Annotated in this window: 49 protein-coding genes, 1 tRNA gene and 1 pseudogene; 27 read left to right on the top strand and 24 right to left on the bottom strand. The window is 69.7% G+C overall.

What is annotated here, in order from left to right; all coding sequences use genetic code 11:
- The coding region (locus E0504_RS29395; RefSeq protein WP_131626185.1) for a DDE-type integrase/transposase/recombinase at positions 1-740 on the top strand (740 nt) is incomplete at its 5' end.
- 72 nt (positions 741-812) lie between these two features.
- On the opposite strand, the gene E0504_RS29390 is transcribed toward E0504_RS29395, so the two are convergent.
- Positions 813-1,250: an NUDIX domain-containing protein gene (locus tag E0504_RS29390; protein WP_131626184.1), complete on the bottom strand. Its 438-nt coding sequence runs from the start codon at positions 1,248-1,250 to the stop codon at positions 813-815.
- Between the two features lie 164 nt (positions 1,251-1,414).
- Between E0504_RS29390 and E0504_RS29385 the strand changes: the two genes are divergently transcribed.
- Complete coding sequence (locus E0504_RS29385) at positions 1,415-2,098, top strand: hypothetical protein (protein WP_131626183.1); 684 nt, start codon at positions 1,415-1,417, stop codon at positions 2,096-2,098.
- 461 nt (positions 2,099-2,559) lie between these two features.
- Here the strand turns inward: E0504_RS29385 and E0504_RS29380 are convergent, their stop codons facing one another.
- The 6 genes from E0504_RS29380 to E0504_RS29355 all read right to left on the bottom strand — a co-directional run bounded on the left by E0504_RS29380 (position 2,560) and on the right by E0504_RS29355 (position 7,772).
- Positions 2,560-3,642 carry a hypothetical protein gene (locus tag E0504_RS29380; RefSeq protein WP_131626182.1) on the bottom strand — a complete coding sequence of 361 codons (1,083 nt, stop codon included), beginning with the start codon at positions 3,640-3,642 and terminating at the stop codon, positions 2,560-2,562.
- 30 nt (positions 3,643-3,672) lie between these two features.
- Positions 3,673-4,158: a hypothetical protein gene (locus tag E0504_RS29375; RefSeq protein ID WP_131626181.1), complete on the bottom strand. Its 486-nt coding sequence runs from the start codon at positions 4,156-4,158 to the stop codon at positions 3,673-3,675.
- Positions 4,155-4,964: a hypothetical protein gene (locus E0504_RS29370; protein ID WP_131626180.1), complete on the bottom strand. Its 810-nt coding sequence runs from the start codon at positions 4,962-4,964 to the stop codon at positions 4,155-4,157. The genes E0504_RS29375 and E0504_RS29370 overlap by 4 nt, the downstream gene beginning before the upstream one ends.
- Before the next feature lie 3 nt (positions 4,965-4,967).
- Positions 4,968-5,570 (bottom strand): OmpA family protein, encoded by a 603-nt coding sequence (locus tag E0504_RS29365; protein ID WP_131626179.1) that lies wholly within the window; start codon positions 5,568-5,570, stop codon positions 4,968-4,970.
- 282 nt (positions 5,571-5,852) lie between these two features.
- On the bottom strand, positions 5,853-6,623 hold the full coding sequence (locus E0504_RS29360; RefSeq protein ID WP_131626178.1) for a hypothetical protein: 771 nt from the start codon (positions 6,621-6,623) through the stop codon (positions 5,853-5,855).
- A gap of 330 nt (positions 6,624-6,953) precedes the next feature.
- On the bottom strand, positions 6,954-7,772 hold the full coding sequence (locus E0504_RS29355; protein WP_131626177.1) for a hypothetical protein: 819 nt from the start codon (positions 7,770-7,772) through the stop codon (positions 6,954-6,956).
- Positions 7,773-7,890: 118 nt separating this feature from the next.
- Between E0504_RS29355 and E0504_RS29350 the strand changes: the two genes are divergently transcribed.
- From E0504_RS29350 to E0504_RS54385, 13 genes and pseudogenes are all read left to right on the top strand, one after another.
- Positions 7,891-8,181 (top strand): hypothetical protein, encoded by a 291-nt coding sequence (locus E0504_RS29350; protein WP_131626176.1) that lies wholly within the window; start codon positions 7,891-7,893, stop codon positions 8,179-8,181.
- The gene (locus E0504_RS29345) at positions 8,181-8,387 is read left to right on the top strand and encodes a hypothetical protein (RefSeq protein WP_131626175.1); all 207 of its coding nucleotides are present in this window, start codon (positions 8,181-8,183) and stop codon (positions 8,385-8,387) included. Before E0504_RS29350 ends, E0504_RS29345 begins: the two co-directional genes overlap by 1 nt.
- Positions 8,375-8,611, top strand: coding sequence for a hypothetical protein (locus E0504_RS29340; RefSeq protein ID WP_131626174.1), 237 nt, complete (start codon positions 8,375-8,377; stop codon positions 8,609-8,611). The genes E0504_RS29345 and E0504_RS29340 overlap by 13 nt, the downstream gene beginning before the upstream one ends.
- The gene (locus tag E0504_RS29335; RefSeq protein WP_131626173.1) at positions 8,589-9,281 is read left to right on the top strand and encodes an MT-A70 family methyltransferase; all 693 of its coding nucleotides are present in this window, start codon (positions 8,589-8,591) and stop codon (positions 9,279-9,281) included. The genes E0504_RS29340 and E0504_RS29335 overlap by 23 nt, the downstream gene beginning before the upstream one ends.
- A gap of 77 nt (positions 9,282-9,358) precedes the next feature.
- Positions 9,359-9,526, top strand: coding sequence for a hypothetical protein (locus tag E0504_RS51440; RefSeq protein ID WP_207974600.1), 168 nt, complete (start codon positions 9,359-9,361; stop codon positions 9,524-9,526).
- Positions 9,523-9,690 (top strand): hypothetical protein, encoded by a 168-nt coding sequence (locus E0504_RS50560; RefSeq protein ID WP_165938645.1) that lies wholly within the window; start codon positions 9,523-9,525, stop codon positions 9,688-9,690. The genes E0504_RS51440 and E0504_RS50560 overlap by 4 nt, the downstream gene beginning before the upstream one ends.
- Before the next feature lie 157 nt (positions 9,691-9,847).
- Positions 9,848-11,041 (top strand): DNA cytosine methyltransferase, encoded by a 1,194-nt coding sequence (locus E0504_RS29330; RefSeq protein WP_131626172.1) that lies wholly within the window; start codon positions 9,848-9,850, stop codon positions 11,039-11,041.
- Positions 11,042-11,314: 273 nt separating this feature from the next.
- Positions 11,315-11,461, top strand: a complete 147-nt coding sequence (locus tag E0504_RS50555) for a hypothetical protein (RefSeq protein WP_165938643.1) — start codon at positions 11,315-11,317, stop codon at positions 11,459-11,461.
- Positions 11,461-13,755, top strand: a complete 2,295-nt coding sequence (locus tag E0504_RS29325) for a type IV secretory system conjugative DNA transfer family protein (protein ID WP_243657674.1) — start codon at positions 11,461-11,463, stop codon at positions 13,753-13,755. Before E0504_RS50555 ends, E0504_RS29325 begins: the two co-directional genes overlap by 1 nt.
- A gap of 169 nt (positions 13,756-13,924) precedes the next feature.
- The gene (locus E0504_RS29320; RefSeq protein WP_165938642.1) at positions 13,925-14,716 is read left to right on the top strand and encodes a replication-relaxation family protein; all 792 of its coding nucleotides are present in this window, start codon (positions 13,925-13,927) and stop codon (positions 14,714-14,716) included.
- Between the two features lie 88 nt (positions 14,717-14,804).
- Positions 14,805-15,161, top strand: coding sequence for a helix-turn-helix domain-containing protein (locus E0504_RS29315; RefSeq protein ID WP_131626169.1), 357 nt, complete (start codon positions 14,805-14,807; stop codon positions 15,159-15,161).
- A 55-nt stretch (positions 15,162-15,216) separates the two neighbouring features.
- The gene (locus tag E0504_RS29310) at positions 15,217-15,885 is read left to right on the top strand and encodes an ImmA/IrrE family metallo-endopeptidase (RefSeq protein ID WP_131626168.1); all 669 of its coding nucleotides are present in this window, start codon (positions 15,217-15,219) and stop codon (positions 15,883-15,885) included.
- A gap of 19 nt (positions 15,886-15,904) precedes the next feature.
- A pseudogene (locus tag E0504_RS54385) lies at positions 15,905-16,921 on the top strand (recombinase family protein); the annotation flags it as partial.
- Between the two features lie 703 nt (positions 16,922-17,624).
- Here the strand turns inward: E0504_RS54385 and E0504_RS29295 are convergent.
- From E0504_RS29295 to E0504_RS29260, 8 genes are all read right to left on the bottom strand, one after another.
- Positions 17,625-17,701 (bottom strand) — tRNA-Ala (locus E0504_RS29295).
- A 16-nt stretch (positions 17,702-17,717) separates the two neighbouring features.
- Positions 17,718-18,335, bottom strand: a complete 618-nt coding sequence (locus tag E0504_RS29290; RefSeq protein ID WP_112107711.1) for a hypothetical protein — start codon at positions 18,333-18,335, stop codon at positions 17,718-17,720.
- Positions 18,336-19,073: 738 nt separating this feature from the next.
- Positions 19,074-21,053: a gephyrin-like molybdotransferase receptor GlpR gene (gene glpR / locus E0504_RS29285; RefSeq protein ID WP_131626167.1), complete on the bottom strand. Its 1,980-nt coding sequence runs from the start codon at positions 21,051-21,053 to the stop codon at positions 19,074-19,076.
- Between the two features lie 653 nt (positions 21,054-21,706).
- Positions 21,707-22,339, bottom strand: coding sequence for a GNAT family N-acetyltransferase (locus E0504_RS29280; protein WP_020458344.1), 633 nt, complete (start codon positions 22,337-22,339; stop codon positions 21,707-21,709).
- Positions 22,336-22,917 (bottom strand): molybdenum cofactor biosynthesis protein B, encoded by a 582-nt coding sequence (locus E0504_RS29275; RefSeq protein WP_112107709.1) that lies wholly within the window; start codon positions 22,915-22,917, stop codon positions 22,336-22,338. The genes E0504_RS29280 and E0504_RS29275 overlap by 4 nt, the downstream gene beginning before the upstream one ends.
- Positions 22,914-23,429, bottom strand: a complete 516-nt coding sequence (gene moaC / locus E0504_RS29270; RefSeq protein WP_112107708.1) for a cyclic pyranopterin monophosphate synthase MoaC — start codon at positions 23,427-23,429, stop codon at positions 22,914-22,916. The genes E0504_RS29275 and moaC overlap by 4 nt, the downstream gene beginning before the upstream one ends.
- Positions 23,426-24,700, bottom strand: coding sequence for a gephyrin-like molybdotransferase Glp (gene glp, locus E0504_RS29265; protein ID WP_071060059.1), 1,275 nt, complete (start codon positions 24,698-24,700; stop codon positions 23,426-23,428). The genes moaC and glp overlap by 4 nt, the downstream gene beginning before the upstream one ends.
- Positions 24,701-25,156: 456 nt before the next feature.
- Positions 25,157-26,137: a UTP--glucose-1-phosphate uridylyltransferase gene (locus tag E0504_RS29260; RefSeq protein WP_131626166.1), complete on the bottom strand. Its 981-nt coding sequence runs from the start codon at positions 26,135-26,137 to the stop codon at positions 25,157-25,159.
- A 450-nt stretch (positions 26,138-26,587) separates the two neighbouring features.
- Between E0504_RS29260 and E0504_RS29255 the strand changes: the two genes are divergently transcribed.
- Together E0504_RS29255 and E0504_RS54380 are read left to right on the top strand one after the other, a co-directional pair.
- A complete protein-coding gene (locus E0504_RS29255) occupies positions 26,588-27,403 on the top strand; it encodes a 5-formyltetrahydrofolate cyclo-ligase (protein ID WP_243657671.1) in 816 nt (271 codons plus the stop codon).
- Positions 27,404-27,494: 91 nt separating this feature from the next.
- Complete coding sequence (locus E0504_RS54380; RefSeq protein WP_112107706.1) at positions 27,495-27,881, top strand: FmdB family zinc ribbon protein; 387 nt, start codon at positions 27,495-27,497, stop codon at positions 27,879-27,881.
- Positions 27,882-28,912: 1,031 nt separating this feature from the next.
- Here E0504_RS54380 and E0504_RS29245 read toward each other — a convergent pair.
- A complete protein-coding gene (locus E0504_RS29245) occupies positions 28,913-29,143 on the bottom strand; it encodes a hypothetical protein (protein WP_195905892.1) in 231 nt (76 codons plus the stop codon).
- 79 nt (positions 29,144-29,222) lie between these two features.
- Here E0504_RS29245 and E0504_RS29240 point away from each other — a divergent pair, with 79 nt between their 5' ends.
- Both E0504_RS29240 and E0504_RS50550 read left to right on the top strand, forming a co-directional pair.
- Complete coding sequence (locus tag E0504_RS29240) at positions 29,223-29,609, top strand: hypothetical protein (RefSeq protein WP_020458333.1); 387 nt, start codon at positions 29,223-29,225, stop codon at positions 29,607-29,609.
- Positions 29,610-29,844: 235 nt separating this feature from the next.
- Complete coding sequence (locus E0504_RS50550; protein ID WP_020458332.1) at positions 29,845-29,994, top strand: hypothetical protein; 150 nt, start codon at positions 29,845-29,847, stop codon at positions 29,992-29,994.
- A gap of 79 nt (positions 29,995-30,073) precedes the next feature.
- Here E0504_RS50550 and E0504_RS29235 read toward each other — a convergent pair whose 3' ends face one another.
- The gene (locus tag E0504_RS29235) at positions 30,074-30,832 is read right to left on the bottom strand and encodes an alpha/beta fold hydrolase (RefSeq protein WP_083390726.1); all 759 of its coding nucleotides are present in this window, start codon (positions 30,830-30,832) and stop codon (positions 30,074-30,076) included.
- Between the two features lie 338 nt (positions 30,833-31,170).
- Between E0504_RS29235 and E0504_RS29230 the strand changes: the two genes are divergently transcribed.
- The 5 genes from E0504_RS29230 to E0504_RS54375 all read left to right on the top strand — a co-directional run bounded on the left by E0504_RS29230 (position 31,171) and on the right by E0504_RS54375 (position 35,642).
- Positions 31,171-31,896 carry a GntR family transcriptional regulator gene (locus tag E0504_RS29230; protein ID WP_112104996.1) on the top strand — a complete coding sequence of 242 codons (726 nt, stop codon included), beginning with the start codon at positions 31,171-31,173 and terminating at the stop codon, positions 31,894-31,896.
- A gap of 79 nt (positions 31,897-31,975) precedes the next feature.
- Positions 31,976-32,719: a cysteine hydrolase family protein gene (locus tag E0504_RS29225; protein WP_020458328.1), complete on the top strand. Its 744-nt coding sequence runs from the start codon at positions 31,976-31,978 to the stop codon at positions 32,717-32,719.
- A gap of 26 nt (positions 32,720-32,745) precedes the next feature.
- The gene (locus tag E0504_RS29220) at positions 32,746-34,332 is read left to right on the top strand and encodes an allophanate hydrolase (protein ID WP_243657670.1); all 1,587 of its coding nucleotides are present in this window, start codon (positions 32,746-32,748) and stop codon (positions 34,330-34,332) included.
- Positions 34,333-34,523: 191 nt separating this feature from the next.
- Positions 34,524-35,126: an STAS domain-containing protein gene (locus E0504_RS29215; protein ID WP_112104993.1), complete on the top strand. Its 603-nt coding sequence runs from the start codon at positions 34,524-34,526 to the stop codon at positions 35,124-35,126.
- Between the two features lie 75 nt (positions 35,127-35,201).
- Positions 35,202-35,642 (top strand): metal-sensitive transcriptional regulator, encoded by a 441-nt coding sequence (locus E0504_RS54375; RefSeq protein WP_373693951.1) that lies wholly within the window; start codon positions 35,202-35,204, stop codon positions 35,640-35,642.
- A gap of 48 nt (positions 35,643-35,690) precedes the next feature.
- Here the strand turns inward: E0504_RS54375 and E0504_RS29205 are convergent, their stop codons facing one another.
- Positions 35,691-36,158, bottom strand: coding sequence for a MarR family winged helix-turn-helix transcriptional regulator (locus E0504_RS29205; protein ID WP_071060054.1), 468 nt, complete (start codon positions 36,156-36,158; stop codon positions 35,691-35,693).
- A 103-nt stretch (positions 36,159-36,261) separates the two neighbouring features.
- Between E0504_RS29205 and E0504_RS29200 the strand changes: the two genes are divergently transcribed.
- The gene (locus tag E0504_RS29200; protein WP_071060053.1) at positions 36,262-36,945 is read left to right on the top strand and encodes an alpha-ketoglutarate-dependent dioxygenase AlkB; all 684 of its coding nucleotides are present in this window, start codon (positions 36,262-36,264) and stop codon (positions 36,943-36,945) included.
- Here E0504_RS29200 and E0504_RS29195 read toward each other — a convergent pair.
- The 6 genes from E0504_RS29195 to E0504_RS29175 all read right to left on the bottom strand — a co-directional run bounded on the left by E0504_RS29195 (position 36,915) and on the right by E0504_RS29175 (position 47,650).
- Positions 36,915-38,369: an MFS transporter gene (locus E0504_RS29195; RefSeq protein WP_131626163.1), complete on the bottom strand. Its 1,455-nt coding sequence runs from the start codon at positions 38,367-38,369 to the stop codon at positions 36,915-36,917. The genes E0504_RS29200 and E0504_RS29195 overlap by 31 nt on opposite strands.
- Positions 38,370-38,561: 192 nt before the next feature.
- Complete coding sequence (locus E0504_RS29190; RefSeq protein WP_131626162.1) at positions 38,562-41,576, bottom strand: protein kinase; 3,015 nt, start codon at positions 41,574-41,576, stop codon at positions 38,562-38,564.
- 106 nt (positions 41,577-41,682) lie between these two features.
- On the bottom strand, positions 41,683-41,955 hold the full coding sequence (locus E0504_RS52335; protein WP_243657668.1) for a hypothetical protein: 273 nt from the start codon (positions 41,953-41,955) through the stop codon (positions 41,683-41,685).
- A gap of 100 nt (positions 41,956-42,055) precedes the next feature.
- Complete coding sequence (locus E0504_RS52330) at positions 42,056-42,511, bottom strand: hypothetical protein (RefSeq protein ID WP_243657667.1); 456 nt, start codon at positions 42,509-42,511, stop codon at positions 42,056-42,058.
- 140 nt (positions 42,512-42,651) lie between these two features.
- Positions 42,652-43,296 (bottom strand): two-component system response regulator, encoded by a 645-nt coding sequence (locus E0504_RS29180; RefSeq protein ID WP_071060049.1) that lies wholly within the window; start codon positions 43,294-43,296, stop codon positions 42,652-42,654.
- 139 nt (positions 43,297-43,435) lie between these two features.
- The gene (locus E0504_RS29175) at positions 43,436-47,650 is read right to left on the bottom strand and encodes a HAMP domain-containing protein (RefSeq protein WP_131626161.1); all 4,215 of its coding nucleotides are present in this window, start codon (positions 47,648-47,650) and stop codon (positions 43,436-43,438) included.
- A gap of 602 nt (positions 47,651-48,252) precedes the next feature.
- On the opposite strand from E0504_RS29175, the gene E0504_RS29170 reads away from it, so the two are divergent.
- Together E0504_RS29170 and E0504_RS29165 are read left to right on the top strand one after the other, a co-directional pair.
- Positions 48,253-50,640, top strand: a complete 2,388-nt coding sequence (locus E0504_RS29170) for a SpoIIE family protein phosphatase (RefSeq protein ID WP_112106977.1) — start codon at positions 48,253-48,255, stop codon at positions 50,638-50,640.
- 265 nt (positions 50,641-50,905) lie between these two features.
- A complete protein-coding gene (locus E0504_RS29165) occupies positions 50,906-51,349 on the top strand; it encodes an ATP-binding protein (RefSeq protein ID WP_112106978.1) in 444 nt (147 codons plus the stop codon).
- Positions 51,350-51,366: the final 17 nt, after the last annotated feature.

Here is a 51,366-nt window from a genome sequence, read left to right as displayed (position 1 = left end):
TGCGTGCCCGGCACCAGACCGTCGAGCGGCGTGCGCAGGCCACCCACCCCGCCCGGAAGAAACCGGAACTACTCGCGACCAGACCCAACGAAATATGGAGCTGGGATATCACGAAGCTAACCGGACCCGTCCGCGGTGTGTACTTCGATCTGTACGTCATCCTCGACATATTCTCCCGCAAAGCCGTCCACTTCGAGGTTCATCCCACCGAGACCGGTGAACTCGCAAAAGCCTTCATCGAGCACGCAGTCGCCGTGAACGGCGACGTCCAACCGAACGCCGTCCACGCCGACCGCGGAACCTCGATGACCTCCCAGCCGGTAGCCGCCCTCCTGGCTTACCTGAACATCGACCAGAGCCATTCCCGCCCACACGTCTCCAATGACAACCCCTACAGCGAAGCGAACTTCAAGACACTCAAATACTGCCCCGCTTTCCCGGGACGTTTCGGTTCTCTCCAGGACGCCCGCGTCTTCTGCGACGTCTTCTTCAGCTACTACTACAACAACGACCACCGGCATTCAGGCGTCGCTCTACACACCCCAGCCAGCGTCCATGACGGCACCGCCCACGAGATCCAGACCCGACGCGCCCAGGTCCTCGACGCCGCCTACCTCGCCAACCCCGAGCGGTTCCACCACCGACCAACTCCGCCTGCGCTACCGACCAATGCGTGGATCAACCAGCCCCCAGCGATCATCGAGACCGAGGAGACGCTACACACGAACGAAGCCGCCTGATGTCTCACCATGTTTGACAGGCTCCGAGGTAGCTGAAGCAGGCCACCGGGCCGGGATGATCCTCGGCCACTGCTACCAGCCGTAGGTCGAGAACGGCTGGCCGGCGGCGATGTGCTCCAGGGCGGTACGGCAGTATGCGATCAGGTGGTCAGGCAGGGCGTCCGGGGGGAACCAGGCCAGCTCCCTGCACTTCTCAGGCTCGCGGTTCTCCGGTTCGCCGTCCCACTCGCGGACTGTGAAGAAGAAGGCTGCCCGGCCACCGCTGGATGAGTTATGCATGATATGCGCGAACTCGACGGCTTCCGGCTTGATCGTGACGCCGATCTCTTCCTTGGCCTCACGGATGAGGGCTGCGACCACCGACTCGTCGGCTTCGAGGTGGCCGGACGGGAGGTGGTAGGCCCCGTCTTCGTAGCCGGTGTTCTGGCGGCAGCCGAAGAGGACTCGCCCGTCAGCCAGTAGAAGGAGGTGGACGTCGGTGGTGAGCTGGTGGCGGTGGGAGGCGGTCACAGGCCGACGTTAGCTGACCAATGGGACCATGGGCATACGGAGGACGCATTGACACTCGCACTGGATGTTGCGTGCCAGCATCTTGGGCACTAATTGCTACTCTTATCAATATAAAGTCCGACATGGATCTTCACATTATTCGAGTAATGCAATAAAATGAAGCCATGAAACTAAAGTCGGTATATCCTAAAAATGTAAGCGCCAGACGCTACCGTGCAGGTATTGAAGCCTTGCAAGTTGAACTTAAAGCGGCTGGATACGGCATCTCGGTGAACTCCGAAGAATTGCCACATAGCATCCTACCCGGCACGCTAATAAAACCACATGATGATCAGTCGCGCCTACGTTTGCGGCTAGTTTATTCGGAAGGGGAGATAGTCCTTGTGCTCGTCTGCGACGGCTACTTGGAGGACTCCGAGGAGCGTATTCTGGCATTGCCGTTCCTTGCCGCTGAAGAAAAATCCGATGTAACGGAATTGGCTATCGACTACGTTCGATGGATCGCGACAGGCGGATTAGGGATTATTCTTAGTGACCCCGGCGGTGGTCGACCCAACGTCGAATTGGCGCTCTGGAATAGCGTTAAAAACGCTTATGATGCCTACCCCCTCCAGGGCGACAATTCATACCCGCCGGAGGACGCCTATGCGGAGCTATTCCTTATTAGCCGCCCGAACGAACAGAAACCACCATCAGGCGAGCCGCTCAAGGTTGGAGATGCTGGAACGGGCGGCAGTTATCCTGCCCCAGTCCCCAGTCGGACTGTTAGCGTTCCTGATCGGGGCTGGGATGTTGAAGTACCAAAATACAGGTTCCAGATGCCCGAATTCCGTTACGAAAAAGGATGAGCCCAGATCTAATGGCTACTTCCCGTAGTCACGGAGGTACCTTCCTCTCCAACTCCCTCGCTTAACAGCGCGAAGAACTGAATATCTTGCAGGAATATCCTTCGATACTGGATGCTTCACTCGGAATTCTTTTTCCGTGGCACCCTGATGTAGGTCGGGAGTAAAGTGGGAATAGAACTGCTTTCCGCCTGCTACTCGCATCATGCGGTTGGTCAGACCTGCCCGAAAAGCGTCGTGATAGATCTTCGGTAGACCAGGCTTCATAGTGAATAGTTCACGCTCAAGCCTCCGTTTACCAGTCTTCTTATTGCGGATCGCCCGTATCACGAGCCGTTCCGTGAAGCGCCCATCTACGTATGTATCCGTTACGAAATTTTCTCCCTTTCGAAACGTTTTGTACGTCGCTCTCCTTCCGAAACCTTTGTCTGGAGCGCGCTGAAACTGCGGTATATCACTGCCCACTAAAGGCCTCCGTTCCCGCCGACCGACCCCTGCTCGGGAAGATGGATATGGCCATTTGAACTTGCTCCCAAGGTTGGATCTGGATCGCGAGAGTGGTCTACTGGGCCGACACGCGACTCTGCGGCTGCCTGCAAGCCGAGTCCCATATCCGCCTGTTCCGTCGCGAGAATCGATCGCTCGACCACGTACTTATGTTTGATCCGGGATATCGCCCTGTCGATCTTCTCCTGCAGTACGGCAAGGTTCTCCGACTCCTTGGCAAGCTTCCGCTCCAGCAACCATTCCAACAGAGAGCGACGTGGCTCAGCCCGATCCATTGGGTCATGGATGAATGCCTCGACCACAACGACCACGACGGGAACCAGTGACAGCAGGAGCGAAATCGACCAGTTCTCGTCGGAACCGACAAGACGGACCAGCAACCCGAAGACGAAAAGCACCGTGAACCCGAACAGGGCGAGCCCTAGCATAATAGGACTTGATTCCGTGCAGACCAGCCGCTCACGGCAGTCGTCTTCAATCTTGATGGATCCGTCGTCGATTTCCTGAAGAAGCTTCCGTTGTGCCCTACCCAGAACCAGGGCCTTTATCTCATGCGCTAGGACTAGCCCGGTAAGAAAGACAATGGTTCCTACCCCGCCACCAACCCACCATTCCGGACTGAAGTCCTCCACGTCGGTAAGGTACGCATAGGCTTGAGCGAAGACGTAGAAGTCAACGGTCGCGAGCAGGAGCAGGATAACGACCCGCAATGGCAAAGACAGGTGAATTAGTGGAATTCTCTCTTGAATTCCGACCTGCCGCCAACGTGCGGCCTGGTCGACCCGGCTTGACGAGCGAGCGGACTTGCCCTTGCGGCGTTCGTGTGCCATTTCCAGAGCTCGTTGAATCCGCTTAATCTTCTGGCGCGGCTTTCGAGTAACTTCAATGCCAGCAGCGTGTGCAGTCTCTAGCTCCTGCTGTTCTAGCGCGTCGAGAGTCTCTCGCCGTGCCTCGGGACCAGCAAGCCCGACGTCGACATCACCGATACCATAGATCAGGCTCTTTGCAATCTCGCCTGGGCGAGAACCACCTCGTGCCATGTCTCAGCGCTTCTTTCGTTTCGATGGGTACTAGTCGATCGGCCGCGCGTAGCTACCGCTCACAAAACACAGCAGCGCACAGATCAGGATGAGGATCGAAGCTATTATGCTTTGCTCGACGTCCTCTCCGCCAACAGCAGCGAACACAATCGCTGCCGCGATAGCAAGCGCACCGAGCTTCGCACCCCAGGACGCAATAGAGAAGCGCCGCTGTATAGTCTCGCGCGGCGGCTGGCTTCTGAGAACCTCAACTTTGTCCCTCGCGCCCGCCCGTCCCTGAATCCCGTTGCGCCGCCGCCAGTCACGCAACCCGAACGTGTTGCCCGCGATGAAGGCGCTCAAGGTGCAGATGATAATCGCGCCCGTAAGGGAGGCGCAGATTGCGCTGGAATCGATCGTCAACCAGATCCAAATCTCCAGAAGAACGTCCATCAGGAAGCACGCGAGAACAATGTACTGAGACCTGATTCTCGCAATCTGCGAATGTTCTTCTTCAGTCTCGTGAAGCTTCTTCATTTATCAACCTCCGGCTTCTCACAGTTTCCCCACCGGGCGCAGAGGCTTTCCGCCAGCTGGTTGGCTAGGATTATTTGCTGGCTGTTCTCGGCTCCATCTCCCACCCCGGCCAAGCGGACGTGGTCCGCAGCGAGCTGGTCTATATAACCGTCATGGAAGCATCGCTCGACAAGGGCCGCCGCTGTAGCCATTCCCGCTTCTTGGCCGTCGATGTTCAGACAGTCCGGCTGCCCAGCATCACTCTTTCCGAGTAGGTTACTGTATAGAATCACAGTGACCTCACCCAGGTGGTTGGATGCCGCCGCGCGTGCCTCGTCGATGTACTGCTTGAGTTCCGCGATTAGAAAAGTCGCAGTCCCGGTGTCGCTTACTTGCTGGGAACGAACAAATTCCGCAGCTTCCTTGGTAAGTACATCGGTAGCCTTCGAGCGCTCGCTTTCTTCTCGTCGCTCATTCTTCTTGTCTATAAGGAACGGGCCACCAGCCGGTCCAGTGAAACAGTCGGATGAGATCGTGCCGAGTCCGTCGCCTCCATGGGCAATGACTTTGATATAAGCTCCGCGAGTAAGGGCATCGCCAATCACGGGAGTGAGCGTCTGCGCTATTTCATCTGCGGTACTTGAATCATTGGTGTGAAGATCAAGACCAATAACTGTCAAGGGATACGCAGATCCGGAATCGCCGATGCCTGACTCTTGGCGATACTGCGAGCAGTCCGCCGTTTCTGATTTGCCACATGCAGCTCCTGAGACGGCCACCGCGACCGATAGCGCTAGAGCCGAGCATGAGGCTCTTCTCAACTTCATTGCCTATGGCTCCAAAATGATTAGCACTCGCCGCCGGGTGTCGTCCGCAACGTTATCGGCGGCGCCTTCCTCTCCCAGTCCTTCCGAGACGATCTCTTGCCGAGCGCCTTTCTCTATCAGCCAGGAACGAACGCTTTGAGCCCGCGCGGCCGAGAGGAACTTGTTATATTCCGCTGAGCCGATCCCGTCGGTGTACCCTTTGATCCGAACCACGCCTTCGTGCGCCAATACTGTAGGTAGTAGGCGACTGAGTTCACCACGCGTTTCAGGCCTCAAGTCGGCACTGTCGAAGGCAAAGAAGTAGTCACCGGCGAGGCATCCAACCAAGCTACCGTCCGGCTGGCGGGTGAAATCGCAGATCGGTGATAGCTTCGGCGGTTGCACATTCGGCAGCTCTCGTGCGGCTACAGCTGGCAGATCGCGAGGCTCCTCGCCACAGGATGTGGTCAGGCCGGGCAACGTGAGGACGATAAACGTAGCGCATAAGCGAAACGCAAGCCTGCCCCAGACTCCCTCAGCACGGTCAGCTTTCGGATTGCGTCCGCCCACACCGATCGAACATTCGTCGTCACCGTGCACGGTCAATCTGGCCACCGGAAAATCCATCTCTCCTTGGGCTCCAAGTAGGCATGACGTACTCCGGCGGGCACAGGGCCGAGGTGAGAAGACAGTACATGCACCACGTCGCACTTAGGTCGCAGATACCGTCGGGTGAGCGTTGACTACTTTCGGTTACGTCCGTCAGTAGTCGATTCACATCCGCATGGCTTGTCAAGGCTGCTGACGTCCGAGCTCGGCACTACTCGTGCTTCACACACCATCGGACTCGGCCATGTAAGCCAGCGATGCTGGTTACAGTTCCAGCCGTAGCGCCCGACGCGGCAGATCTCAGTATTCCCAGCGAAAGCCGACGACCGTCTGCTCAATGAATGACACATAGCGTCTGGCAATCAAGCTGCCGTCGAGCTGCACTGGATCCTCATCCACAGGGCCGCCGTCGTAGTGATCTTCCCATACCGACCACCATATCCGTCGGGGAGCGAGCTCTGGTTGAAAGCAAACCGCTATGTCAATGTTTTCCGACCGGGCGCGCGCCGGACGACGTATTTCAAGTCGCCGATCCGCCTCTGCGTAAAATGCTGAATACTCAAAGGAGTAGCTCTGCCCGCGACTCAAGCTGTACCCGAAATCGATATCGTGAGCACATAGGCCATTGCTGTACTCGTATCTTCTTCCAAGCTGCCCGCCGCGAATCACCTGAATATCGACCACGGTTGGCTCATGATTAAATAGATAGCGGTCGACGTTATTTTCAAGCGCAAGAATAGTATGCATCGTCCGGCGCTCAACGAGATACCCCCGGGCGTCAATGTGGTAGCGCTCAAAGAGGCTCAGCGTCCTATGCCATTGCCTCCTCGCCATTGACCGCGGTTGTCGTACGGTACTCGATATGCCATTGATCTCGGCCGAAGTTCCCGCAAACATCGCCCGAAGATGGTCTGCATCGCCTTCGTCCATGTTGAAAGCTTCGATGAACCAATCGAGCGTTTCGGCAACGAGAGTACGCCCTGTGAGTGCACGGCTCACCTTGTCTTTTAGCTGGCGCTCTTCGTCAACTTCTTCACGGAGCCCCGCATCAATAAGATGTTTATGTATCACCCGGGCGACCGCCGCCTGATTCAGGTTCTCAGTACGGTCACGTTCGATCTCACGCCGCCAAAGACGACGGTACGGCTGGCGCGTCTCTAGCAGTTCACGTAGGAGGCTCGCCGTCCTGGCGGTCTCACTTCGAGGCGGTGCCATTCTTCTGCGGTTGGCCGATGTCTTTGCCTCGGCTCAGTCGACGGTCACGGTAGGCCGATTGCCGACGGCCAATGGGCCCCACGCCGCGAAGATTCCCATACTCAAGCGAGCTTCTATCTGCCAGGCCAACATGCTGCCACCCGACCCTTCCCCCCGATAGCTCCGGACACAATTCTAGCACAAAGGTCATTCAGCACCTAGAGGCAGTCTATTATCTGCGTCATCTATTACAGTATTTTTCGCCCCATCCCGCCACCATATTGCATACAGTAAATCGGTTCTCGGTTGCAGGAACCTACAGGTTGCCGTATTCCCGTTGAGGTTTAATACATACCGCTCGTGCCCGAACGCCAGCTTCATGATGTTGTCGGTGTACGTGCCCCAGATTGTGGCCGGATGGGGCTCTGAAAGGAACGCCACAGCCAGAGTGAGGCTCGCTGGCCGCCAGTCCCGCGGATAACTGTAGATCAGGCAGGGCATCGACGGCTCGGTAGATGGGTTGTCGATGTCTAGGCTGGAGCGCTCCGTAATGCCGTCCTTCGTGCCCTCCAGCGGTTCCTGAATCAGGCTCGCGCCCTTGATCCGTTGGCCTTCAACGGCGGCCACTACGTAGAGATGGCCGTTGAAGCTGTCCGAGAGCAAGTGTCCACGCAGCTCCGCCACCGCCCGGTCCGACCAGCGGCTGAGCGTCTTGACGTCGCGCCCGATGGCCCCGGCGTAGGCGCTGCGGCGATCACCGAGCCACTCGCGTTCGCGGACTACCGGCATTCTTCCCACCAGCTCCTCGAAGCCGAGGCCAAAGTCGACCTTGAGAGCGCGGGCGCGTTCGGAGTCACCCATGGCCGTCACAGCAGCGGCAAGGCGCTGGAGGCCTACTTCCGGATCTGCCGTGCCCAGCGCCGACATGACTGCGCCGCTCTGAGCCAGACGGTCGGCGGTCAGGCCGGCTCCTTCGCGCAGCTTGCGGAGCTGTTGGAGAACCAGGTCATCGGCTTGCTTGTCCACTGCGCTGTCCAGAAGTTGGGGGCCGGATCGCCTAGCACGAAGCTCGGACTGTGACCAAGAGTAGTGGCCATCTACTCGGCGCGCCCGCTCCGGCGGGTGCTAGTGAAAGGAGTACGACGTGCCAGGTGAACTGAGCCGCCGTGACAGCAGCTACGGGCGGCCCGTCTCCCGCTCCACCGTGCGAGCGGTCACGCAGATCAGCGACACAGTGAACGTCAGCCGGGCGGTGATCCGGGCCAAGGCCCGGGTGGGTGAGAGCGCCATGTACGACGTGGCCTTCCTGAAGGACACCCAGCGCCAGCTGGAGCAGGCCAACCCCGACCTCGCCGAGGCGTTGGCGCTCATCGCCAACACGACGGTGGCGGCCATCGCGCGGAGCGTGCTCGACTTCGGAAGCGGGCTCGACTGATGACCGTCGCACTGGTACTCGCCCTGCTACTCGCGGTGCTGCTGCTCGGCATCCTCTGGCGGCGGGTGTCGGACTTGCAGCGCCGGGATGCGCTGCGCTTCCTCCGCGACCAGGAGTCCGAGGTCAGGCGGACTATCCGCGCCCAGCGGCTCGATGCCGAAGCGCAGATGCGCCGTCTGGCGGACCGTAGGCCATGGCGGCCGTGAGCACGTACTCCCACGACCAGGTGGTTGTCCGGGTACCACTGGACGCCCTGCGCTCGGAAACCATCTCAGTCCTGACCGGCTACTTCCAGGATCTCTTCATGACCTGCTACGGCGAAGAGAAGAAGCAGCGGAAAGTAGCGGCCGCCCGGCTGGGCGAGGCGCTGGCCAACGCGGACATTCTGCCGCTGGTAGCCGAGAACCATGAGGACTACCGGCCGGAGTAGTCCAGCCGCCCAGTCCCACGGTTCAATTTTCCTCATAAATTCCCTGTCCATCTGGTGGCAGGCTGGCGGTAGCCATGCCTGCCACCAGGCGAAAGGAGCTTTACATCTTGCATCTTCCCGTGCCGGAAGGACCGGCACGCTGATCACTGAAGTACCTACGGCCGGTGACGGGCGCTACGCCACCATCCTGGCCGACCCACCGTGGAACATCCAGCAGAAAGGTGGCCGCAGCGCGGAACGGCACTACCCGCTCATGGGCTTGGAGGCCATCACGGCCCTGCGGGTCGACCGCCTGGCGGCTGAGAACAGCCACTGCTGGTTGTGGGTCACTAATGCCAGCGTGCACGCCGGTGAGGAAGTCCTCGCCGCCTGGGGCTTCACCTACCGGTCGATCCTGACCTGGATCAAACCCCGGCTGGGGCTGGGCAATTACCTGCGGAATCAGGGCGAGCACATTTTGCTCGGTACGCGAGGGCGTGCCCCGGTTCAGTCCCGGGGACAGGGCAGCTGGTTCTATGCGCCACAGCAAGATCACAGCCACAAGCCCGAGGAACAGTTCGCGATCATCGAACGCTGCTCGCCGGGGCCGTATCTGGAGCTGTTCGCCCGGCGGAAGCGTCCCGGCTGGCATGCCTGGGGCAACGAGGTCGACTGCGACGTGGCCCTCTGAGCAGAAAGCGGGCCGGGCCCGCGTACCAGCGCATCCGCGTACGTGGCCACCAACGGGCGGATATCGACATCGACCTGGTGGTGCAGGCGCTCGTCATCGCCGGCCAGGACATGCGGGCAGCGGCCGAACTCACCCGCCCACCAGCACCCGAAGACAGCGGCAACCGGCTGCCCGGCATCCAGGACGGCGGGCCGGCTGGCGGGCGTGGACATCCAGATCACTCAGGAGAGGAGACCAACACATGAACGGGGAAGGTTGGAAGGCCAAGGTGGTGCAGGCCGCCGTGATCATGATTGTGATTGGCGTCGGAGCCCGGATCGCCTATGAGGCAGCCAAGCCGCTGATCTTGCCGGCGGTGGTCATTCTGGTGCTCGTCGGGCTGTCCGCGCTGGTGCTGCGGCGGCGGTAGGCAGCCCCCGGCGGCACGCCAAGGTTTGCCGGCCGGCTGCTGAGCGCCAATAAGAAAGTCTGGCGCTCCGGCCATACCGCGCGCGGGCCGCCCTGCCAGCATCCTGAGGCCCGATCCTGTTCGCACACCGAACTGTAAAGGAGAATACCCACCAAGCATGGATACCCCCATGCCAAGAACTGGCCAAGAATCCGCGATTCCCATGCCGCGGGATGGCCAGCCGCCCCGCGGAATCCGTCCTCTCACCTGTGTGAGCCTCTTTGCCGGCGCAGGCGGGATGGCCCTCGGGTTCGAGCAGGCTGGCTTGGCCCATCTGCTGCTCAACGAGTGCGACCGGCACGCCGTGGCGACCTTGCGCGCCAACCGGCCGGCATGGAACGTTGAGCATCGCGACATCCACGATGTCAGCTTCCTGCCCCTGCGCGGGACGGTCGACGTCCTGGAAGGCGGCTTCCCCTGCCAGGCGTTCAGCTCCTCCGGCAACCGGAAAGGGTTCGCCGACCCGCGCGGCACGCTGTTCTTCGAGTTCGCGCGGGCTGTCCGCGAGATCCGCCCACGGTTGGCCGTGGCCGAGAACGTCAAGGGGCTGCGCAGCCACGATGGCGGCCGGACGCTGCGGACCATGGTGGCCTCCCTGGAAGAGGCCGGCTACCAGGTGGCCTGGCGGGTGCTGGATGCCTCCCGCTTCGGCGTACCGCAGCGGCGCGAGCGGCTGGTCGTCGTTGCGCTCCACCGCAGTATCGGCGAGCAGATCGTCTTCCCCACTGAACTTGACGGCCCACCGCCAACGGTGCGGCAGGCTATCGGGGATGGGCCGGCAGGGCCGGGTCAGCGGTACTCGGCCAGTCGTGAGGCGATCATGAGCCAGGTACCGGAGGGCGGCAACTGGCGCGACCTACCAGCCGAGGCGCTGGCGGCGTGCCTCCCGAACGGTCCCTACCAGGGCGGAAGCTGTAGTGGCGTCGCCCGGCGGTTGGCGTGGGACGAACCAAGCCCGACGCTGCTGTGCTCGCCGGTCGCCAAGCTCACCGAGCGCTGCCACCCGAGGGAAACACGGCCGCTCAACGTCCGCGAGTACGCCCGCATCCAGACGTTCCCCGACGCCTGGCAGTTCGCCGGCCCGATGACCGCACAGTACCGCCAGATCGGCAATGCCGTGCCCGTGAAGCTGGCCTATCACTTGGGCCAGGCGGCCGTCGCGATGCTGGCCGCCGACGGGGTTCACGACTCGCGCGGCACGGAGGTCCTGGCCCGCCGCGTGCGCCCCGCCCGCCAAGGCCGCCGCGTCCGGAAGCGTGTGCGGGCCTGCCGCCTCAATCCGGATACGGCGGGCGGAGACACCAGCCGGTGACCCCCTCCCGGGCAGAACCAGTTTGTGGGTGTGTGTGCTCCACGCCTGCCGAGGCCGGCAGGTCCTTCGCGGCGGCGTTGCGAAATTGCCTACAGATTCGCCAGGGTTATGCGCCAGGAAGATCGATTTTGTTCTTGACAAAGCATGTTTGCGGCGGGCATAAGAAGCAATAGAGGTCAGTCGCCTCCATCTGCCCGGCCGGAGCACCGGCCGCCATCGGCACGCCTGCCGCTGACGCGACCCTCATCAATCAGGTAAGCAAGGAATCTCTATATGGCAGGACACGGGAAGATTCTGGTGCACGGCGCACCCCGGACAACTATTGATGTGGATCTATTTATTCAAGCGCTCATCGCCGCGAGCCAGGAAAGCGGGCCCGCCGAGACAAAAGGCTCGCCGGTGCTGGAGGTGGCCCAGTGATGCCCGCCATCGCCATGCTGGCCGGCGGCCTGGCGATCTTCGGCACGGTCATCGGCATGCGCGCCCTCGACGCCCGCCAATGGCGCAGCACGCTCGTGGCCTACCGGCTGGGCCTGCCCTCCGGCCTGAAGCCGGAAGACGTCGCCCGCTGGCTGGCCCTGGTGGCGGCGGCCACCCACCCGCCACGCTGGTCGATGCTGACCATGCCGCCGCTGGGCTTGGAGATCGTGGCCACCCGGGCCGGCATCACCCACTACGTCTTGTTGCCGAAGAGTTCGCAGGCCAAGCTGCTCAGCACCCTGCGGGCCGGGCTGCCGAGCGCCCGGCTGGAAGCCGCGCCGGAGTATCTGGCCAGCCAGCCGCCGTACGAGGTGGCCGCCGAGTTGACCATGACCTCCCGGCAACGGCCGCTGTCCAGCGACCGGGCGGAGAGCATCAGCGCCGGGCAGCTGGCGTCACTGCAACCGCTCAATGCCGGTGAAGAGGTGCGCGTGCAGTGGGCGCTGACCAGCGCCGGCAACCCGCCGCCCGTCCACAGCGCCTCGGCCAAGCGGGGCGATGCCTGGTGGAGCACCTACCTGGTAGAAGGCGACGTGCCGGCCGACGCCGAAGCTGTCCGTGCCCAGCGAACCAAGGAAGCTGACCCGCTGTTGCACGCCGTACTACGGGTCGGTGTTGCCGCCGGCAGCCATGCCCGTGCCAAGTCGCTGCTGTCGCGCACCTGGTCGACGCTGCACGGGCCGAACGCCCCCGGGGTCAGTATGGTGCGCCGCTGGCTGCCGTCCCGGATGGTGGCCCGGCGGATGGGCCGGCGGGCCTTGCCGCTGACCCGCTGGCCGTTGCTGCTGAGCAGCCGGGAACTGCCGAGCCTGGTGGGCTTTCTGCTGGGCTCGGTATCGCTGCCGGGACTGCCGGCGGGTGTCAGCCGGGTGCTGGCGCCCTCACCGGCCACGCCGAAACGCGGCGCGGTGCTGGCCCGCAGCAACTACCCGGACCTGGACGTGCCGCTGGCCATGCGGACAACGGACCGCTTGCGCCACCTGTACCTCCTCGGCCCAACTGGGGTCGGCAAGTCCACCCTGATCGACAACTTGGCCCTTCAGGACGCCGCCGCTGGCCTCAGCCTGATGCTCATCGACCCCAAGAGTGACCTGATCGACGACTTCCTGGCCCGCGTGCCGGAGGAACGGGCCGACGAGGTGGTGGTGCTTGACCCATCGGCCACCGACCGGCCGGTGGGCTTCAACCTGCTTGGGGGACTACGCACCGAACAGGACAAGGAACTGGCCGTCGACAACGTGGTGCACATCATGAGCGAGCTCTGGCGCAGCTCCTGGGGACCGCGGACGAGCGACGTTCTCCGCAGTTCGCTGCTGACGCTGGTGCACACCACGGCCGCGGACGGTTCGGACTTCACCCTGGCCGAAGTGCCGGAACTGTTGACCAACCCGACCTTTCGGCGCTCCGTGACCGCCCAGCCCGGCGTGCCGGAAGGTGTCCGGCCGTTCTGGCACGCCTACGAGGACATGAGCGATATGCAGCGGCTCCAGGTAATCGGGCCGGTCATGAACAAGCTGCGGGCCATCCTCACAAGATCGCCGCTGCGCCTGATGCTGGGCCAGAGCCAGGGCTTCAACCTCTCCGAGCTGATGACGCAGCGCCGCATCGTGCTCGTGCCACTGTCCAAGGGCATCGTCGGCGCGGAGACGGCCCAGCTGCTCGGCGCCCTGCTGCTGGCGCTGCTGCTCCAAGCCACCCTGGCGCGGGCCGCCATACCCGCCGAACGGCGCAAGCCCGTCATGGTCTTCGTCGACGAGTTCCAGGATGTCCTGCGCCTACCGGTCGGCATGGCCGACATGCTGGCCCAGGCCCGGGGGCTCGGCGTCGGTATGACGCTCGCCCACCAGGAACTGGGGCAGCTGACCGAAGCCGTCAAGTCAGCGGTGCTGGGCACGGTCCGCTCACAGGTCGTCTTCCAGCTCGACTTCGACGACGCCCAGAAGATGGCCCAACGTTTCGCGCCGCTCACCCGTGAAGATCTCATGGGCCTGGCCGCCTACGAAGTGGCCATGCGCCTGAACATCAACAACACCACCCTGCGGCCGGTCACCGGTAAGACGCTGCCGCTACCGGACGCACTGCGTGACGGCCGGCAGTTGGCCGAGCGAAGCCGCCAGCGCTACGGCACGCCCCGTGAGGAGGTGGAAGCCGCCCTGCGCGCCCGGGTCAGCGGCCAATCTGAAGCCGGACCCGGGCCAACCATCGGCCGCCGGCGGCGTGGGGATGCGGCATGACCGCCCGCGCATTCCTCCCGCCGGTCGCCCCACCGGCCGCCCACCCGGTCGCGTCGGCCACCGTGTGCCGTCTATCCCTGTCCTGCCAGCCCTTTCTGTGCTTTTGTCCAACGACTCATGACCTCCCCCATGGAGGTCATATATGACTGCCGCCCGCCGATCCCTCGCCATGATCGAGCAGCTGGTCGACCAACTCAGCCCCCGTGACCGGGCCATCCTCCTGGATCTTGCCCGTGTCCGGGTACTGACGGGTGAGCAACTGACCCGCCTGCATTTTCAAGATCTTTCTATTACAACACGTGACCGAACACGACGCAGAGTACTTGCCCGGCTCGCCGAACACGATCTTGTTACTCCGCTGGAACGCACCATCGGCGGCGCGCGGGCCGGCAGCGCCGGACTGGTCTTTGCTCTCGGTGTCACTGGCCAACGGGCGCTGCCCTTGCTGGCATCGGCCAGGGATGCGGCCGGTGGCGGGGAGTCGCGGGCCCGGCGGCCCTGGACACCCGGCCAGATGTTCCTCAAGCACTCGCTGGCGATCAGTGAGCTGTACGTACAGCTGCATGAAGCGCAAGCGGCCAGCCAACTGGTACTGGGCCGCTTCGCCGTCGAAGCGGCAGCCTGGTGGCCGGACGGGGCGGGTGGGCTGCTGAAGCCGGATGCCTCGGCCTGCGTGGCGCACGACGACATCGAGGATTCGTGGTTCGTGGAGGTCGACCGGGCCACGGAATCGCCCGTGACGCTGGGGCGGAAGCTACGCCGCTACGTCGACTTCGCCCGCACCGGGCAGCTGGGGCCGGACGGCGTCACGCCGCGGGTGCTGCTGACCGTGCCACACGAGCGCCGAATGCGAGACGTCCGGAATCTCATGGCCCGACTGCCACCGCCGGCCGACCAGCTGATCTTCCCGGAGTTCTTTGAGACAGCTACCGCGCGTGTCGTGCAAATGCTCAGAGAGTGAACGGTGAGCGCCAGTGGATAACCGATGCAAGGAAAGCTATTGCAAGCTTGCAGAGATTGAGTAATACTAGGAGTATAAAAGGAGGTTCATGGAAGACATTGCGAAACCGACATCGCTCGGTGAACACATCCGGCAGGCTCGGATTGCCAAGGGGCTATCGGGGGCGCAGCTCGGCAGGCTCGCCGGCACCAACTCATCCAACATCACCCGCATCGAAAGTGGCGAGACGGCCTCGCCAACCCTGGAACTACTGCGCCGTATCGCCGGTGCGCTGGAACTTGACCTGGCCGAACTGCTGGCCTACTTCGGGGTCACCGTACCCCCGGCTGCACCGACCCTCCGGGCCTATCTCCGCCACAGCTACCCCGGGCTTCCTGACGAAGCGGTGCGGGAAGCTGAACGCGCGGTAGCCCGGGTCGTCGAACGCTACGGGGCTGGCCACTGAACAGGCACGCGGCCGGACGCGAACTATCTAACGCCCACCGAGGAAGGGGGAAGCCTTGAAAACAGCAAACATCATCGACAAAGTCCGGGAGATCATCCCGGCGCGGTCCATCACCCAGGGCGAAGCCCTTATCCTGGCTGAACGGCAGGCCAGCCTGCTCCTGAAGTTGCTGGCCATGCAGGCCGTGCCGGTGGACGTCTTCAAGGTGAGCAGCCTGCCGGGCATCGAAGTGCGGGTAAAACCCCGGCACGAGATGCCGGCCGTCGCGGAACTACCGCAGACCTCCGAGGTTGGCGGCGTGACGCACCTCCGCCGGGACGGCAGCTGGCTGCTGACGATCAACCGGGAAGACACCATCGGGCGGCGGCGCTTCAGCCTGTCTCACGAGTTCAAGCACGTGCTTGACCACCCTGTCGCTGAGCGGGCCTACGCCAAACTCGGCTACGGCAACGCCGAGTACCGGGCCCGGCAGATCGAACGCATCTGCGACCACTTCGCGGCCTGCTTCCTGATGCCCCGGACCGCCCTCAAGCGGGCCTGGAGCAACGGCATCCAGGACCTGGAAGCACTGGCCGGACAGTTCAACGTGTCGCTGACGGCCATGCGGATACGGCTGGACTACCTGGGCCTGACCAACGAAGCCGACCGGCCGGTGTCGGAGTACTTCCGGCTGACAGCGCGTCCACACACGGGCAGCGCTGAGTGCCCCGGCCTGGCGGCGTAGCGAAAGAAAGGAGGAAACGGTGAGTACTGAGAAACGACCATCGATACGCGGCGAGCAAGGCATCGCTTACTACCGGGTGTCATCCGCCGGGCAGGTCAACACCGACTACGACCCGGAGGGCATTTCCCTACCGGCCCAACGGGTAGCGTCCAAGCAGCGCGCCCGGGAACTGGGCATCGCACTGGTCGATGAATACATCGACCCGGGCAAGAGCGGGAAGACCATCGACCAGCGGCCGGCGTTCCAGGAGATGATCGCCCGTATCAAGGCTGACCGGACCATCAAGCACGTCTTCGTCTACGCCCTGTCCCGGTTTGCCCGTAACCGCTACGACGACGCGATCATGATGATGACGCTCGAACGGCTGGGCGTTCAGCTGCACTCGGCGACCGAGAAGAACCTCGACGCCTCGCCCGCCGGCCAGGCCATGCACGGCATGATCGCCGTCTTCAACGAGTACCAGGTCCGGGTCAGTGGCGAAGACATCAAGTACAAGATGGGCCAGAAGGCCATGAAGGGCGGCACTATCGGCGTCGCCCCCTTGGGCTACCTGAACGTCCGGGAACAGTTCGAGGGCCGTGAGGTCCGCACGGTGCTGCTTGACCCGGAGCGCGCGCCTCTGATCACCCTGGCCTTCGAGCTGTACGCCACCGGCAAGTACAACTTCCGCACCCTCCGGGACGCCCTGACCGAAGCCGGCCTACGCACCAAACCGACCAAACGGTGGACCGCCCGGCCGGTATCGGTGCACAAGATCGGCGAACTGCTGCGAGACCGCTACTACCTGGGCTTCATCACCTACAACGGGGAGGAGTACCCGGGCCGGCACGAGCCGCTCGTCTCCCAAGAGCTGTTCGACCAGGTGCAGCGGGTGCTCTACGCCGAACGGCGGGCCGGTACGCGGCAACGTGTCCATAATCACTATCTGAAGGGCTTGATCTTCTGCGACCGCTGCCAGCGCCGCCTGATCATCCTGCCCGGCCGAAGCAAGAGCGGTGCGCAGTACTTCTACTACATCTGCCGGGGACGACAGGACAAGTCGTGTGACCTGCCCTACCTGCCGGTGGCCGCTGTTGAGGACGCCATCGAACGGCACTACATCAACGTCCAGCTATCCGATGACTTCTGCGCCGCCGTCCGCCATCGCCTCGACGCTGCCATGGCCAGCACGACGGACAGCACCCGCCGACTCCGCGCCCAGTACGCGCGGCAGCTCAAAGAGCTGAACGCCCGGGAAGACGGCCTGCTCGAACTGGTGGGCGATCCAGACTGGCCGAAGGACAAGCTGACGGCCAAGATGCGGGCTATCCGCGAGGAACGTACTCAGATCGAGGCACGATTGAGTGAGAGTGACATACCGCTAGATGCCGGCTACGAGGTTCTGACGACAGTGCTCCGCCTGTTGGAAGATCCGCAAGCCCTCTACCGACAGTCGAGCATCCGGGCCCGGAAGGTGCTCAACAAGGCGATCTTCACCCGGCTGTACCTCGATGCCGTCTCTGCCGGGCCCGTTGTGGCCGCTGACGACCTCAACGAGCCGTTTGCCGCCACCGTGGCAGCACGGCGAGCCTGGAGTCTGGGAGAAGCCGTAGACGATGTGCTGACACATCGCGAGCAGCGTGTTGCCCCGGCACGCGAAAGCGGCGCCTCCCTGATGGGAGGCGCCGCTTCACAGGGTGTAACCGTCACCGCCTTGCTGAGCGCTGCCCTGGTGGAGCAGTGTTCGAGTAAAGCCGTGATGGTGGAGGTGAGGGGACTCGAACCCCTGGCCTCCTCCGTGCGAGGGAGGCGCTCTACCAGGCTGAGCTACACCCCCTGGAAGCAACTGAAGCTTACAGCACGCCGGATGGGAGTGGGTGGGCGCCCTCGCTGGCCGGCTGGCGATCCGTCTGGCGGACGATCCGGCCGCCGTCCCAGCCGGCCGGGTCAGCCTGAACCAGCGGCCACGGCGTGCTGGGCAGGACGGCGAAGACCGGTGGGCTCGCCGCGTCGGGGATCTCGTCGAGCTCGGCGGCGAGCCCGGCGACCAGCAGCATGTTCTCGAACAACGACGCCGCCTCGGCCGTCCGGAGCAGCCCGGCCTCGTGGCCGCGCCAGCCGCGGCTGCGCGCGCCGTCGAGGACTATCTCCGCGTCCGGTTCCACGGCGCCGTCCTCGCCGTCCGCCACGAAGACGAGGCGGCCCTTGGCGGGAACGGTGCCGTCGCGCAGCGGGCGGCGCTCCCACAGTTCCAGGGACTCCTCGGGCGCCCAGTTCTCGTCCCGCAGCGGTGTCTGCCAGGCCGCTCGGCCGGGCCGGTAGACCGCGAGCCGGACGCGGACGCCACGGCAGCGGAAATGCAGGCCCGTGCCGTCGGCCGCGACGGCTCTCACATCCACGGGAATGGCGCTGCTCGCCGGGCACATGACGAATCCCCGGTCCCGCAGCCGGGCGAGCCAAGATTCGAACATCAAGACCGGATCTCTCCTCCTGCCGCAGGCTGTCCCCGCCGGCGCCTCGCCCCGGCTGGCCCACGTCTCGCCGGCGTTCCGGAGCCCGCCCAGGGGCGCGGACGGGCGCGCGACAGGCGGGGCCGGAAGGAGACACCGACGGCGCGACACCGGGACGCACCGATGAACGAACACGGAAGGACACATCGCCGGAGTGCGAGCGCGGGCATCGGCCCGCGGTGAGCTCCGGGAGGTTGGCACGTGATCACGTGCCCCGCGTGGGCTCAGGCCGCTGGCCGGCCAGGCGGGAGGAACGTGATCCGGAGGCCCCTCACGCCCCGGCCCGCCGGGTGGAACCGGATCGGGCGACGCCGGGCGGCCGTTCGAGGTTCGGGCGCGGCGTCAGTGGGCGCGAGGGCAGGGACAACACCGCGGACAGGCAGCCAGGGCCCCGGCACGCCGACGAGCGGTGGCGGGGGTGGTCTGCGAGCGGAGTGTCACGAGGCCATTATGCACGCGGACCGGGCCCCCGGCCGGACGCGACCCGGCCCGTCAGCGCCCGCCGACGCCCGGCGGCGCCGGCTCGCCGCGGGCCATCACCGCCGGCCTGGACGTCTCCGGTTCCGGCGGCCGATCAGCCGCCGGAACCTGTAGCCGGAGTCACCCACACGGCGGTGCCGGGCACCGGCCGGTGCCCGGCAGTCCAGCCACCGACGGCCAGCCGCTGGTGGCCGGCCGGCGACTGTCGGCCGCTGGTGGTCAGCTACCGACGGCGTGCCGCCGGAGCAGGGTCTCGAGCTCGTCCGGTGCCTGGGCGACGGCCGCCGGCCCGGTCGCCTCAGTCGCCGCGACCGCCTCGCTCTGGCCCGCGGTCGCCGCGGCGGGCGGAATCAGGCCGCCGTGCGTTCCGGGTGGGTTGACCTGGACGCGTCCGGGACGCGAGGTGTTCGGCCGCGCCCCGGGGCGCGGGACGGGACGGGACGCGCCGCCGGAGCGGGGTGCCGCGGGCCCGGCGGCGCCACCGTAGCCGCGCGCGACCTGGTCGCCGGCCTCGTACCCGGCCTGCTCGGCGTATCCGACCTGCTCCGTGTATCCGGCCTGCTCGGCGTAGCCCGCCGCCCCGGCGTGAGCGGCGTAACCGGCAGCCTCGCCGTAGCCAGCCGCCTCGGCGTAGCCGGCCTGCTCCGCGTACCCGGCCTCCTCGGCGTAGCCGGCCTGCTGGGCGTACTCGACGTACCCGGCCTGGTACTCGACGTGCCCCGGGTACTCGGTGTACTCGGCCTGGACGGCGTACTGGGCGTACTCGGTCCGCGCGGCGTCACCGGCGGGCGCCGGGTAGGCCGCCGCAGCGTCGTAGCCCAGCTGCTCCGCGTTGACGTACTCGACGTACTCGACGTACTCGACGTCACCGGAGGCGTCGCGGCGGGCCGTGTACTCGGCGTACTCGGGCTGGTGGCCGGGGTGGGCGCCCTCTGCCGCCGGCGACGAGGACGCTGCCGCGTCCGCCTCGTAAGCGTCGTAAGCGTCGTGGGCCTCGTAAGCGTCGTGGGCGTCGCCGGGGTGGGCCGGGTCGTCGCCCTCCGCCTCGTCGTCGCCCGCGCCGCCACGGTGGCCATCAGCCCCGTCTGTGGCGTGCGCCTGGTCGGCGACGGAGCCGAGGTCGACGGTCTCGGCCCGCGCGTGCGCGAGGTCGTCGGCGGTGAGGGTCTCGGCCGGGCCTCCGGCGGAGAACCGCACCGGGGAGTACTCGGTGCCGCGTGCCGCGCCGCCCGCCCAGGAGGCGGAGCCCGGGGCGTGCTCCCGCGCACCGCCGGTCCAGCCGCGGATGCCGCCGTAGGCGCGGACGGCGCGCTCGGCGGCGATCCGCCGGTCGAGCGCGGCCCGGGAGCGCACCACCCGGCGGTGCGCCTGCGCGGACCGGCGCAGGTGCAGGACATACCCGGCGGCGGCGACGTCGACGGCGAGGTGGACGATCATCCACATGCCGCCGAGCGTGGCTGCGAGGATGACGCTGATCGGCAGCGCGGTGAGCAGGACGAAGAGCCGCTGCCGCCGCTGCCGGACGAGCGCCGTGCGATCGGCCTGCGCCGCGCGGACCGCCCGGTCGGCGGGGACACGACGCGGCACACCCGAGGTCGGCCCGAACAGCCGCGGGGGCGCATCAACGTCCCCTGGCGTGCCCGGCGCCCCCGCCGAGCGGCCGTCCACGAAGTCATCCATCCCGTCGAGGTCCATCCCGTCGGCGTGTTCCAGGCCGTGGACGCCGTCCGTCCCGTCAACGCCGTCGAGGTGCTCGAGCCCGTCCAGGTGCTCGAGATCGTCCATGGGGTCGAGGTCGTCGGCCAGGTCCGTGCGGGGGTGCGCGTCCGTGCCGGTGCCCGCGGGAAATGCCGCCGCGCCGGAAGTCTCCGGAGAGGTCGGGGCGGCCGCGGAATTCACCCCGGCCCGGGTATCCGCCGGGTCGGCCGCGCCGAGCTGCCCCGTGCCGGGACCTTCGCCGGAGCGCGATCGCGCCATCCCTGCCGCCTCCTGTGCCACCGCCGGCGAGCCCTCGGACGGGGCCCGCGTCAGCGGGCCCGTGCCGGCGCGCGGTGAGCCGCGCCGCGAGAGCACCCGCATGGCGGTGGAGAAGCGGTCCGCGGACCGCTGTTCCACCGCCGAATCATGGTGACGCAGCCACATGGGGATGAGTACGAAGCCCCATACGGCAACGATCGCCAGCCAGATGAGCGCACTCACGCGGTCACGCTCCGCAATGTTCCTGGGACGTCGTTCGGCGACCTGACGCCGTTCGGCCGACGCGAGCCGTTCGCGATGCCGGCGGGGCCGGCTGGGCATCCCTCAGGGCGGCCGGGGCGAGAGGACCTGGCCCCCGCCCGCCCGCCGCGAGCCGGGCGCGGATCGGACGCGCCAGGCGCGGCATGCGCGAGCGAGCAGACCATCTGGACGCCTCTTCTCGATGTCGTCGTTTACGATTCCGTGCTCGACGCTAGTGAGCGGAATGCGCGCGGTCACCGACCGGAAGCCCGCGTGTCGCACTCGTCGGCGAGGTTCACCGGGTGGCCGTCCACTGTCAATCCGAGGTGATACCGATGTGGGCTGGGTGATACTCCCCCCGTCCGGGTGGGCAGGTCACACTACGAGCACCCAACGTAACGCCGAGCAGGTTGAGTGACGACCCAAGCGGCCCGAGTGGGCCACGGCGAGCACCAGCGACACCGCGCGGGCACGCCGAAGGCGACCCGAACGGCACGCGTTGGACGTCCGAACGGACCGCGAACCGCCCCCTGAAGAGGGGCCTGGGCGACGCCGGAAACCCCGCTAACGGGCACTGGACAAAGAGACCACCGGCACCGACGACGCCGGGGCGAAAGCCTGTGCCGTAAGCCTGCTCAGGAGGAGGGCGAACGGGTGCGGCTCCAGCGGGCCAGCAATCCCCCGGGGACGTCCTCGGTCGTCAGTGCATAGCCGATATGGTCGCGGTACCGACCGTCGATCGCGAGAAATCTGCGGTGCAGGCCCTCCTCGCGGAAGCCCAGCTTCACCAGCATCCGGCGGCTGGCCGCGTTCTCCGGGCGGACGTTGGCCTCCAGCCGGTGCAGCCCGACCGGGCCGAAACAGTGGTCGGTGACCATCGCCAGCGCTGTCGGGGCGATGCCACGGCCGGCGTGCGCGCCGTCCACCCAGTAGCCGACCTGGCCGTTGTTGAACGCCCCGCGCACGATCGTCGACACTGTGAGCTGCCCCACCAACCGTCCGTCGACGGCGATGGCGAACGGGAGCGCCGCGCCCACCCGGGCCTGTGCCCGCAGCCGCTGGAGCATCTGCGTGTAGACGCCGATGGTCTGGCGCTCGTTCCAGGTGGCCCGCACCGACGCCGAGCCCGGCGAGGTGGCCTCCCACGGAGCGAGCCAGTCGGCGTTGCGCGTGCGGACCTCGACCCAGGTCGGGGCGTCACGCAGGCGCATGGGCCGGACGACGACGTCATCATGGCGCAGGGTGACCGGCCAGCCGGGCGCTCTCACGCCGGTGTGCCCCCGGTGGACGCGGGCGGGTGGGGCGCCGTACCCGACGGGCCGCCGGAGCGGTCGGTGCCGCCGGAGTGGTCGGTGTCGCCTCGCAGCTGCGCGATCGCGTGCGCGACGACCGGGGCGAGGACCGCGGCGCCGTCGCGCACTCCCCCGGTCGAGCCGGGCAGGTTCACGACCAGGGTCGTTCCGACGGTGCCGACGAGGCCACGGGAGAGGACCGCGGTGGGCACCTTGAGCCGCCCGGCCGCCCGCAGCGCCTCGGCCAGCCCGGGCACCTCTCGGTCAAGCAGGTCCCTTGTGGCCTCCGGTGTGACGTCCCGCGGCCCGAGACCGGTTCCCCCGGTGGTCACCACCAGGTCGATCCCAGCGTCGACGGCCGCGCGCAGGGCCGCGGTTATCTCCGCCCGCTCGTCTGGGACCACGACCGGCGCGGGCACGTCGAAGCCCATCCCGACCAGGGCGTCGACCAGCAGCGGGCCCGAGCGGTCGGGATAGGCGCCGCGGTGGGCGCGGTCGGACACCGTCACGACCCGCGCCCGAACCCCTGCCGGCAGCCCGGAGGCGCCGCTCACGACGGCCCGGCCCCGTCTCCCGGCGGCCCGGCGCCGTCGCGGTGCCAGTCCCCGGACTTCCCGCCGGTCTTGGCGACGACCCGGACCTCGGTCAGCTCGGCCAGCGGGTCCACCGCCTTCACCATGTCGTGCAGCGTCAACCCGGCGACCGCGACCGCGGTCAGCGCCTCCATCTCCACCCCGGTCCGGTCGGCGGTGCGCACCGTGGCGGTGATCTCCACCCCGTGGTCGACCACGGTCAGCTCCACCTTGACCCCGGAGACGGCGATCGGGTGGCAGAGCGGGATCAGGTCCGGGGTGCGCTTGGCGCCCATGATCCCGGCGATGCGGGCCACGGCGAGCGCGTCACCCTTGGGCACCCCCGCGCCGCGCAGCAGCTCGACGACGTCCGGTGAGGTGCGCAGGCAGCCGGCGGCGGTCGCCGTGCGCGCCGTGACCTCCTTCGCCGAGACGTCGACCATCCGCGCCGCGCCCCGGTCGTCGACGTGGGTGAACCGCCCGGGACCGGTCACCCGCGGGCCTCACCGAACGGGCCGGCCCACTCGGGCTCGGGCAGCAGCACCGCGGGAAGCTTCGTGCCTGCGGGCACCTCGGTGACCTCCTCGGGGACGACGAGCAGCGCGTGGGCCGAGGCCAGCCCGGACATCTGGTGGGCGCCCTGCCCCCCGGCGGACGTCGCGACCAGCTCCCCGGTGTCGTCACGTTCGAGACGGACCCGGGGAAAGGTACGCCTTCCGGCCGCGGACTGCATAGTCTCGCTCACCCGGACGGTGACGGTGCCGGTGGCCGGCTGCCGCCAGCTCGCGCCCCCCGGGCCCGCCGGCAGGCCGCGCATCCGCCGCAGCGCCGGCCGGACGAACAGCTCGAACGACACCAGGGCGCTCACCGGGTTACCCGGAAGGGTGAAGACGGGCACGCCACCGACGACACCGAAGCCCTGCGGCTTGCCGGGCTGCATGGCGATGCGCTCGAACCGGATCTCGTCGGACTTGCTCAGGACCTGCTTGACGACGTCCCTCGCACCGACGCTGATCCCGCCGGTGGTGATCAGGACGTCGGTGCTGCGCAGCAGCTCGTCGAAGGTCGCGCCGAACTCGTCGGGGTCGTCCGACACCCCGTCGACCCGGCGGACGAGCGCCCCCGCCTCGTGCGCCGCGGCGGCGATGGCGTGGCTGTTCGAGTCGACGATCTGGCCCGGCCCGAGCGGGGTGCCGACCTCGACAAGCTCGCTGCCGGTGGACAGAACCGCCACCCGCGGACGCGGGTGGACCGCCGGCCGGGCGACGTTGACGGCCGCCAGCAGGCCGATCTGCGCGGCGCCGAGCACGGTGCCCGCGGCGAGCACGAGGTTGCCGGGCGCGATGTCCTCCCCGGCACGGCGGATGTGCAGCCCGCGGCGCGGCGCCTGGTTGATCCGAACCGTCTCGATGCCGCCGTCCGTCCACTCGAGCTGGACGATCGTGTCGGCGCCCTTCGGGAGCGGGGCACCGGTCATGATCCGTACGACGGTGCCCGGGGCGAGCGGCGCGGGTGACACCGGGCCGGCCATGATCTCGCCGGCCACGGGGAGCGTCACCGGGTTGTCCTCGCTGGCCTCGGCGACGTCCGCGGCGCGGGCGGCGTAGCCGTCCATCGCGGAGTTGTCGAAGCCCGGGACGGCCACCGTCGCCCGCACGTGCGCCGCGAGCACGCAGCCGTGCGCCTCGCGCAGCGCCGTCCGCCGCGGCGACATGGGGTGGATTGCGGCGATAATGTCCGATGCGTGCTGGTCTACCGTTTTCACAGGCACCCGTCCCGTTCTTTACACTTCTGTTCAGGCCATATAGCCTTCGTGTCAGCGGTGTGCCGGGCAGCAGGCCATGACGGCCGGCGAGTGAGCTCTCGACAGCCGTTGACCCGCGGGCGGTTCCTCGCCTGACGTGGCGACTTCAGGGCCAACATGTCAGGAGCCTGGACATTTCCGCGCGAAGACGCGCGTCCAGTCTGCCCGAAGGTGCCGATGCGCCCAAGCAAGGGCCCCGAGAAATTCCTGACCTGTCCTTCGCCGCGCAGGCCTGGTCACTTTTCGTCAGTGCGGCACGTCACCGGCGGACAAGGTGCGCTCCATCAGGAGCATCATCCAGGAGCACCGTCGGTTGAGCCCGCTCGGAGCGGCCCCGTCAGGTAAGCCCGTCGGCGTCCGCCCTCGGGACAGGCAGGCCCACGGCCACCGCGGCCGCGGGCGAGCCCGCCCCGCCGGTCAGCATTCGGCCTTGGGACCGCCGGACGCCACATACTCCTCCAGCCACGGGTAGAACTCCGGGCCGAGGTCCGGCCGTTCGCAGGCGAGCCGGACGACCGCCTTGAGGTAGTCGACCCGGTCACCGGTGTCATAACGGCGCCCGGTGAACACGACGCCGTGCACCGGAATCTCCGCGCCCGGGTCGGCGCCGGCCCGCTCCGCCAGCGTCCGCAGCGCGTCGGTCAGCTGGATCTCGTCCCCCCGGCCGGGCGGCGTGGCCCGCAGGACGTCGAAGATCTCCGCAGGCAGCACGTAGCGCCCGATGACGGCCAGGTTGCTGGGCGCCTCGTCCACCGGCGGCTTCTCGACCAGGTCGGTGATGCGCACCGTCCGGTAGCGCCCGCCGGACCCGCCCGCCGGGACCCGCTCCACCGAAGCCGCCGAGACCGCCGAGGCGGGAGCGGCGGCCGCCGGAGCGATCGTCGCCACGCCGTACATGGAGACGGCCTCCTCGGGCACCTCCATCAGCGCGACGACCGCCCCGCCGTGCCGCTCCTGGACGGCGAGCATCTCGACCAGCAGCGGGTCACGCTCGTCGATGAGATCGTCCCCGAGCAGGACCGCGAACGGCTCGTCGCCCACGTGCGCGGAGGCGCACAGAACGGCGTGACCGAGCCCCCGCGGCGAGGGCTGACGGACGGAGTGGACCTCGGCCAGCTCGGCGGAGGCCCGGACGCGTTCGAGGCGAACCTTGTCGCCCTTGCGCTCAAGCGCGGCCTCGACATCCCCCTCCCGGTCGAAGTGGTCCTCGATGGCCTTCTTGGTGCGGCTCGTCACGAGCAGCACATCACGCAGGCCCGCGCGGGAGGCCTCTTCGACGACGTATTCGATGGCCGGCCTGTCGACGACAGGTAGCATCTCCTTGGGAACCGACTTCGTCGCGGGCAGGAACCGGGTCCCCAGACCCGCGGCGGGAATGACCGCCTTCGTCACTGGCATGGGCGAAACCTTAGTCGGGCGGGCATCCTCAGGGCACGACGGCGTACACACACAGGACATTCACAACTAGTGATCATCCGTGTTGGCCGTGAACCCGCATCCGCGTGAGGCATCGGGCCATCGTGGTCCCCGGCGGCACGGCGCACCCGACAGCCCCGCTCCGCTCACGGCGGGCCGCGCCCGGCCAAGACGGCTCCGGGACCGACCGTCCGCACCCGGTAAGTCACGCTCACCGACCTGTCGGGCGGGCCCGGCGGGTCCGCAGCGGGCAGATCTCCACGTGCGGGTCGATCACGGTACCGTGAGGCCTTCGCCAGCGGGATGTCGTGCCGGTGTCGTCTTTCGGATCACCATCGGCCGCATGGACAGCACGCCGGTGCGGAAAGCTCGAGGAGTCGGGTGGCGGGCCCAGCGCCCAGGTAACCGGGCCCGAGTGCGCTGAGGGTGGGGATGGCTGTGACCGGAGGTACCGTCACCGGCAGTGGCGTGGTGGGCCGGTCCGGCTCCGAACGGGATCCCGTGGGGCCGGCCGGGTCGGCGGCCGCCGACCTGGAGATCACCGGCTCCGCGGCCGGCTCGGGTTCCGCGGCCGGCTCGGGTTCCGGCGCTGATGGTTCCGGGGACGGTGCCGAGGCCGGTATCGCGGCCGGCCCCGGTTCCGGCCTCGGCACGAGACCCGGGCCGGTGCCCGCGTACACGCGGCCCGGAGCGCCACAGCCCAAGAGCGAGCTGCGCAGGCGGCTGCTCGCGCTGCGCCGGGCCGGCGTCCTGCCGGACCCGACCGTGCTGACCGAGCGGCTGCTCGCGCTGCCCGAGGTCACCGCCGCCTCCTGCGTCGCCGCCTACGTGGGGATGGCCGACGAGCCCGACACCGCCGAGATCCTCACCCGGCTGCGTGCCCGGGGCGTACGGGTGCTGCTGCCGGTCGTGCGCGCCGACCTCGACCTGGACTTCCGCGAGTTCGCCGGCACACTGATCCCCGGTGCGATGGGCACCCGGGAGCCACCGCCGAGCGCGCCGCTCGTCGAGCTCGCCAAGGCCGACGTCGTGATCGTGCCCGCCCTCGCGGCGGACGAGCGCGGCAACCGGCTCGGACGCGGCGGCGGCTCCTACGACCGCGCGCTGACCCGGGCCACCCCCGGGACCCCGGTGATCGCGCTGCTGAACGACCGCGAGCTGCTCGGGGACGTCCCGGCGAAGCCGCACGACCGGCCGGTGACCATCATCGTGACGCCGACCAGAATCGTCCGACCGGCACCGCTGTGACACCTGCTCCGGCAATCGGGAAGCCAGCGGGCCCGTCGAGGCGTTAGAGTTGGCAGTCCTTACCACCGAGTGCCAACTCCGGGAGGAGTCCGTGCCGACCTACCAGTACCGCTGCACCGCCTGCGGGCACGATCTCGAGGCCGTGCAGAGCTTCAGTGACGCGGCACTGACCGAGTGTCCTGCTTGCACGGGCCGGCTTCGGAAGGTGTTCAGCTCCGTTGGCCTCGTCTTCAAGGGCAGCGGCTTCTACAAGACCGACAGCCGGTCCGGGTCCTCGTCAGGCGTCCCGGCCCGGCCCAAGGATTCCGTGGGCTCGTCGGACGGCGACTCGTCCGCCAAGAGCGGCGCCGACGGCGGCTCCTCGGCCACCAGGTCGGACTCCACCGGCTCGTCCTCGGCCTCGGCCGGGTCCTCGTCGGGTGACGGCGGTTCGTCCAGCACGTCCAGCAGCACGGCCTCCAGCACCGCGGCGGCCTGACGGGGGCCGGGAACCGCCCCCGGCCCGCCTGTCACCTTTCACATGGGGCAGCCCCCGGCAGTTGCCGGGGGCTGCCCCATGCCCGTCTCCGGAGCTCGTCATCCGCCCCGGGCCACCGTCGCGCCGGTCAGCCGCGCGAGCTGGTCAGCCATACATACCGGTTCCGCCTGATCGCGTTCTTCCCCGCGCCGGCTTCCTCGGCCTGGCGGCCCGGTCCGGTGGGGCCGTCATCGACGTGAGCTGATACTCCTCACGGTGGGGTCGCCAGCGGAGTGAGTTGGCTCAACCACTCCATACGCCGCTGCGGCAACTCACTTCGGGGCGGACCCCGGCCGGCTCGGAGCGAGCCGTGGTGACGCCGGCCGCCGCGGCCCGGCCCGCCCGGCGGGGTGCCTCCCAGGCCAGGTGGCCACCGACCCACCGTCCCTCGAACCATGGGCCCGGGCCTGGTCACGCGCCCACGCCGCCGGGCCCCGCAGACCGTCCCCCCACCCCCGCAGCGTGCCCTCACCAGCGAGTTCGTGGTTCGCCGCCACGACTCCCGAGTGGCGCACCAGCTTGCGTGGCGACAACAAGATGGCTCGGCGGCAACGGACTGGCAGGCAATCAGCCGCATGGGCGGACCACCGAAGAGATTGGTGTACCCAATTAAACGGATTCAAGGACGTCCGGCTAATTGCGACCGGCAGCAGCGGAAGGAACCCTGCCGGCGCGCCCTCCGTCGCACGCGTTCAAGACGGCGGCGGCGTCACGCGACCGGTTACCGGAAGGCGCCCGGCCGCACTAACGGACCACCACGGCGAACTCGGGTACCGAATACCGTCGATCCACGAGATCGGAGACCGCGCTCCGCTTGAGCGGGTCGAATCACATACCCGGCGACACTTGTCGTGGGCGTTTCGGGCGTATTGCCCGTTTTTGCGATCAAGGCTCCCTGTGTACGGGATCCCTGACACCGCACGGCATCCCGGCCACCGCGACCGCGCCGGGATCAGCCGTACCTCGATCAGCCATACCGGCCGCGCATGCCACTACTGTTTGCGCCGCCGGTAGTGCTCCACGATCCAGGCGTCGACCTCACGCTTGCGCCAAACCCTGGTTCCTTTGGCCCCACTGCCGGCCGGCGCGTTGATGACCTGCAGAGGCTCCGGAAACTTGGCGTCCTTGCGAGTCCAGTAGTCCACGGCCTGTCGCGTGATCTTGAGTTGGAACGCGATGTCCCCGATGCCTACCAACTGCTCACCGTCGTCCACAGCGAACATCGTAACCACTTTGCTCTTGTCCAAGAACCTCGCTAGGGTCGTTTTTGCTTGTCGACAAATAATGGCCGAGGAGGAAACCATGCCCCCAGCAGACCCACCCGCAGCACATCCGTCGGCAGAGCACCGGCCGCGACGGCCGATCGGCGGCGACGAGATCCGTGAGCTGATAGACCGCGACGAGGCCTACGACGAGAATCCGTACGGCGAACCGCCGCTGCTGGTGGCCAGGTACCGGGCCTCGCTGCGGGCCGTCCTGGCCACCGAGCCCGCGGAGCCCGGCCTGTTCGAACGGGCCTGGTCCCAGCGGGAGCGCGACGCCTACCGCGCGGGCGGGCAGGCCACCCACCGCGTGATCGTCGGCGCGATGGCGGCGGCGCTTACCGCGACGCTCGCCGACCGCGCACCAGCCGACCGCGCGGCGGCCGCCGCCCGCCCGACCCGCCCGTGCGACGAGGCTCACCCCTAGTGCCACCAAGGGGCTGGCCTGGTTCCCCGGGCCCCGGGCTTCGGGGCCCGGGGCCCGAAGATGAGCGTCGGAACGGGACCGGTGGCGGGCCGTGTCGTCTGCCCCGTCCGGCGGGGCCGCGCCGGTAGATTGGCCCCGCCGCCGGTGCCGCCGCTCGCGAGGACACCGGCCGGACAGGACCGCCCCGCACAGACCGAGCGGCCACCGGGCCGCATGGCGATCGGAGGAGATCCTCATGGGAGACGCGCCGCTGCCCGACCACGAGCTCCCCAGCGACGAGCGGGAGATCGGCTGGGGCGACGAGACCCTGCTCGACGAGAACGAGGCCGACGCCGACCTAGCCCGTCTCCTGGCGGATCTGCCGCCCCACCACGTCGAACGCTGACCCGGCCGCTCAGCGCAGGCAGATCAGCGCAGGCGGATCAGCGCAGGCGGCCCAGCACCTGCCGCTCAGCGCCGGCGGATCAGTGTGGGAGGCCGGCCGCGGTCTCGGCGAGCAGCGCGGCGAACAGCTCCGGCGCTTCCAGGTGGACGGCGTGACCGCACCCCGGCAGCACCCGGACGGGAAGATCGAACCGGGCCCGCAGCGCCGCGGCCGCGCGATGCCGCACGGGCGGTGACTGTGCGCCGACGGTGATCAGGACCGGTGGCGCCCCCACGGGCGGTGAGCCCGGCTCGAAGCCGAGGAACATCTCGAGGTCGCGCTCCACCATCGCGATGTCGGCCGGCGCGTGCCCCGGCCGCCAGCACGGGCCGTAGAGCCGCTGCCCGAACGCCGTCACCCCGCCCGAGGCGAACGCCTCCGCCATCGGGGTGAGCAGCCCCGGGACGAGCGAGCCGACCGCCGGCTCGTGCAGCACGGCGGCGACCATGGGGACGCCGGCCGCGAGCATCGCGAGACCGAGGGTGGCGCCGCCGCTGACTCCCCCGAGCACCCGGCCGGCCACGGACGGCGCCAGTGCCGCGATCTCCGCGGCCAGCTCGCCGGTGGACGGGCGGTCCGGAGCGTGCACCTCCCGGCCGGCGAGTGCCGCGCGCACACCCGACCACACCGCCCCGGTCGTCGCGGTGCCGTGCAGCAGGAGGAAGGCCGGGCCCGCGGCAGTCCCGGCGCCACGGCCGGCGGCGACAGCACCCTGGGCGGGGCCGCCCTGCGGGACGCTTCCCTGCGCGCTGCCGCCCTGGGGGGTGCTGCGGGTCCCGTGCGCGCCGCGCGGCTCCATCCGGCCACCTTCCGCACCCTCGATTAACGGGTACTTAACCGTCGACGTGTGAATGTAACTGCGCGAGTGTTGATCAGAAAATTCTTCGTCTCTACCTTCACTTTCATGTACACGACACTGTATACAGCTCGGTATGCAGAAAGCCGCGGACGGGTGCTCCGCCCGCCACCGCGGGCCGGGCCCGGCCACACACCCGCCGCGGCCGGCACCACGACCTGCACTGCTGCCTGTGCCGCGATCCCGGCAAGGCCCCGCGCCGCGTGCCCCGCGAGGCGGGTCACCGGTGGGACGGCGGGCGGGTGGTACGTCCGCGCCGTCCATGGCAGATGCTCGGCGTCATGACACCGTCGCCAACCACCCGGGCCTCCGGCTCGGGGAACCTGCGGGACCATGTCTACGTCGCGCTGCGCCATCGGCTCATGTCAGGGGAGTTCTCCTTCCGGGACCGCCTGGGAGAGGAACGCGTCGCCGCGCTGCTGGGAGTGTCGAGGACACCGGTACGCGAGGCCCTGACCCGGCTCGCCGGAGACGGCCTGGTCGAGAAGCGGCAGGACGGCGGCTACTACCCCGCCGAACCCGACCTCGCCGGGCTGCGCGACCTGTACGAGATCCGGGTCACGCTGGAGCTGCGCGGGCTGCAGCGGGCGCTGGAGTCCGGCGCGGCGCACCAGGCCGCACTGCTCGAACCGCTGCGCGACGACTGGCGGGCGCTACGCGCCGATCCCCCCACGCCCGACCCGGCCTTTGTGGCCCTGGACGAGAACTTTCACATCACGCTCAGCCGGGCGTCCGGCAATGGCGAGCTCGCGAACATGCTCGACGCTGTGAACGCCCGGATCCGCCCCGTGCGGATGTACGACTTCCTGACCGCCGACCGGATCGATCTGACCATCACCCAGCATCTCGACATCCTCGAGAAGGTGCTCGCCGGGGAGATGGAGGCGGGTGTGCGGGCGCTGCGCAGCCACGTCGGCGAGTCGATGGAGGTCGTGGAGCGGCGGGCGGCCCGGGCCATCACCCAGATGGTGCTGAACCGCGGACGTCCGCCCCGCTCGGCCACCTAGCACGGTGCGCCGACGGGAAACGCTGCGCCGGCGGAAAACGCTGTGCCGACGAGAGACCTGGACGGCCGAGGAGGAGCAGATGACCGTCACGACCGAACCCGTGGCCCCCGCGAGCGGTGGTCTCACCGTGGGGCCCGTCACCGCCGAGCCCTACAACTGGCCCTACGACGGCTCGTTCAGCCCCGCGACCACCGCCGTCATCAACATCGACTGGCAGGTCGACTTCTGCGGCGATGGCGGCTACGTCGACACGATGGGGTACGATCTCGAGCTCACCCGGGCGGGCCTGGCCCCCACGGCGGCGCTGCTCGGGGTGCTGCGTCCCCTGGGCTTCATGATCATTCACACCCGGGAGGGGCACCGCCCCGACCTGTCCGACTGCCCGCCGAACAAGCTGTGGCGCTCGAAGCGGATCGGCGCCGGGATCGGCGACGCGGGCCCGCGCGGGCGCATCCTCACCCGCGGCGAGCCGGGCTGGGAGATCGTCCCCGAGGTCGCGCCACTGCCCGGCGAGGTGATCATCGACAAGCCGGGCAAGGGCTCGTTCTACGCCACGGACCTCGACCTCGTGCTGCGCCGGCGCGGGATCACCCACATCATCCTGACGGGCATCACCACGGACGTCTGCGTCCACACGACGATGCGCGACGCCAACGACCGCGGCTACGAGTGCCTGATCCTCTCGGACTGCACGGGCGCGACCGACCCCGCCAATCACCGGGCGGCCCTGCACATGGTGACGATGCAGGGCGGGGTGTTCGGCGCCGTCGCGACCTCGGCGGCGGTGCGGGACGCGGTCTCGGCCGCGCTCGCGGCGGCCTGAGCGACCGCCCGGTGAGCAACCGCCCGGTGAGCGACCGGAGCACGCGCCGCCCCACCCCACCGGACCTGCAGGCCGACGTCCTGCGCGCCGGCTACCTCGCGGGACGGCTGAGCGTGCGCGAGGTGGTGGACGGCGTCTACGACCGGATCGCCGCACGCGGCGACGACGGAGTGTGGATCACCCTGGTGCCCCGCGCGGAGGCGATGCGCCGGGCCACCGAGCTGGACGTCCTGCTGGCGAGCGCACGCCTCGGACACGCCGGCCCCGACGGGCTCGGGCCCGAGCCCGGGACGACGGCCGGGACCGGGCCCAGCCTGCCCCCCCTGTTCGGGCTGCCGTTCGCGGTGAAGGACAACATCGACGTCGCCGGGCTGCCCACGACGGCCGGCTGCCCCGATTTCAGCCGGCTCCCGGCGGGCACCGCGCCGGCGGTCGCCCGGCTGCTCGCGGCCGGCGCGGTCTGCGTCGGGAAGACCAACCTCGACCAGTTCGCCACGGGGCTGTCCGGCACCCGCTCCCCCTACGGGATCCCCTCGTCCCCGTTCGACCCGTACATGATCGCCGGAGGGTCGAGCTCGGGATCCGGTGTGGCCGTCGCGGACGGGCTGGTCACGTTCGCGGTCGGCACGGACACCGCCGGCTCGGGCCGGGTGCCGGCGGCGCTGACGAACACCGTCGGGCTCAAGCCGTCCCGCGGGCTGGTGAGCACAAGGGGCGTGGTGCCCGCCTGCCGCTCGCTGGACTGCCCGAGCGTCTTCGCGCTCTCCGTACCCGACGCCTACCGCGTGCTGTCGGTGATGAGCGGCTACGACGAGGAGGACCCGTACTCCCGCCGGTTCCCCGGGCTCGGAAGCCCGGCGCCGGGCGTAGCGCCGCGGACCGGAGCGCCGCGGGCCGAGGTGCCGCGGGCCGAGGTGCCGGAGCCGGTCCGGCCGCGGATCGGCGTGCCCCGGGCCGATCAGCTCGACTTCCTCGGCGACGCGGGCGCCGCGGCCGTGTTCGGCGTCGGCGTGGGCCTGCTCGCCGACGGGGGCGCCGAGGTGACGGAGATCGACCTCGGCCCGTTCCTGGAGGCGGGCACCCTGCTCTACGGCGGCCCGTGGCTGGCGGAGCGGTACGCCGCCGTGGAGGCGTTCCTTCAGACGGTCCCGGACGCCGGCCCGGCGGACCCGGTGCATCCCGTCATCCGGGCGGTTCTCGAACCGGGCGCGGGAATCACCGGCGCCGAGGTGTTCCGCGGCCTGACCCGGCTGCGCGCCCTACGGCGCAGCGCGGAGCGGACGTGGGTGGACGTCGACATGGTCGTGGTGCCGACCGTTCCGACGACGTACCGGATCGACGCGATGCTCGCCGACCCGATCCGCCTCAACGCGAGCCTCGGCCGGTACACGACGTTCGCGAACCTGCTGGACCTGGCCGCGGTGGCTGTTCCGGTGGGATTCGCGGCGGGCCTGCCGTTCGGTGTCACCCTGCTGGCTCCGGCGGGGGGCGACGAGCTGCTGGCGGCGCCGGCCGAGCTGCTGCACCGGTGCAGCGGCCTGCCGGTCGGCGCGGGCTCCCATTCCCTCCTGCTCCCCGCCGCCACCGACGTCGCGGCGGAGATCCTGGCCTGAGACACCGGCGCTTTTACCAGCTCCGACCAGGCCGACGCTCGTAAATGTGACACGCTATACACGTGCTGCCGGCACAACACAAGGTGACTTTCGGCATTGGTTTCCGTCACGAGAGGGCGCGATACTTACCGGGCAGGAACCTGGGGTAACTCTCGCGCGTCTACCGCGACCTCGCTCCCTTCGGAGACGACGTGACGCTCACCATCGGCAAAGAAGCCGGCACTCTCACCACCCATGCCGGCCGTGCGGCAGGGCCTTCGACGGCACTCGTGCCGGTCACGGCGGCCCCACCGACGGGGGCCCCACCCGGGGCGCTACCGCTGCGCGCCTCCGGGGCGGCGCCACCCGGCCCGGTGGCCACGGCCGAGATCACACCGACCACCGCAATCGCGGGCACCGCCGCGATTGCGGTGGTCGCCGCCGGGGGCAGGGTGGTGGCCGCTGCCGCGCTCTCCGCCGTCGAGCCCCGCCCCTCGGCGTGTCCCCTCTCGGCCCGTGTCGAGCTCTGGGAGGAGGGTGCCGTCATCCACCTGTCCGGGCTGCTCGTGGCGAGCGCCGCGAGCGCGGCGCGGTCCGCCGTCGCGAGGGCGGCCGCCCTCGGGCAGCGGGAGATCATCGTCGATCTCGCCGGCGTGCGGGACGCCGATCCACTGGGAGCGGTGCTGCTCGGAGCCATGAGCCGGCATGCCACCCGCTGCGGCTCCCGGCTGCGCCTGCGCAACGCGGGGCCGCGGGTCCGCCAGGCGCTGGACGACCGGGGCGTCCGGGTCGAACTGCTGGGCCCCCTGGGCTGACCTCGACGGTCACCCCTGTTCGCACGTACCGTTGGGGGGTATCTCCGGGGTGACGGCGTGGGGCGGGCGGTGCGAGTGAAGGCCGAAGTCAGCCAGACGACTCAGGACCGGGCGGCTCAGAGCCAACCGGAGCTGGGCCGACCGGAGGCGAGCCAACCGGAGGCGGGCCGGTCGGACGAGAGCCAGCCGGACGGGAGCCGACCAACCCCACCCCACTCCGATCACGGAAAGTCGCAGCACGGTTACGCAAACAGCAAGGACGAGTACACCGCCCGGCTGCGGCGGATCGAGGGCCAGGTCCGCGGCCTGCAACGCATGGTCGCCGAGGACAAGTACTGCATCGACATCCTCACCCAGGTGTCCGCGGCCACCCGGGCCCTGCAGTCCGTGGCGCTCGGCCTGCTGTCCGATCATCTCGCGCACTGCGTGGCCCAGGCCGTCGCCGAGGGCGGGCCCGCGGCGGACGAGAAGGTCCGCGAGGCGACCGCGGCCATCGCCCGCCTCGTCCGGTCCTGAGGCCGGGAACATCGACCGATCCCACTGACCAGGCCGTCCCGGGTGATCTCACTCGTTGGGCGGGCGGGGGCGGTCGCCGAGCGCCTCGACCAGGCGGCCGAGGGCCGGCAACGCGGCGATGATCGCGTCGCGGTCGTGGTCGGCGAGGAGCTCCATGGCGGTGCCGATGCGCCGCTCGTGCGCCTGCAGCCATCCGGTGAGCGCCTGCTCGCCCGCCTCGGTGAGCCGCAGGGCCACGGCCCGGCGGTCCGCCGGATCCCGCTCGCGCCGCACGAGGCCGGCATCGGTGAGCTGGGCGACCAGCGTCGAGACCGAGTTCGGCGCGAGCCGCAGCAGCCCGGCGAGCTCACCGACCCGGGTGCCGTCCCGCTCGGCGACACACTGGAGCAGCTCCACCTGTGCCATGGGCAGCGACTCCCACGGGATGTCCGCGCGGATGCTGCTGCGCAGCACCCGCCGCAGCCGGGTGACGACCTCGGTGAGGCCCACGGCGTTGGCATGCTGATCTACCGTCATGACAACCGGGAGGTTACGCCCGCGGAAGCCCGGCGTCCGGTCATCCCGCACGGTTCGACCCCGCCGCCTCCGGGCCCTGTGCGGACGGAGGTAGCGTCGGGCGATGACCGGTGACGACGGCCGGCGGGTCATCCCCGGCGTCGACCCGTCCGCGGTGTTCGAGCGGGTGCGCCTCGACGACCACTCCTGGGTGGACGTCGCCCGCGGCTGGATGTCCGGGGCGGACGAGCTCTACGACGCCGTCCGGGACGGCACCTCCTGGCGGCAGGGAACCATGTGGCGCTACGAGCGCCACGTGACCGAGCCGCGGCTGAGCGCCTTCATCCGCAGCGGGCACCCGGTGCCCTTCCCCGCCCTGCTGGACGCCTACCGCGCGCTGCGGCGCCGTTACGGGGTCGACTTCGACGGCTACGGGATGTCCTGGTACCGCGACGGGAACGACGCCGTCGCCTTCCACCGCGACCGCGAGATGCGCTGGCTGGACGACACGGTAATCGCGATCCTCACCCTCGGCGCGCGCCGGCCGTTCCTCGTGAAGTCCCGGCACCTGCCGCCCGGCCGCCGCATCCTCAACGACCCGATGGCTCCCGGTGGCCGCGACCTCGCCCCGGCTGGCGGCGACCTGCTCGTGCTCGGCGGGCGCGCGCAGGCCGACTGGCTGCACGCGGTGCCCCGGGTCCCCGGGTACGTGGGCGGGCGCATCTCGGTGCAGTGGCGGTGGACGTCCCGCGCCGGCCAGCCGGAGATCGGGCCCGGTTACGGCGCCGCGCGGTCGTTCTCGCGCTGACGCGGCAGCCCGCTGCCCGGCAGCGTGGGCGCGGCGGCTGTGGCGGCGAGCAGTGCCCCGCCGAGCGCGATCGCGGCGAGCAGCAGCATCGTCGCGACGAAGCCACCCGCCGCGTAGGCGAGAGCCGACACCGAAACACCCAGGGCTGTGCCGAGCCCTCGGGTCATGTTCACCACGCCGCTGGCCATCCCGCTCTGCTGTGCCGGCACGGCAGCCATGACGGCGCCGTTGTTGGACGGGGTGAACAGGCCGAGCCCGCAGCCGATCAGCGCCAGCGAGGGCACGCCGACAGCCGGGCCGCTCCCCCCCGCCGCCAGCAGGCCGAGGCCGCCGGCCACGCACACCATCGCGCCGGACGTCACCGCGCGGACGCCGAGCCGGGTGACGAGCGTGCCCGCGACCGGCGCCGCGACCCCGATCGCGATCGGCAGGGTCGCCAGCAGCAGGCCCACCGCCACGGCGCCGTCGTCGGAGTTCTGCGGGATCGTGAGCAGCAGGCCGAACAGGACGAGGAAGGAGAGCGTCCCCGCGGCCAGCCGCGGCCCGACCGCCCGGTGCAGCACGAGCGGCAGGTCGACCATCGGGCTCGCGGCGGACGACTCACGGCGGACGAACAGCACCCCGCCGAGCGCCGCGACCAGCACCAGCCCGCCGACGGCGGCGAGCGGGCCGACCGAGCGGGCGGACTCGCCGACCGACAGCGCGAGCAGCACGGCCGACACCGTGGGCATCAGGAGGGCCAGGCCCCGCCAGTCGAACGGCGTCCGCGGCGCGTGCGCCCTCGTGCGGGGCAGCAACAGGACGCCGAGCACGAACCCGAGCACGCCCGCGGGTATGTGGGCCCAGAAGACCCACCGCCACCCGCCGAGCTCGAGCAGCAGACCGCCGGCCAACGGCCCGAGCGAGAGCCCGAACGCCTGGGCGGCGCCCTGGGCGCCGAGCGCCGCGGTGAGACGCCTCGGCTCGACGGTCGTCGCGATCAGGGCGACGCTGTTCGCCTGCAGCATGGCCGCGCCGAGGGCCTGCGCGACCCGGCAGACGATGAGCACCCCGATGCCGGGGGCCAGGGCGGCGCCGACCGAGGCCACCGTGAACAGGGCGAATCCGTACAGGGTCAGCAGCTTGCGGCCGTACATGTCGGCGAGCCGGCCGAGCGCGGCGATGGTCGCGACCAGCGTCACCAGGTAGGAAAGGCTGACCCAGGTCGCCAGGCCGAGCGACACGCCGAAGTCGGCACGCAGGTCGGCGAGCGCGATCGTGACGATGCTGGCGTCGAGCTGGCCCAGGAAGCTGCCGATGCAGACGGTGCCGACCGCAAGCACGGTCGCCAGCGACGACTCACGGATCCTGGCCGGCTGGGCGGGCTCCCGCAGCAGGGCACCGGCCGCACCGGACATCCGTCCTGGCCGGCTCGCGATCTCCACACCCTTATATTCCTCTGCAACAGAGGTATCTGTCGACCGCAACCGGACGAAGTCACACGGACACACCGGGCAGCGCCGCTCACGGAAGGCGGGCGGGACCGACCAGGGAGGTTCGGGCGGGGTCGGGGTCGGGCGCAGCGCTGGGCCGGCCCAGGCAGGGCCGGAGGGTCGGGGCGGTGTCCCGGTCGGTGGTCAGTTCCGGAGGCAGGGCGGCGAGTAGTGGCGGTCGGGGATGTACCTGCGCCAGTCCCGCCTCGTGATCTCGGCCTGGGCCCGGCCGCAGACCTGGTCCCGCGCGGTCCGCGGGTCGAGATCCCACACGCGCGCGCCGTTCCCGTCGGCGACGGCGAGTGTCCGGACGGGGCCGTCGGCGAAGGCGAGCGCGGTCGGCGCGAGGCTGACCGGTTGGGGCGTGGCCGATTCGAGCGCCGCCGGTTCGGGTGAGGCGGGCGCCGACCCGGCGATCGCGAGCGCCGCGAGGTCGGAGGGTCCGGCGGAGTCGGAGGGTCCGGCGGAGTCGGAGGGTGCCGCGGGCGTGGGCAGGATGAGCCGGGGGCGCGGCCGGGCCGGGTTCGACATGTCCCAGACGCCGACGTCGCCGCCGCCCGCCGCGGCGGCCACCGCGAGTGCCCGCCCGTCCGGTGAGAAGGCCACCATTCCCGCGCCGCTCGCGGGGGCGAAGGAGGTGAGCCGGTGCAGCCCCCGCGGGTCCCCCGGCCGGTAGATCTCCACCACGGACCGCGACTTCTCCGGCGGCGCCAGGGACGAGGCGACCGCCATCGGAACGCCGGTGGTCGCCCCGGGCTCCGTCGCGGCGTCCGGCAGGCCGGTGGTGGCTACCGCGAGCGTCCGGCCGTCCGGGGAGTAGGACGCGCCGGCGACCACGCCCTCGCCGTGCAGCAGGCCCTGCCGGCGCGGCTGACGCGGATCATGCAGCGACCACAGCGAGAGGCGGGCGGCCCCGCCGACCAGGATCTGGTCCCCGCCCGGGGAGAACGCCAACGCGGTGATCGGCCCGGGTGTCCGCAGGACGGCGAGCTCGGCGGGGGCGCGTGGGTCGGCCACGTCCCACAGCCGGAGCATGCCGTCCGAGGAGCCGGTGGCGATCGCGTCGCCGGCCCGGCTCACCGCGATCTCGCCGACGGTGCCGGTGTGCCCGGCGAGCACGCCGAGCCGCTCGACCGCGCCGTCCGGCGTCACCCGCCACAGCTGGACCTTGCTCTCGCCCGCGCCTGCCGGGCGGGCCGCGGTGACGATGATCTGGCCGGCGGCGGCCGTCCGCCCGGGGGGCGACACGTAGCCCACAGCGCTGACCGCGGGCCCGTCAACGGGGAACGCGGTGATGCGACGGTTGGCGGACGGGTCGGTGAGGTTCCAGAGGCCGGCACCGGTGTCGCCCGCGGTGACGATGCTGCTGCCATCCGGGGCCACGGCGAGGTCGCGGACGTCGCCGGGCAGGTGGCCGCTCCGACGGACGGCCGCGGCGATGAGCGCCTCGCCGGCCGCCGCGGTCGGAGCGATCTCGTAGGCCGCCGCGGCGAGCTGGCCGGCGAGGTCCGGCTGACGCTCCAGCAGGGCGCGCGCCTGACCGGCGGTGGCCTTGGACGCCCGCACCGCGGCCTGGGCCCGGACAGCCCCCGTGATCTCGACCGCCATGGTCAGGACGGCGAGACTGGCGATCCCCGCCATGAACAGCCGAAACAACCAGTGCCCGTCAGGCCGTCGACGTCCGTCGGCCGGCGCAGTGGACTCCGACAGCTCCGATGGCTGGGCCGGCTCCGAAGACTGGGCCACCTCCGAAGACTGAGCCGGCGGCCTTCCGATCCCGGGCTCGGCGGCAGCGCTGGCCGCCGCCCCGGTGCCAGCCCCGGGACCGCTCTCAGGCTCGGGCCTCGCTTCGGACTTCGCCGTGGGCTCAGGTTCGAGCGAGGCCTCGGGCCCGAGTTCAAGCTTCGTCTCAGACTCCGCCGTGGGCTCGGACTCCGCCGTGGGCTCGGACTCGGCCGTGGGCTCGGACTCGGCCGTGGGCTCGGACTCGGCCGTGGGCTCGGACTCGGCCGTGGCCTCGGGTTCGACCTCCGTCTCAGACTCCGCCGGGGCCGCAGACGCGGGCGCGGGCTCGGCATCGGAGTCGGGCGTCGGATCCGGAGCGACAACCGCGTCCGGCGCGCTCGCCGGCACCGGGGCGGGCTCGGCGGCCTCGGCGACTGCCACAGCGGCCGCCGGGACGACGCCAGCGGTGTCGGCAGGTGCCTCGACCGCAGACATCTCGTCAGGCGGGGCGGCGGGCGTCTCGGTGGGCGGGGCGGCGGCGCTTACGGCCGCCGCGACGGCGATCTCGAGCGGATCCAGGCCCGTGGGTGCCGGGAGGCCCCCGACGAGTCGTCCGAGCACCTCGAGCAGCTCCGCGGCGCCGGGTCGGCGGGAGGGATCCTTACGCATCGTGGCGCTGACTACGTCGCGTAGTACCGGGTCCAAACCGGTGAGGTCAGGTTCCGCATAGACCGCACGTTGCAACAGAACCTGCGGTGATCCGTTACCGAACGGCAGCCGTCCGGTCGCGGCGAAGAGGACTGCTCCACCCCACGTGAAGACGTCTGACGCCATCGTGAGCGGCTGCCCCAGGACATGCTCCGGGGTAATAAATGCGGGGGTACCCATCCCGGGCCCTGATCCGCCGCGACCCGGTAGGGCAACGGTGTTCAGAACTCGCGACAACCCGAAGTCGACGAGGCGGATTCCACCCTCGAAAAGCACCACATTCGCCGGTTTAAGGTCACCGAAGACGAGACCGGCACCATGGAGCCCCGTCAGCGCCGAACCGAGCGCCACGGCGAGCCGGCGAACGTCGGGCACCGCCAGCGGACCGCCCTGCGCGACCGTCGCTGCCAGGGTCGGAGCGTCCACGAACTCGGTGACGACATACGGCGGATGGGCGGATGTGTCGGCGTCGATGATGTCCGCCAGGCACGGAGGTGCCAGTGCGCGGACAGTCTCGAGATCGGCGCGCAGCCTGCGGCGGAAATCATGGTCGCGAGCGAACGCCGCGCTGATCACCTTGATGGCCACCTGGCCGCCCTCGGGATCCCGCCCGAGATAGACCGGCCCGGTTCCGGCCTCGAGGAGCTGACGTTCTACAGCATACGGACCGATCGAAACCGGTTGATTGCCGCGCGAACGTTCGAGGTGTCGCCGGGCAATGACCACAGATTCGACACCTCCGAAATATTTGTGAAACCCCGTAACGGGATGTCGCAGGCGCGTCGGGCGCAACCGCATGTTATCGGCGCGGTCGGGCGCCTACGCGGCCTGGTTACGCTTCGCGGTTCCCGAGGACGGCCGCGGCGGCGAGCAACGGGCCCGGGTGGCGGTGCACCGCCTCGGTCGTCAACGGGCCACCAGCGAGCGCACGGAGAACCTCCTCGCGGTGCGGGACCTGCGCACCTGGCGCCCTTACCAGCCCGGCGAGCGCGACGAGCCCGCCCAGGTGATGCTCCAGACCATCCCGATCCGGGCCGGGAACCCCACCCAGCCACGCCCGATGCTGGTCCGCGCTCATGATTTCCCACACCACCCGGTCCGTCACCCCCACAGGCCCCTTCGGACCACCCTGCGGACCACTCGGACCATTCGGCCAGTCATGAATGGCCACGATGTGCGGCACCCGAATCAGCCCCGTACCGGCGTCACCGGCGGCACCGGCACCGGCCGGGCCACGGGCACCACCGACGGCGACGACACCCGCACTGCCGGGCGGCGGGCCGGAAAGCTCCGGGCGATGGTCCGCGACGACGATCCGCACCGACAGGCCGCGGCCGGCCCGGGCATCGCGGACCCGGCCCGCGAAGCAGACCGCGAGCGCCGCGGCGGCTGTCGGCGCGTAGCGCGTGCACGGCGACGGCCGTCAGGTCGGCCGCCCGCACCAGGGCGGTGGCCGTGCGGGCGGCCTGGGCGGGGTCGGCCATGACGAAGTCGACCAGCGTGACGACCGAGCCCTCCGCCGGGTCGCCGGGCCGCACCCGGCAGACCGGGGAGTCGGGTAAGCGGCGGACCCGGTCGATGGTGATCAGACCGTCGGCGTAGGGCAGCCGCAGCCGGGGCAGATCCTCGGCGGCGATCGCGTGCGGGTCGCCGCCCGCCATCGACCCGCCCCCTCGCGACCACTCCCGGTACGAGGGACCTTACCGTCGGCGCACACGGCAGGGGGACGAAACGGCAACCCGCCAGTCGGCGGGCAACTACCGGCCCCGCCGCTGCCGGCGCAGGCCGGCGCCGGCAGCGGCTACTCGACCTGGCCGCCCGTCGAGCGCGCGAAGGGCCGCAGCCGCGAGACCAGGCCGCGCACTTCGGCGCTCGCGGCGGCGAGCGTCTCCTCGTTCGACGTCGCGGCGCCGTCGAGGAGCACGTCGAGCGCGATCAGGCGCTCGGCGACCTCGGTGATGAGGTCGAAGTCGCGCACCCGCTGGTGGGCGAGTTCGGCCAGCCGCTCGTTCTTCTCGAACAGCTCGACGAAGACGCTCACCTTGGCCCGCAGCAGCCAGGGATCGAACGGCTTGGCGATGTAGTCCACCGCGCCGACCGCGTAACCCCGGAAGGCGTGGTGCGGCTCGCGGTCGATCGCCGTCAGGAAGATGATCGGAGTGTCCCGCGTCCGCCCGCGCTGCTTGATCCGGTGCGCGGTCTCGAAGCCGTCCATTCCAGGCATCTGGACGTCGAGGAGGATGACCGCGAAGTCGTCGATGAGCAGGCGCTTGAGCGCCTCTTCGCCCGAGGACGCGGTCACCAGATCCTGGTCCAGGGAGGCGAGGATCGCCTCCAGCGCCATCAGGTTGTCGGGTCGGTCGTCCACCAGGAGGATCTTGCTCCGGGGCCGCTCAGTGTTCGACGCGCCCTCGGTGTCGACAGGACCGCCGGTCCGCTCGGTCACCCGCCTGCCTCCTCCTTCGCCGGTCGGCCTGGGTGTTCGTGGTGATGGCACCACTGCTCAACCATCGCCGATCGGCATGTCCGGTCCAGCACCGGCCCGTCGACACATACCCGAATGCGCACCATACGCGATCTGATCATCACAGATACGACCGCATCACTCCGAGGAGGTGATCAAGGTCTACCGGCTTGGTGATGTAGTCGCTCGCACCGGCGGAAATGCTCTTCTCCCGGTCACCGGGCATCGCCTTCGCGGTCAGCACGAGGATCGGCAGCGCCGCGAAGGCCGGCATCGCACGGATCTCCGACGTGGTCTCGTTGCCGTCCATGCCCGGGAGCATGACGTCCATCAGCACCAGGTGCACCGGCGCGTTGTCCTGCTGCAGCATCCGGATGGCGTCGTGGCCGTTGTCGGCGTAGAGCACCCGCATGCCGTGCATCTCCAGCGCGCTGGTCAGGGCGAACACGTTGCGGACGTCGTCGTCGACCACCAGGATGCTGGCGCCCACGAGCGGGTCGCCGCCGTCCAGGTTCGTCGTCGGCGGCCGCGCGGGCGCCTGTGGGTCGGTGAGGAACGGGGTGCCCTCGGCGGGCGTCCGGTCGCCGGCTGCGTCGGTGCCGCCGCGGCCCGACCACGAGGTGCGCGACAATCGGCGGGCCGCCTTGGGCTCGACGGGCCGGCCGGGCGCTCCGTAGGCCCGTTCGCCGTCACGCTGCCTGCCGGTGCCCGCCCCGTTGGACGTGCCGGCAGGAGCCGGGCCGGCGCTCTCCCGGTGCGCCGCGTCACCGGGCGACTCCGGCGCCGCCGGCCTGCGCTCCGCCGGGACGAGCGCGGCCCGCTCGACGCCGGCCAGCACCGGCCCACGACCGTCGTCCCCGCCGTCGGCCCGTGACCGCGGCTGGACGGCACCGTCCACGATCATGAGGACGCCGTCGGGCTCGCCGGGGTGGGGGCCCGCGGGTGCCTCCGGAGGCATCACCGACGGGACGAACAGGGTGAACGTGCTGCCCTGCCCGATCTGACTGGAGACGGCGATCGACCCGCCCAGCAGGCGGGCGATCTCCTTGCTGATCGACAGCCCCAGGCCGGTACCGCCGTAGCGGCGCGAGGTCGTGCCGTCCGCCTGCTGGAAGGCCTCGAAGATCATCCTGAGTTTCTCGGCCGCGACCCCGATGCCGGTGTCGGTGACGGCGAAGGACAGCACCATCGGCGCCGAGCGCAGGCTGGGCGCGACGAACGGGGTGTCGGGCGAGGCGACGGCGACGTCCAGCCGGACGGTGCCGGCGTCGGTGAACTTGACCGCGTTCGACAGCAGGTTCTTGAGCACCTGCTGGATGCGCTGCTCGTCGGTGACGAACTCGTCCGGCACGTCCTCGGTGACGCTGATCTCGAAGGTGAGGCCCTTCTCCTCGGCGGTGGGCCCGAACACGCCCGCCACCGCGTCGCACAGCGCGGCGGTGCGCACCGGGCCGGCGTCGACGTTCATCTTGCCGGCCTCGACCTTGGAGAGGTCGAGGATGTCGTTGATCAGCCCGAGCAGCTCCGAGCCGGCGGAGTGGATCGTCTCGGCGAAGTCGATCTGCTTCTGGCTCAGGTTGTGGTCGGGGTTGTCGGCCAGCAGCTTGGCGAGGATGAGCAGGCTGTTCAGCGGGGTGCGCAGCTCGTGGCTCATGTTCGCCAGGAACTCCGACTTGTACTGCGAGGACAGCGCGAGCTGCTCGGCCTTCTCCTCGAGCCCGATCCGGGCCAGCTCGATCTCCTGGTTCTTCTCCTCCAGCAGCGCCGCCTTCTCCTCCAGCTCGTTGTTCGTGCGCTGGAGCTCGACGGACTGCGAGCGCAGCTCCTGGGTCAGCCGCTGCGACTGGGCGAGCAGCTCCTCGGTGCGGGCGTTCGCCATGATCGTGTTCAGGACGACGCCGATGGTGTCGACGAGCTGGTCGACGAGCGTGAGGTGCAGGTCGGAGAACGGGGTGAAAGAGGCCAGTTCGATCACACCGAGAACCTGGTTCTCGAAGATGACCGGAACGACGACCAGGTCGCACGGCGGCGCCTCGCCCAGGCCGCTGCGGATGTTGAGGTAGCCGGCGGGCACGTCCTCGACCCGGATGCGCTTCTTCTCCAGCGCCGCCTGGCCGATGAGGCCCTCGCCGAACAGGAACGTGCCGTCCGAGCGGCGCCGCGGCACCGAGCCGTAGCCGGCGACGTAGCGCAGCTTGTCGCCCTCGATGAAGTCGAGCAGGTAGACCGTGCCCTGCTGGGCGTTCACGGCCGGCGTCATCTCACTGATGATCATCTGGCAGACGGTGTAGAGGTCGCGCTGGCCCTGCATCTTGCTGCCGATGAGGGCCAGGTTCGACTTGAGCCAGTCCTGCTGGGCGTTGACCTCGGTGGTCTCCCGCAGCCGGGCGATCATCTGGTTGATGTTGTCCTTGAGCTCGGCGACCTCGCCCTCGGCCTCCACCGTGATGGAGCGGGTCAGGTCACCGCGGGTCACCGCGGTGGACACGTCACCGATCGCGCGGAGCTGGATCGTCAGCGTCGACGCGAGCTGGTTGACGTTGTCGGTCAGGTCCTTCCAGGTGCCCGCGACACCGGCGACCGTGGCCTGGCCGCCCAGCTTGCCCTCGACGCCCACCTCGCGGCCGGCCCGGGTGATCTCGGCCGCGAAGGACGAGAGCTGGTCGACCATCGTGTTGACGGTGTCCTTCAGCTCGGCGATCTCGCCCTGCGCGGTGACGGTGATCTTCTGCGAGAGGTCACCGCGGGCCACCGCCCTGGTCACCGCGGAGATGTTGCGGACCTGGCCGGTGAGGTTGCCGGCCATCGAGTTCACCGACTCGGTGAGATCCCGCCAGACCCCGGAGACCCCCCGAACGTGCGCCTGACCACCCAGGTTGCCCTCGGTGCCGACCTCCTTGGCCACCCGGGTCACCTCGTCGGCGAACGACGAGAGCTGGTCGACCATGGTGTTCAGGGTTTCCTTGAGCTCGAGGATCTCACCCTGCGCGGTGACGGTGATCTTCTGCGAGAGGTCACCGCGGGCCACCGCCGTCGCGACCAGGGCGATGTTGCGGACCTGGCTGGTCAGGTTGCCGGCCATCGAGTTCACCGACTCGGTGAGATCCCGCCAGACCCCGGAGACCCCCCGAACGTGCGCCTGACCACCCAGGTTGCCCTCGGTACCGACCTCCCAGGCCACCCGGGTCACCTCGTCGGCGAACGACGAGAGCTGGTCGACCATCGTGTTCAGGGTGTGCGCGAGACCCGCCACCTCGCCGCGGGCGTCGACGGTGATCTGGCGGGTCAGGTCACCGCGGGCCACCGCGGCGGCGACCTCGGCGATGCTGCGCACCTGGGTGGTGAGGTTGCCGGCCATGACGTTCACCGAGTCGGTGAGATCACGCCACACCCCGGAGACACCCTTGACCTGGGCCTGGCCGCCGAGCTTGCCCTCGGTGCCGACCTCCTTGGCCATTCGGGTGACCTCGTCGGCGAACGCGGAGAGCTGGTCCACCATCGTGTTGACGGTCGACTTCAGCTCGTGGATCTCACCGCGCGCGTCGACCGTGATCTTCTGCGACAGGTCACCCTGCGCCACCGCCGTGGTCACCTGGGCGATGTTGCGGACCTGGCTGGTCAGGTTGCCGGCCATCGAGTTCACTGACTCGGTCAGGTCCCGCCAGACCCCGGAGACCCCCATGACCTTGGCCTGGCCACCGAGGTTGCCCTCGGTACCGACCTCCTTCGCCACCCGGGTCACCTCGTCGGCGAACGACGAGAGCTGGTCCACCATCGTGTTGACGGTTGTGCCGATCCGGAGGAACTCGCCACGCACCGGCTGCCCGGCGATCTCCAGCGCCATCTGCTGGGAGAGGTCACCCTCCGCCACCGCGGCGATGACCCTGGCGACCTCGTGGGTGGGCCGGGCCAGGTCGTCGATGAGCGAGTTCACCGAGAGCGTGAGCTCGTCCCAGCCGCCACTGCCACCAAGGTCGTCCATTCGCAGGGTGAGACGACCGTCACGTCGAATTACCTTGCTCACCCTGGAAACCTCGCGGGCGTGCCGCTCCTGCATCCCGGCGAGCTCGTTGAACCGGCGGGCGACGTCCCCGCCGACGCCGTCACCGATCGGCAGCCGGACGCCGAACTCGCCGTCGACGAGCCGGTCGAGCCCGGTGAGCAGGCTGGAGAGCAGGGCGTCCGTGCCACCGCCGGGCCCCGTGGCGGCGCCCGTGCCCGTGCTGTTCACCGCGGCGTTCACCGGCAGGGTGGCCGTGGCGCCCGCGGGCGGGCCACCGGAATCCCCGGCACTCGCGGGGAACTGCTGGCGGTCGGGGCTCGCGTCGGCGCTCATCAGTCTCCTACCTTGCCTGTGACGGTGGAATTATCGGGGCTGCGAACCGCTTCAAAACGACTCCGGCACCGACGTCGGTGGGTTCGGTGACCACCCCGTGGGGTGCGCGACCAGGCCCGGGCCGCTGCCGGCGGAGGGCGGGCAGCTGTCGGGTCGGCGGCTGTCGGGTCGGTGTCCATGCGGCTCGCATCCGTTCGGCTGGCTCCTGGGGATCGGACGGGACTGGCCTGTGCGGGTTCGGTCGCTGGTGGTCGGGCTGCTGGTCGTCGGGTCGCTGGTCGTCGGGTCGCTGGTCGTCGGGTCGCTGGTCGTCGGGTCGCTGGTGGTCCGGCTTGTGGGGCGCCGGCCCACGGGGGGCCGTCGGCAGTGTGGTCCAGATCCGGCGGCGGACGGGCGTGGGGCGGTCAGTGGTGCGGAATGCATCCGTGGAGGGGAGGTGTGATGGTGTCGTGCGGTCGATCCGGACTGTGGTTCTGCCGTGGACTTTTGTCCCCAGCTGAGCAACTTCACGCTGCACAACTTCATGACAAGAGCGCTCGGACCGAACGCACCAGCCGCCAGTATCCGCCTTACCGAGGACAACGCAGGAGAGACTGAGCCACATGAACGCCGACCCCGCGGCACAGGCCGGAGACCGGCGCACTCCACCGCGTTCGGTCGCCCTCCCGCCGACCGCCGACTCACCCCGGTCGGCGCGGCGGTTCGTGCAGGAGACGCTGCGCGGCAGGCTGGACGAGGACACGCTGGATTCGGCGCTGCTGCTGGTCACCGAGCTGGTCACCAACGTGGTCGTGCACGCCGGCACGGTCGCGACGGTCGACGTCGCCGAGGAGCACGGCAGCGTGCGGGTGGCCGTGGGCGACCGCCATCCCGTGCGCATCGGCGTCGGCCGGCGCGAGACGGCCGTGCGCCGGCCGCAGCCCACCGACCCCGACGAGGACATCGAAAGCCTGGAGAGCCTGGAAGGACTTGAAGGGTTCGAGACGATCGGCGGCGGCACGGCCGGCATCGACGGCCTGCGTGAGGACGGACGCGGGCTGGCCCTCGTAGACGCGCTCGCCAGCTCCTGGGGAACGGAGCACGTGGCCGGGGGGAAGACGGTCTGGTTCCGGCTGGAATCCCGGCGGCGGGAGGACCCGCGGCGGTCGGCCTCGCTGGACGACGTCCATTCCGCGCCGAGCATCACCCACGATCCGGTACCCCCACAGCCCACACCTTCGGGCCCTCCTCCGGGCCCGCTCGGCGCGTCGCCTGTCGACGATCTCCTGATGACCACCGCCGGCGCGGGCGCCGGTACCACCACGGTGACGGCCCGGGCGCCAACGGCGATGTCGACCCGGATGCCCCGGCTGCTGGCCCGCGACACCGCGCGGGCGCTGACCGCCGAGGGCGAGGTCTCCGAACTGCTCGCCCAGCTGCTGGACGCCGTCCCGGCCGTCGGTGGCCGGGTACAGCGCCCCTCGCAGGACGGTGTGCGCACCGAGACGGTGGCCACGCTCGGGCGTACCGGGCCGAGCGCCGACGCCCGGGTGTTCGCCCTGGACCCGACGCAGGACAGCCTCGGCGAGCTCCTGCTGTGGCCGTACCGCGCCGCGGACGACCGTCCGGCCGGCGTGCCCGGCGAGCCCGGCGCGGGCCATGAGCCTGGCAACGGCGCCCACCACGCCGCCGTCCACCACGCCGAATTCGACCGCGACCCGTTCGACATCGAGCGGATCCAGCTCGTCTCGCGGTGGATGGCGCTGGCGCTCGGCGGCGGCGACATGCGGCGCGCGGAGGAGCGCCGCATCGGGATGCTGTCCTTCCTCGCCGAGGCGTCCGACCTGCTCGCGGGCAGCCTGGATCTCACCCACTCGCTGACGCTGCTCGCCCGGCTGCCGGTCCCCCGCCTCGCGCAGTGGTGCGCGGTGTACCTCAACCGGGACGACGCCGGCCCGAAGCTCCAGGCGGTCGGGCATGCCGAGGAGTCGGAGACCGCGGCGCTGAACGAGGCCGCCGTCGACCCGGACGGCGCGCTCATGGCCGCCGTACGCGCCGCCCGTGGGGACCAGGTGCAGACCGTCACGGCGTTCGGCGGGCCGGCACTCGTCGTCGTCCTGCAGGCGCGCCGGCGGGTGCTCGGCGTGCTCGCGCTCGGCCGCTCGGCCGGGCACACCTTCCTCGCGGACGAGATCGACCTGCTCGCGGACCTGGCCCGGCGCGCGTCGTTCGCCGTGGACAACGCCCGGCTCTACAGCCGCCAGGTGGAGCTCGCCGGCACCCTGCAGGCCGGCCTGCGCCCGCCGGCGCTGCCCCGCATCCCCGGGATGGATCTCGGCTCCGCCTACGGCGCCGCGCAGTCCGCCGGCCTGGACGTCGGCGGGGACTTCTTCGACCTGATCTCCGGCCCGACCGGCTGGACGGTGGCCATCGGCGACGTCTGCGGCAAGGGCGCGGAGGCCGCCACCGTCACCGGTGTGGCCCGTGCCGTGCTCCGCCTGCTCACCGGGCGGGGCGCGGACCTCGAGGAGCTGCTGGTCGAGCTGAACCGGGCACTGCGGGACACCGCCACCTCGCACCCGAACGGGCAGGGCCGGTTCTGCACGCTGGCCGCCGCGTCGCTGCTGCCGTCCGAGACCGACGGCGCCCGGCTGCGCCTGCACCTCGCCGGCCACCCGCAGCCGGTCGTCCTGCACAAGGACGGCACGGCCTCGCTCGTCGGCCGGACAGGCACGCTGCTGGGCGTGCTCGACGACGACGAGACGTCCTTCCCCGGCCTGGACCTGCACCTGCACGCCGGGGAGTCCCTGGTGCTGTACACCGACGGGGTGGTGGAGGCGCGCCGCGGGCGTGAGCTGTTCGGCGACCAACGGCTGGTCGACGCGGTCGCCGGCTGTGCGGGCCTGTCCGCGCAGGGGGTGGCCGACCGGGTGCTCACAGCCGCCGAGCGCTTCGCCGGCGGCAACCTGCGCGACGACGTCGCGATCCTGGTCACCCGGGTCGCGGACTGACCCCGGTCCCGGCCGGCCCTCGCCGGCCGCTCGCGGACCGGCCGCTCGCCGGCCCGTCGCGGACCGGTCGCTCACCGCCCGGCGACGCCCCGGAGTGAAGGCGGTTCGCCGGTGTGGTGAACTGGTTGGAGCACCGATGACACAACACCCGCCAATGGCCCCAACGCCATTGCCGGACGTTCGTCACACAACACCGCGTAGGAGATTGCTCAGGCGATCCGATGGGTAGGCGGTCCGGGATGTCCCCGTTCAGACATGGTGATCGATGAGTCCTACGTCGGTTCCGATGAACGTGGTGCGGCAGGCGAGCTCGTGTCGCCCACCGGCCACGCACATCCTCGCCGAGCTGCCCTACCTGCCGTCCGCCGTCCCGCAGGCGCGGCGGGTCCTCCGTGAGTGCCTGGTTCTGACCGGCCTGCCCGACGACACGCGGTGCACCGCCGAGCTGCTGGTCAGCGAGCTCGTCACCAACGCGGTCAAGTACGGGCGGCCACCGGTGTGGCTGCTGGTCGAGCTGCGGCCGGGCCTCGTCCACGCCTCGGTCTCGGACACGTCGACCACCCTGCCGCAGCGCCGCGAGGCCGACCCGGACGCCGAGGGCGGCCGCGGCCTGCTCGTCCTGGACGCCCTGGCCGGCAGCTGGGGCGCGGTGTCGGTGGAGTCCGGCAAGTACCTCTGGTTCGACCTCCCGGTCATCCGGATGCCCTAGAGCGCCGGTCAGGTAGC

Source organism: Parafrankia sp. BMG5.11, assembly GCF_004337455.1.
Note: the sequence above shows the minus strand (reverse complement) of the source record. Positions and strands in the feature narration are given on the sequence as shown.

Bases quoted from the DNA above. Each gene is read 5' to 3' on its own strand.
- E0504_RS29325 (WP_243657674.1), top strand. From the start codon at position 11,461: ATGCCCGCCATCGCCATGCTGGCCGGCGGCCTGGCGATCTTCGGCACG.
- E0504_RS29380 (WP_131626182.1), bottom strand. From the start codon at position 3,642: ATGGCACGAGGTGGTTCTCGCCCAGGCGAGATTGCAAAGAGCCTGATC.
- E0504_RS29205 (WP_071060054.1), bottom strand. From the start codon at position 36,158: ATGACGGTAGATCAGCATGCCAACGCCGTGGGCCTCACCGAGGTCGTC.
- E0504_RS29330 (WP_131626172.1), top strand. From the start codon at position 9,848: ATGGATACCCCCATGCCAAGAACTGGCCAAGAATCCGCGATTCCCATG.
- E0504_RS29345 (WP_131626175.1), top strand. From the start codon at position 8,181: ATGACCGTCGCACTGGTACTCGCCCTGCTACTCGCGGTGCTGCTGCTC.
- E0504_RS29240 (WP_020458333.1), top strand. From the start codon at position 29,223: ATGCCCCCAGCAGACCCACCCGCAGCACATCCGTCGGCAGAGCACCGG.
- E0504_RS29385 (WP_131626183.1), top strand. From the start codon at position 1,415: ATGAAACTAAAGTCGGTATATCCTAAAAATGTAAGCGCCAGACGCTAC.
- E0504_RS29340 (WP_131626174.1), top strand. From the start codon at position 8,375: ATGGCGGCCGTGAGCACGTACTCCCACGACCAGGTGGTTGTCCGGGTA.
- E0504_RS29175 (WP_131626161.1), bottom strand. From the start codon at position 47,650: ATGAGCGCCGACGCGAGCCCCGACCGCCAGCAGTTCCCCGCGAGTGCC.
- E0504_RS29370 (WP_131626180.1), bottom strand. From the start codon at position 4,964: ATGAAGTTGAGAAGAGCCTCATGCTCGGCTCTAGCGCTATCGGTCGCG.
- E0504_RS29200 (WP_071060053.1), top strand. From the start codon at position 36,262: ATGACCGGTGACGACGGCCGGCGGGTCATCCCCGGCGTCGACCCGTCC.
- E0504_RS29320 (WP_165938642.1), top strand. From the start codon at position 13,925: ATGATCGAGCAGCTGGTCGACCAACTCAGCCCCCGTGACCGGGCCATC.
- E0504_RS50555 (WP_165938643.1), top strand. From the start codon at position 11,315: ATGGCAGGACACGGGAAGATTCTGGTGCACGGCGCACCCCGGACAACT.
- E0504_RS29335 (WP_131626173.1), top strand. From the start codon at position 8,589: ATGAGGACTACCGGCCGGAGTAGTCCAGCCGCCCAGTCCCACGGTTCA.
- E0504_RS52330 (WP_243657667.1), bottom strand. From the start codon at position 42,511: ATGGCGGGCGGCGACCCGCACGCGATCGCCGCCGAGGATCTGCCCCGG.
- E0504_RS50560 (WP_165938645.1), top strand. From the start codon at position 9,523: ATGAACGGGGAAGGTTGGAAGGCCAAGGTGGTGCAGGCCGCCGTGATC.
- E0504_RS29245 (WP_195905892.1), bottom strand. From the start codon at position 29,143: ATGTTCGCTGTGGACGACGGTGAGCAGTTGGTAGGCATCGGGGACATC.
- E0504_RS29170 (WP_112106977.1), top strand. From the start codon at position 48,253: ATGAACGCCGACCCCGCGGCACAGGCCGGAGACCGGCGCACTCCACCG.
- E0504_RS29260 (WP_131626166.1), bottom strand. From the start codon at position 26,137: ATGCCAGTGACGAAGGCGGTCATTCCCGCCGCGGGTCTGGGGACCCGG.
- E0504_RS29375 (WP_131626181.1), bottom strand. From the start codon at position 4,158: ATGAAGAAGCTTCACGAGACTGAAGAAGAACATTCGCAGATTGCGAGA.
- E0504_RS29255 (WP_243657671.1), top strand. From the start codon at position 26,588: ATGGCTGTGACCGGAGGTACCGTCACCGGCAGTGGCGTGGTGGGCCGG.
- E0504_RS29230 (WP_112104996.1), top strand. From the start codon at position 31,171: ATGACACCGTCGCCAACCACCCGGGCCTCCGGCTCGGGGAACCTGCGG.
- E0504_RS29235 (WP_083390726.1), bottom strand. From the start codon at position 30,832: ATGGAGCCGCGCGGCGCGCACGGGACCCGCAGCACCCCCCAGGGCGGC.
- E0504_RS29165 (WP_112106978.1), top strand. From the start codon at position 50,906: ATGAGTCCTACGTCGGTTCCGATGAACGTGGTGCGGCAGGCGAGCTCG.
- E0504_RS29365 (WP_131626179.1), bottom strand. From the start codon at position 5,570: ATGGATTTTCCGGTGGCCAGATTGACCGTGCACGGTGACGACGAATGT.
- E0504_RS50550 (WP_020458332.1), top strand. From the start codon at position 29,845: ATGGGAGACGCGCCGCTGCCCGACCACGAGCTCCCCAGCGACGAGCGG.
- E0504_RS29290 (WP_112107711.1), bottom strand. From the start codon at position 18,335: ATGTTCGAATCTTGGCTCGCCCGGCTGCGGGACCGGGGATTCGTCATG.
- E0504_RS29315 (WP_131626169.1), top strand. From the start codon at position 14,805: ATGGAAGACATTGCGAAACCGACATCGCTCGGTGAACACATCCGGCAG.
- E0504_RS29225 (WP_020458328.1), top strand. From the start codon at position 31,976: ATGACCGTCACGACCGAACCCGTGGCCCCCGCGAGCGGTGGTCTCACC.